The 51,357-nt window shown below is 51.8% G+C and carries 42 protein-coding genes and 1 tRNA gene; 24 read left to right on the top strand and 19 right to left on the bottom strand.

What is annotated here, in order from left to right:
• Positions 1-177 precede the first annotated feature (177 nt).
• Positions 178-690, top strand: coding sequence for an HPP family protein (locus tag ACRRUX_RS19790; protein ID WP_432533840.1), 513 nt, complete (start codon positions 178-180; stop codon positions 688-690).
• A 448-nt stretch (positions 691-1,138) separates the two neighbouring features.
• Here the strand turns inward: ACRRUX_RS19790 and ACRRUX_RS19785 are convergent, their stop codons facing one another.
• From ACRRUX_RS19785 to ACRRUX_RS19770, 4 genes are all read right to left on the bottom strand, one after another.
• Positions 1,139-1,576: a GNAT family N-acetyltransferase gene (locus ACRRUX_RS19785; RefSeq protein ID WP_432533838.1), complete on the bottom strand. Its 438-nt coding sequence runs from the start codon at positions 1,574-1,576 to the stop codon at positions 1,139-1,141.
• Positions 1,577-1,617: 41 nt separating this feature from the next.
• Positions 1,618-4,416: a formate dehydrogenase subunit alpha gene (gene fdhF, locus ACRRUX_RS19780; protein ID WP_432533836.1), complete on the bottom strand. Its 2,799-nt coding sequence runs from the start codon at positions 4,414-4,416 to the stop codon at positions 1,618-1,620.
• A gap of 2 nt (positions 4,417-4,418) precedes the next feature.
• Positions 4,419-6,155 carry an NAD(P)H-dependent oxidoreductase subunit E gene (locus tag ACRRUX_RS19775; protein ID WP_432533834.1) on the bottom strand — a complete coding sequence of 579 codons (1,737 nt, stop codon included), beginning with the start codon at positions 6,153-6,155 and terminating at the stop codon, positions 4,419-4,421.
• 152 nt (positions 6,156-6,307) lie between these two features.
• Positions 6,308-6,811: a malate synthase gene (locus tag ACRRUX_RS19770; RefSeq protein ID WP_432533832.1), complete on the bottom strand. Its 504-nt coding sequence runs from the start codon at positions 6,809-6,811 to the stop codon at positions 6,308-6,310.
• Between the two features lie 154 nt (positions 6,812-6,965).
• Between ACRRUX_RS19770 and ACRRUX_RS19765 the strand changes: the two genes are divergently transcribed.
• Entirely contained in the window at positions 6,966-8,477 is a 1,512-nt protein-coding gene (locus tag ACRRUX_RS19765) for a DUF3612 domain-containing protein (protein ID WP_432533846.1), read from the top strand.
• Positions 8,478-8,965: 488 nt separating this feature from the next.
• Here the strand turns inward: ACRRUX_RS19765 and ACRRUX_RS19760 are convergent, their stop codons facing one another.
• Entirely contained in the window at positions 8,966-9,718 is a 753-nt protein-coding gene (locus ACRRUX_RS19760; RefSeq protein WP_432533830.1) for a Nif3-like dinuclear metal center hexameric protein, read from the bottom strand.
• 208 nt (positions 9,719-9,926) lie between these two features.
• Here ACRRUX_RS19760 and ACRRUX_RS19755 point away from each other — a divergent pair, with 208 nt between their 5' ends.
• Positions 9,927-10,268, top strand: coding sequence for a hypothetical protein (locus ACRRUX_RS19755; protein WP_432533828.1), 342 nt, complete (start codon positions 9,927-9,929; stop codon positions 10,266-10,268).
• Between the two features lie 82 nt (positions 10,269-10,350).
• On the opposite strand, the gene ACRRUX_RS19750 is transcribed toward ACRRUX_RS19755, so the two are convergent.
• Positions 10,351-10,815, bottom strand: a complete 465-nt coding sequence (locus tag ACRRUX_RS19750; protein WP_432533826.1) for a glycine zipper 2TM domain-containing protein — start codon at positions 10,813-10,815, stop codon at positions 10,351-10,353.
• 52 nt (positions 10,816-10,867) lie between these two features.
• Here ACRRUX_RS19750 and aat point away from each other — a divergent pair, with 52 nt between their 5' ends.
• From aat to infA, 3 genes are all read left to right on the top strand, one after another.
• The gene (gene aat, locus ACRRUX_RS19745) at positions 10,868-11,581 is read left to right on the top strand and encodes a leucyl/phenylalanyl-tRNA--protein transferase (RefSeq protein WP_432533824.1); all 714 of its coding nucleotides are present in this window, start codon (positions 10,868-10,870) and stop codon (positions 11,579-11,581) included.
• Positions 11,568-12,269, top strand: coding sequence for an arginyltransferase (locus ACRRUX_RS19740; protein ID WP_432533822.1), 702 nt, complete (start codon positions 11,568-11,570; stop codon positions 12,267-12,269). The genes aat and ACRRUX_RS19740 overlap by 14 nt, the downstream gene beginning before the upstream one ends.
• Before the next feature lie 85 nt (positions 12,270-12,354).
• Positions 12,355-12,573: a translation initiation factor IF-1 gene (gene infA, locus ACRRUX_RS19735; RefSeq protein WP_011496276.1), complete on the top strand. Its 219-nt coding sequence runs from the start codon at positions 12,355-12,357 to the stop codon at positions 12,571-12,573.
• A 106-nt stretch (positions 12,574-12,679) separates the two neighbouring features.
• On the opposite strand, the gene clpA is transcribed toward infA, so the two are convergent.
• Both clpA and clpS read right to left on the bottom strand, forming a co-directional pair.
• Positions 12,680-14,947, bottom strand: a complete 2,268-nt coding sequence (gene clpA, locus ACRRUX_RS19730) for an ATP-dependent Clp protease ATP-binding subunit ClpA (RefSeq protein WP_432533818.1) — start codon at positions 14,945-14,947, stop codon at positions 12,680-12,682.
• Positions 14,948-14,978: 31 nt separating this feature from the next.
• On the bottom strand, positions 14,979-15,287 hold the full coding sequence (clpS, locus tag ACRRUX_RS19725) for an ATP-dependent Clp protease adapter ClpS (protein ID WP_432533816.1): 309 nt from the start codon (positions 15,285-15,287) through the stop codon (positions 14,979-14,981).
• A 193-nt stretch (positions 15,288-15,480) separates the two neighbouring features.
• Here clpS and cspD point away from each other — a divergent pair, with 193 nt between their 5' ends.
• Positions 15,481-15,687, top strand: coding sequence for a cold shock domain-containing protein CspD (cspD, locus tag ACRRUX_RS19720; RefSeq protein WP_432533814.1), 207 nt, complete (start codon positions 15,481-15,483; stop codon positions 15,685-15,687).
• A gap of 99 nt (positions 15,688-15,786) precedes the next feature.
• Here the strand turns inward: cspD and ACRRUX_RS19715 are convergent, their stop codons facing one another.
• Positions 15,787-18,006 (bottom strand): NADP-dependent isocitrate dehydrogenase, encoded by a 2,220-nt coding sequence (locus tag ACRRUX_RS19715; RefSeq protein WP_432533812.1) that lies wholly within the window; start codon positions 18,004-18,006, stop codon positions 15,787-15,789.
• A 293-nt stretch (positions 18,007-18,299) separates the two neighbouring features.
• Here ACRRUX_RS19715 and ACRRUX_RS19710 point away from each other — a divergent pair, with 293 nt between their 5' ends.
• The 6 genes from ACRRUX_RS19710 (at position 18,300) to ACRRUX_RS19685 (ending at position 23,978) form a co-directional block, all read left to right on the top strand.
• On the top strand, positions 18,300-18,992 hold the full coding sequence (locus ACRRUX_RS19710; RefSeq protein ID WP_432533810.1) for a pseudouridine synthase: 693 nt from the start codon (positions 18,300-18,302) through the stop codon (positions 18,990-18,992).
• Positions 18,993-18,994: 2 nt separating this feature from the next.
• The gene (locus ACRRUX_RS19705) at positions 18,995-19,474 is read left to right on the top strand and encodes an NUDIX hydrolase (protein ID WP_432533808.1); all 480 of its coding nucleotides are present in this window, start codon (positions 18,995-18,997) and stop codon (positions 19,472-19,474) included.
• 102 nt (positions 19,475-19,576) lie between these two features.
• Complete coding sequence (gene mnmA, locus ACRRUX_RS19700) at positions 19,577-20,695, top strand: tRNA 2-thiouridine(34) synthase MnmA (RefSeq protein ID WP_432533806.1); 1,119 nt, start codon at positions 19,577-19,579, stop codon at positions 20,693-20,695.
• A 3-nt stretch (positions 20,696-20,698) separates the two neighbouring features.
• Positions 20,699-21,316: a high frequency lysogenization protein HflD gene (gene hflD / locus ACRRUX_RS19695; protein WP_432533804.1), complete on the top strand. Its 618-nt coding sequence runs from the start codon at positions 20,699-20,701 to the stop codon at positions 21,314-21,316.
• Between the two features lie 30 nt (positions 21,317-21,346).
• Positions 21,347-22,717, top strand: coding sequence for an adenylosuccinate lyase (gene purB / locus ACRRUX_RS19690; protein WP_432533802.1), 1,371 nt, complete (start codon positions 21,347-21,349; stop codon positions 22,715-22,717).
• 121 nt (positions 22,718-22,838) lie between these two features.
• The gene (locus ACRRUX_RS19685) at positions 22,839-23,978 is read left to right on the top strand and encodes a JmjC domain-containing protein (protein ID WP_432533800.1); all 1,140 of its coding nucleotides are present in this window, start codon (positions 22,839-22,841) and stop codon (positions 23,976-23,978) included.
• A gap of 79 nt (positions 23,979-24,057) precedes the next feature.
• Here ACRRUX_RS19685 and ACRRUX_RS19680 read toward each other — a convergent pair whose 3' ends face one another.
• Positions 24,058-24,528 carry a DUF4826 family protein gene (locus ACRRUX_RS19680; protein WP_432533798.1) on the bottom strand — a complete coding sequence of 157 codons (471 nt, stop codon included), beginning with the start codon at positions 24,526-24,528 and terminating at the stop codon, positions 24,058-24,060.
• A 293-nt stretch (positions 24,529-24,821) separates the two neighbouring features.
• On the opposite strand from ACRRUX_RS19680, the gene ACRRUX_RS19675 reads away from it, so the two are divergent.
• Entirely contained in the window at positions 24,822-25,859 is a 1,038-nt protein-coding gene (locus ACRRUX_RS19675) for a Leu/Phe/Val dehydrogenase (RefSeq protein WP_432533796.1), read from the top strand.
• Between the two features lie 197 nt (positions 25,860-26,056).
• Complete coding sequence (locus ACRRUX_RS19670; RefSeq protein ID WP_432533794.1) at positions 26,057-26,410, top strand: hypothetical protein; 354 nt, start codon at positions 26,057-26,059, stop codon at positions 26,408-26,410.
• Here ACRRUX_RS19670 and ACRRUX_RS19665 read toward each other — a convergent pair.
• The 4 genes from ACRRUX_RS19665 to ydiJ form a co-directional block, all read right to left on the bottom strand.
• Positions 26,407-26,790 carry a PliI family lysozyme inhibitor of I-type lysozyme gene (locus ACRRUX_RS19665; protein WP_432533792.1) on the bottom strand — a complete coding sequence of 128 codons (384 nt, stop codon included), beginning with the start codon at positions 26,788-26,790 and terminating at the stop codon, positions 26,407-26,409. The two genes, ACRRUX_RS19670 and ACRRUX_RS19665, sit on opposite strands and share 4 nt — an antisense overlap.
• Positions 26,791-26,795: 5 nt before the next feature.
• A complete protein-coding gene (locus tag ACRRUX_RS19660) occupies positions 26,796-27,209 on the bottom strand; it encodes a MarR family winged helix-turn-helix transcriptional regulator (RefSeq protein WP_432533790.1) in 414 nt (137 codons plus the stop codon).
• Between the two features lie 130 nt (positions 27,210-27,339).
• Positions 27,340-27,819, bottom strand: coding sequence for a DUF1285 domain-containing protein (locus ACRRUX_RS19655; protein ID WP_432533788.1), 480 nt, complete (start codon positions 27,817-27,819; stop codon positions 27,340-27,342).
• Between the two features lie 34 nt (positions 27,820-27,853).
• Positions 27,854-30,895 (bottom strand): D-2-hydroxyglutarate dehydrogenase YdiJ, encoded by a 3,042-nt coding sequence (ydiJ, locus tag ACRRUX_RS19650; RefSeq protein ID WP_432533786.1) that lies wholly within the window; start codon positions 30,893-30,895, stop codon positions 27,854-27,856.
• A 378-nt stretch (positions 30,896-31,273) separates the two neighbouring features.
• Here ydiJ and ACRRUX_RS19645 point away from each other — a divergent pair, with 378 nt between their 5' ends.
• The 3 genes from ACRRUX_RS19645 to ACRRUX_RS19635 are packed head-to-tail and all read left to right on the top strand — an operon-like array spanning position 31,274 to position 34,843.
• Positions 31,274-32,605: a PqiA/YebS family transporter subunit gene (locus tag ACRRUX_RS19645; RefSeq protein ID WP_432533784.1), complete on the top strand. Its 1,332-nt coding sequence runs from the start codon at positions 31,274-31,276 to the stop codon at positions 32,603-32,605.
• Positions 32,598-34,256, top strand: coding sequence for an intermembrane transport protein PqiB (gene pqiB, locus ACRRUX_RS19640; protein WP_432533782.1), 1,659 nt, complete (start codon positions 32,598-32,600; stop codon positions 34,254-34,256). Before ACRRUX_RS19645 ends, pqiB begins: the two co-directional genes overlap by 8 nt.
• On the top strand, positions 34,253-34,843 hold the full coding sequence (locus tag ACRRUX_RS19635) for a PqiC family protein (protein ID WP_432533780.1): 591 nt from the start codon (positions 34,253-34,255) through the stop codon (positions 34,841-34,843). Before pqiB ends, ACRRUX_RS19635 begins: the two co-directional genes overlap by 4 nt.
• Before the next feature lie 268 nt (positions 34,844-35,111).
• On the opposite strand, the gene ppsA is transcribed toward ACRRUX_RS19635, so the two are convergent.
• Positions 35,112-37,484 (bottom strand): phosphoenolpyruvate synthase, encoded by a 2,373-nt coding sequence (gene ppsA, locus ACRRUX_RS19630; RefSeq protein ID WP_432533778.1) that lies wholly within the window; start codon positions 37,482-37,484, stop codon positions 35,112-35,114.
• Positions 37,485-37,610: 126 nt separating this feature from the next.
• Between ppsA and ppsR the strand changes: the two genes are divergently transcribed.
• The 3 genes from ppsR (at position 37,611) to ACRRUX_RS19615 (ending at position 40,696) form a co-directional block, all read left to right on the top strand.
• The gene (gene ppsR, locus ACRRUX_RS19625; protein ID WP_432533776.1) at positions 37,611-38,423 is read left to right on the top strand and encodes a posphoenolpyruvate synthetase regulatory kinase/phosphorylase PpsR; all 813 of its coding nucleotides are present in this window, start codon (positions 37,611-37,613) and stop codon (positions 38,421-38,423) included.
• A 221-nt stretch (positions 38,424-38,644) separates the two neighbouring features.
• Positions 38,645-39,706 (top strand): 3-deoxy-7-phosphoheptulonate synthase, encoded by a 1,062-nt coding sequence (locus ACRRUX_RS19620; RefSeq protein ID WP_432533774.1) that lies wholly within the window; start codon positions 38,645-38,647, stop codon positions 39,704-39,706.
• A 330-nt stretch (positions 39,707-40,036) separates the two neighbouring features.
• Positions 40,037-40,696 carry a response regulator transcription factor gene (locus ACRRUX_RS19615; RefSeq protein WP_432533772.1) on the top strand — a complete coding sequence of 220 codons (660 nt, stop codon included), beginning with the start codon at positions 40,037-40,039 and terminating at the stop codon, positions 40,694-40,696.
• A gap of 59 nt (positions 40,697-40,755) precedes the next feature.
• On the opposite strand, the gene ACRRUX_RS19610 is transcribed toward ACRRUX_RS19615, so the two are convergent.
• On the bottom strand, positions 40,756-41,589 hold the full coding sequence (locus ACRRUX_RS19610; RefSeq protein ID WP_432533770.1) for an alpha/beta hydrolase-fold protein: 834 nt from the start codon (positions 41,587-41,589) through the stop codon (positions 40,756-40,758).
• A gap of 57 nt (positions 41,590-41,646) precedes the next feature.
• The gene (locus ACRRUX_RS19605) at positions 41,647-45,075 is read right to left on the bottom strand and encodes a hybrid sensor histidine kinase/response regulator (RefSeq protein ID WP_432533768.1); all 3,429 of its coding nucleotides are present in this window, start codon (positions 45,073-45,075) and stop codon (positions 41,647-41,649) included.
• Positions 45,076-45,262: 187 nt separating this feature from the next.
• Between ACRRUX_RS19605 and acs the strand changes: the two genes are divergently transcribed.
• The 3 genes from acs to ACRRUX_RS19590 all read left to right on the top strand — a co-directional run bounded on the left by acs (position 45,263) and on the right by ACRRUX_RS19590 (position 49,610).
• Positions 45,263-47,212, top strand: a complete 1,950-nt coding sequence (gene acs, locus ACRRUX_RS19600; RefSeq protein ID WP_432533766.1) for an acetate--CoA ligase — start codon at positions 45,263-45,265, stop codon at positions 47,210-47,212.
• Positions 47,213-47,563: 351 nt separating this feature from the next.
• A complete protein-coding gene (locus ACRRUX_RS19595) occupies positions 47,564-49,303 on the top strand; it encodes a DEAD/DEAH box helicase family protein (RefSeq protein WP_432533844.1) in 1,740 nt (579 codons plus the stop codon).
• Positions 49,304-49,349: 46 nt separating this feature from the next.
• The gene (locus ACRRUX_RS19590) at positions 49,350-49,610 is read left to right on the top strand and encodes a GrxA family glutaredoxin (protein WP_432533764.1); all 261 of its coding nucleotides are present in this window, start codon (positions 49,350-49,352) and stop codon (positions 49,608-49,610) included.
• A gap of 60 nt (positions 49,611-49,670) precedes the next feature.
• Here ACRRUX_RS19590 and ACRRUX_RS19585 read toward each other — a convergent pair whose 3' ends face one another.
• Together ACRRUX_RS19585 and ACRRUX_RS19580 are read right to left on the bottom strand one after the other, a co-directional pair.
• Positions 49,671-50,810: a DcaP family trimeric outer membrane transporter gene (locus tag ACRRUX_RS19585; protein WP_432533842.1), complete on the bottom strand. Its 1,140-nt coding sequence runs from the start codon at positions 50,808-50,810 to the stop codon at positions 49,671-49,673.
• Between the two features lie 385 nt (positions 50,811-51,195).
• A tRNA-Lys gene (locus ACRRUX_RS19580) sits at positions 51,196-51,271 on the bottom strand.
• Between the last annotated feature and the right edge of the window lie 86 nt (positions 51,272-51,357).

The raw sequence follows: 51,357 nt of genomic DNA, 5'->3' as shown, positions 1-51,357 counted from the left end.
AACCATCCCAATTGCCTTTACGCAGGTTCCCGCTCAATGCCTATTGCCAAACACTTATGGCTCAAGTGAATAGCAACAAAGCTAAATTAACCTTCATCTGAATCAATGTTGCCGACGGTTCCCTATTTTCCTGTCGTCCGGCAGACTGAGCTTTTCGTTACTTCACGGGAAGCTGTGATGCAAGAACATAAAGTCACTTTGCTGCAGAACAACCGTCTATTGACTGCCATGGTTTCCGCCATTGGCGCGGCGCTGTGTATTTGGACGTTGGCCGCCATCGATAACAGTTTAAACAGTGATTGGGTATTGATGGCTCCCTTTGGGGCTACCATGGTCCTTATCTTTGGGGTACACCAAAGCCCTCTGGCGCAGCCCAAAAATGTCATTTTCGGTCACCTGATCACAGCCGCAGTCGGGCTTATCTTTATCAACAGCCTGAGCGTGACGCCGCTGACGTTGGGGTTGGCGGTTGGCTGCGGCGTTTTCTTGATGCTGTTAACTGATACCACTCATCCGCCGGCCGGGGGAAATCCGCTGCTGATTATGCTTGGGGGTCATTACGACTGGACTTTTCTGTTTCATCCTGTCCTGCTCGGAACTGTGGCAATCGTCATACTGGCAGTGATTTACCATCGATTTATTCCGGGTCATATTTATCCCTACAAACCGCAGACCACCCACAAGAGTTAACGCTGAACATTCGCTGAAATGAAGTGGCCCCATGGCTAACTGCCATGGGGCCACTCTTTATTTTTATTGTAGTTTGCGTACTCGCCCGGCGGCACTTCTGCACGCATTGATGCGACCAGTTTTACCCAGGGTAGGCAAATTCAGCACCGGACAGGGACACAGTATCGCGTACACCTGTAAGTTCAAAGCAGTCAAAAGTTTGAATTGTTGCAAAACACAGATTTACCGGAACAAAGCATCAATATTCACGTTCATTAAAGGGGCTTGTACTGATGATAAAGTACAGTAATGAACCCCAGTCCCAGAGGCCGCTGATATCGAAAAATACGCCATGGCCGGTGTGTAAGGCTTACTTTTCAGCTTTAGGGAGCGGCAGTGAGCTCCTGTCACAGATCGTTCCCGGCAACACCTCGGCCCACACCAATCAGGATGGTGCAGACCATGCCGGTCATCGAGCCTTCAGCTCAGCAGTAAGCCCGATATCGTCCTGTTTGCCCGCTGCCTTCATATAAATCTGTGGATCCCAGCGTTGCATTAAACTTTCAGGATTGGGCACAGGAACAAACTCAAATTGGCGGTACAAGTGATGGGCGTCGCGCGTTGCCAGCAACATTCGTCTGAGCCCCTGTAACTGGGGATGGGCCACTATCATACTCATCAGTTTTTTGGAAAGTCCCAATCCCCGGTGAGCCTCAAGCACATACACATCGGCCAGATAGGCAAAAGTCGCAGAGTCAGTGATCACCCGCCCAAAACCAACCTGCTTCCCGCCACGAAACACTCCAAAACACAGTGAATTATCCAACGCTTTATCAAGGATCTCGAACGGGATCCCCTGCGCCCAATAACTGCTCACCAGAAATTGATGAATTGCATGCCTGTCCATCAAGTGTGCACCACATACAAACTGATAATCTGCCGGTTGATTCATTTCTCAATACACTCCCCTGGTGATGCGGCTTCAACCCTGACAGCGGAAAATTTAAACTCAGGAATTTTACCGACTGGGTCGAGGGCTTTGTTGGTCAGAATATTGGCTGCGGCTTCCACGAAGGCGAAAGGCACAAATACCATATCTTCGGCAACTGCCCAATCGGCCCTGGCAAGCAGACTGATCTCCCCGCGTCGACTGACAATTCTGACTCTGTCACCCGGCGCTATATCAAGGCGTTTTAATGTGTGTGGATGCAATGAACAATTGGCGTGCGGCTCTACGCCATCAAGTACTCTGGAGCGGCGGGTCATGGTACCTGTGTGCCAGTGCTCAAGCTGGCGACCGGTTGTCATAATCATCGGATATTGGTCGCTGGGAATGTCATCCGGTGGCAACAGATCCGCCGGTGTAAATCGCGCGCGGCCACCGGGCCTGGGAAAGCAATTGGCAAAGACCACCGATGCACCGGGCAGGCTTTCATCTTCACAGGGATAAGTGACAGCGCCTTCCCGCTCCAACCTGTCCCAGGAGATATTGTCCAGAGACCGCATCAACAGTTTCATCTCATCAAATACTGCACGGGGAGAATCATAATGCCAATTCAGTCCCAGTTTGACGGCCAGCTGCTGTAATATCTGCCAATCGGCCCGGGCTTCCCCGGGGGCGTTGACCGCCTGACGGGCCATCTGCACCTGACGATTGGTGTTGGTGACGGTACCGGATTTTTCAGCAAACGCCGCCGCAGGCAGGATCACATCGGCAAAGCAGGCCGTCTCGGTGACAAAAATGTCCTGGACCACCAGGTGCCTGAGTTTAGCCAGCGCGGCCCGGGCATGGGACAGGTCCGGATCTGACATGGCGGGATTCTCACCCAGAATATACATGCCGCAGATTTCATTGCTGTGGATAGCATCCATTATCTCAACCACAGTCAGTCCTTTTTCAGCTGACAGACTCCCCTCTGGCTGCTGCCACAACGCCTCGGCGCTGGCTCGTGCGTCAGTACTGGTCACACTCTGATAATCCGGCAAAAACATCGGGATAAGCCCGGCATCAGAAGCGCCCTGCACATTGTTCTGCCCCCTCAGGGGATGCAGCCCGGTGCCCGATCGTCCCACCTGACCACACATCAACGCCAACGCAATCAGGCAGCGGGCGTTATCAGTCCCATGCACATGCTGACTGACGCCCATTCCCCAGAAAATCATGGCTGAGCGGGCAGTGGCAAAGGTTCTGGCTACCGCCCGAATGTCCTCTTCAACGATGCCGCAAATTGGGGCCATTTTTTTTGGGGAAAAAGCCCTGACATGCGCCTTCATCGCCAGCCAGTTTTCGGTATGCTGATCTATGTACGCCTGATCCTGCAGCTGCTCGTCAACAATCACATGCATAATGGCATTCAGCAGCGCCACGTCAGTTCCAGGCCGAAACTGCAACATATGACTGGCAAACGGTTTGAGCGTGGTACCTCTGGGGTCCATCACAATAAGCTGGCCGCCCCTGCGGGCAAACTGCTTGAAAAAGGTGGCGGCAACCGGATGATTTTCCGCCGGGTTGGCACCGATCACAATTGCCACATCCGCATGCTCAATTTCGTTGAAGGTTGCGGTGACGGCCCCTGACCCAATATTCTCCATTAGCGCAGCGACCGAAGAGGCATGGCACAGGCGCGTACAGTGGTCCAGATTGTTGTGTCCAAAGCCCTGTCGGATCAGTTTCTGAAACAGATAAGCTTCTTCGTTGGTGCATTTGGCGGAGCCAAATCCAGCGACGCTTGCGCCGCCCTTTTCCGCCTTCAATCGTGCCAGTCCATCAGCAGCAACGCTCAATGCCTCTTCCCAGCTGGCCTCCCGAAAATGGCTCAGCGGGTTGGCCGGGTCGACATTCAGACCTTTGACTGCCCCGCTCAGGCGGATTAGCGGTTTGGTCAGCCTGTGGGGATGCTGGATATAATCAAACCCAAAGCGCCCTTTCACGCACAGCCGCCCCTGATTGGCCGGTCCATTCAAGCCATCAACCTGAATAATCCGGTTGTCATCCACCTGATATTGCAATTGACATCCTACCCCGCAAAATGGGCAAACCGAGGCAACAGCAGTCACTCTTTCCCCCGCATGCTTTTCACTGGACGGGATAACCGGCAGCAGCGCACCGGTGGGACATACCTGAACACATTCTCCACAGGCGACACAGCTCGACTGTCCCAACGGGTCAAACTGGTCGAATATCACCTCTGTCGCGCTCCCCCGCATCGCCAGTGCGATAACGCCATTTACCTGCACTTCATTGCAGGCACGTTCACAGAGCCCACACTGGATACATGCCTGATGATTGACACTGATCGCCGGGTGACTGTTGTCCGCCAAGGCGGGGGTTTTGTCACCAACGCCAACTGCCTTGGGAAAATGCCCGCCGGTTACTCTGGCCTCGGCGGCCAATCTTGCCAGAGGTGAGTCTGCAGCCAGTCCCTGAGCACTGCTCATCAACAGCTCAAGTACCCCCTTTCTGGCAGCCCGCGCCCGCTCACTTTGGGTATGCACGACCATGTTAGCCACTGGCCTGCGCAAACAGGAGGGCGCCAGTACCCTTTCGCCTTCAATTTCCACTAAGCAGGCACGGCAATTACCATCAGGTCGATATCCCGGGCGCTCGCAGAAACACAGATGGGGTAACGGATTTCCGCAACGTTCAGCCACTTGCCACAGGGTTTCGTTGTCCATGGCCTCGACCGGTTTGCCATCAAGGGTAAATACCAGACTCCGGTTATCGGAGGGTGTGTTGGCGCGGCTCATCTTCACACCTCGTCAGGGAAATAACGGATAAGGGTTCGAAACACATTGGGTGCTGCCTGGCCCAATCCACAGATAGAGGCATCTGACATAACCTGTCCCAGCTCAGTCAGCAGACCTACGTCCCAGGTTGGCGTCTGCATCAGCGTCAGAGCCTTGTCACAGCCAAGGCGGCACGGCGTGCACTGACCACAGCTCTCGTGGTGAAAAAACGTCATCATATTCAGCGCCGCCATGCGCACTGAATCCCGGGTAGACAAAATCACCACAGCAGCAGAGCCAATCAGTGAGCCAAGGGGCTGCAGGGTATCGAAATCCAGGGGCACATCAGCCAACCGGGCTGGCAGCAGACCGGAGGACGGTCCGCCGGGCTGAAACGCATAGAATTCATGGCCAGGGGCCATGCCACCGGCGGCCAGGATGATGTCGCTGATACTGCTGCCCGCAGCCAACAGATATACCCCGGGGTTGACCACCCGGCCGGAAACCGAATAAGTTCTCATCCCGGTGCGACCGTTTCGTTCGACCTGTCGTAATAACTGCTCGCCTTCGCGACACACCCTGGCAATCCAGTACAGGGTTTCAATGTTATGCACCAGAGTTGGCCGTCCAAAAAGCCCTTGCTCAGCAACGTAAGGTGGCCGCTGCCTGGGCAAACCTCGCTTACCTTCAATTGATTCAAGCATGGCGCTCTCTTCACCGCAGATATAGGAGCCTGCGCCGCGACGAAGTTCAACAAAATCTGAGGCTATCAGCCCATGCTGCGTCATGGCTTCCAGTTCTTGAGTCAAGATTTTCAGCGCTGCCGGATATTCATCCCGCACATAGATGTAAATTTTTTCAGCGTCAACCACCTTTGCGGCCAGCAACATACCCTCCAGTATCAAATGCGGGCGGGTTTCAAGATAGTATCTGTCCTTGAAGGTACCTGGCTCACCTTCATCGGCATTCACCGCCATCAATCTGGGACCGGGATGAGCACGGACAGCCGCCCATTTTCTGCCACTGGGAAAGCCAGCCCCCCCCATGCCCCGGAGTCCCGCAGCATCTATGGCTAGTTCGATTTGCCCGGCATTCATTTCCCCACTCTCCAACGCCCGAAAGTGAGCATATCCCCCCTGCTTCAAATAGACGTCCAAATCTTCATAAACAGGCAGAGATGGGAACAGGATGCGTTTTTCCACAACCTCGAGCACATCAGCAGCAATGGCGTTATCAACCGGATTGTGGCCAGCCATCACCGCCGGCGCCCGATCGCACCGCCCCATACAGGGAGCCCGCAGTATTCGAACAGACTTGCCTTTACAGAGATGCTCAAGTTCACGGGCCAGTGAATCACTGCCTGCCAGTGTGCAGGACAGCGAATTGCAGACTCTGAGAGTCATGTCCGGCAAGCCGGGGGCGTCATCAGCCAGCAGATCGAAGTGACTGTAAAAACTGGCAACGGAAACGACTTCACTCTCGGTAATATTGAGCCAGTGAGCCAACGCCTTGATATGGGCCCGGCGCAGTCCGCCGTGTGAATCCTGGATACGGTGCAGATATTCAATCAGCAGATCCCGTCGCTTTGGCATCTTCTCGACACAGGCCTGTATCTGTTGCAGTGCCAGCTCATCCAGCATGCGTCCTTTGGCTGCCGGTTTGCCCTTACCCCGACTCTGTTTCCAGATCCCGGCTTCCTGTCGTTTTTCCTTCCCGGTCATCACATTCATCCAGCCAACAATCACCTCACTTGTAATCACATTGTTATCAATCATTGCAGGGATGAACAAGTCTGATGCCGCTGATACAAATAAATGTCCTGATGACGTGCGAATTTTCCCGGACCGTTCCCCCACAACGACAAAAGGCGCCAAAGCGCCTTTTATGTGATCTGCAGTGACAGCGGTAATTGCTATCCCATGCTGGTTTGCAGGTGATATGCCTGTCCGTCTTTCGCTGTGAATGCCCTGTTACCCATCGCATCTGCACTGCGTGCACCATGCAGCAGGCTCAACCAGATCCGGCAGGAAATGGATTTGGTCAGGCTGGTTTCCACCTGGATATCTTCGATATGTGCAGCATTGGGATTGTTAGCCGTTCTGTCAAAACTGACTTCAATGTGCACCTCACCCACCTTAAATACCAATGCAGAAGGCTCATCCCTGTGACCGGAAAGCGCCACAAATTGCGATGGTGTTTTCAATCCGCTTTGACTGCCATCGGCAAAAAACGCCAACAGATGTTGGTAGTACACTACATAACTGGTGACGTCCTGATGAGACCCCTGCGCCAGTGGACAATGTTCATCGAGGAAACGACGGGCGCTATCCAGCATCTCACTTGAATGGTCAGTATTGCCTGTCGGTCGGGTAATTTGAGTTTGGCGCTCATCCTGTTGCATCATAGTCATATTCATGGTGTTTTCCTCACTGCACTGCTCGATCACGGTTGTTTGTTGGCATTTTGCCCTGCCACAGTGGTCGCTATCTCACCAACTGCTTAATTTGTAGACTAGCGAATTTTTATATACAATTTCACAATAAAAATTTTACAGTGTGAATTTTACAAAAATGCGCAGTGAACAGAGCCTCAGCAGAAAATCTCATTTCCTTGGTACAAAGATACGTAACCTACGGAAACGTAACCATTTAACAATGGAAGATCTGTCTGCGCGCTGTATCCGGCTCAATCCGGAGTCAGCGCCATCAGTCTCTTATCTGTCGATGATCGAGCGGGGTAAACGGGTTCCCAGCCAACAAATGCTGGAAGTTATTGCCGCGGTATTTCAAAAAGAAATTAGCTGGTTTCTGGATGAAATGCCTGAGCAGGAGGCCATCACTCCGGAAAAAGGCCGACGCGGTGGCATCAGCGGCATGGCTCTGGAGCCAGGGTTTCTGTTCTCCCAGGATATTCTGCAAATTGCGATTCCCGAGATGCTGTCACAGACCGGGATCAGTGGACGTCAATTTGCTCATCTGTTGATCCGCGCTCATCAGGAGCACCACCAAAACCATTTCCCGGATCTGGAACGGGTCGCTGAAGAAATTGGCAATAAACAACTGGGTCTGACCGTCGATGACTTAACCGCCTTGCTCAAAAAACAAGGTGTAAAAATCAAATGGTTTGACGAGCCGGTATCCCTGGCTCTGGATGATATGGGTGGCCGCTCAGGCCGCCTGACAACGTCTTACTTTGAGGCCCCCGGAACTATCTTTCTCAATAAGGCCCTGAAACGACAAACAACCCGTCTGAAATATGATCTGGCAGTACATCTGGGACACAGCGTGCTGCACAGCGTTGATGCCAGCCGCAGTCCATTGAGCGCTGGCCGCACCAGAATTGAGCAGGACGCAGACAACCTGCTGACAACGCCTAATCCCCAGGACATCCTACATGCCTGGCGCGACTTTGAGGCGAGTTTTTTTGCCGGAGCCCTGCTCTGCCCCAAAGTACCTTACCGGCAGTTACTGGATCAGCATGGTTATGAGATCAGTGTGCATCAGAAAATCGACGTATCACCATCGGTGGCTATGCGCCGAATGACGGTCGCCTCGCCCTATCCGCACTGGCACTATTTCGATGCCTACGCCCCGGGCAAGCTTAAAGCCGTGTACCGGGGTAATGGCATTCCGCTGCCCTGGGGGAATATGCGCCAGGTGAAAGATCCCTGTCAGCACTGGGCCGTATTTCGAATGATCAATGCCAAAGTGCCAGGTGAATCTTCGGCGCAACTGTCCTTGTTGAACGTCAATGGTGAGCCGCGGATCTATTGTTGTGAGTCCCTGCAGGTTGCCGATCTCGCCGGTAATCCTCATGTCCTGTGTGCAGGTATTGATTTGAACCCTGCCATCGATGCCCAGGATGGCAATGCGTTGGAATTGGCCCGGGAGCTCAAGCAAATCTGTGTTGATAGAGGAGGCTCTGCGCCTATTCCGCTGGCAATTCGCAAACGTCTGCAAACCGTGTCCCGCATCCTTAACATCAACTGGATTGAACGTGCCATCGCATCAGATGCGAGACTGATCTGCTCCCGCGGCGCGGTCTGCCCACGGGATCCCAGCTGTTATCATACGGACGAGTAATGCTCTTTAAGGCATCCAGATCCCGCAGTTCGACGAATTCAGCGGGATTGTCCAGCCCAGGATAGATACTTTAATAGTGACCGCCGGTATCGTTCAGTGTGATTTTGATAGGTATGATGTTGATATTTGGGCTCGCAAATAGTCGATATCTCAGCACGCCTTGCTGACACTTGATATATCCAAAGCTCGATTCAACCAACTATATTTCGTGCCAGGCAATAAACCCTTGGTTCATCAGGCCATAGCAAATGATAATGCCGCATTCATCAACCGAAATCGGTCGCCGTACCCTTGCCTGGACTTCAACGTTCCCCTCAGTAAAGCCTGACCGGTGACAACGCTAAAAACGAGCAAACAGCCAGCCACAGATTGTGTGTTTACCCTCAGCGACATCGCCAATTCCCTTCAGGCTTTAAAGGCCGTCAAGTTGTGAGGTCAGTGCAATAAAAAAGCCGCAAATGCGGCTTTTGGAGAAGGCATGACAATATTTATACCGGATTGGGGACATCAATAAACTCATGCTCCAGCCCAAACTTCTGCGCCAGATGTTCACCCAGGGCCTGGATGCCAAAACTCTCCGTCGCATGATGTCCGGCACAAAAATACTCAATGCTCTGCTCAGTGGCGGCATGGAAAGTGCGCTCTGACACTTCACCCGAAATAAACGCATCCACCCCATATTGCACTGCGATATCCAGATAGTCCTGCGCACCACCGCTGCACCATGCCACACGTTGGATTAACCGCTCAGGAGAGCCAAGATGTAACGGTGCCCGTCCCAGGGCCAGCTTGATTTTCATCGCAAATTCGCTGGCGGTGATGGGTTGTTCCAGATTGCCACGCCAAATCAGTCCCTGCGCAACATCTTCAATGGGCATGGCATTTTCTATAGCGAGTTGACGGCCCAGGGTGACATTGTTACCTACCACCGGATGCGCATCGAGCGGCAAGTGGTAGCCCAGCAGGTTAATGTCATTAATCAACAGCGCCTTAATGCGCCGCTGTTTCATTCCGACAATTTGTGCAGGCTCGTTTTTCCAGAAGAAACCATGGTGCACCAACAAAGCGTCGGCCTGACGCGCAGCCGCAGCATCAATCAGTGGCTGACAGGCAGTCACACCGGTCACAATCCGATGAATCTCATCCTTGCCTTCAACCTGCAGGCCATTGGGGGCATAGTCGCGGAATTTGTCAACTTGCAGAAATTCAGCCAGATAGGCGATTAAATCAGTTCTTTTCATCGCGTTAAATCCTGTATTTGTCCTGTCCCGAGTGTACCTGAATGTCGATTTTAGCCCTAACCACAAATACAAGTTTATACCTTTGAATTGGCTTGTTAACTGATGACAAGTCACATGAATACAGGTCGAAATTGGACAATTCGGCCTGTTAGCCAGTAAAATTGCGGTAAACCTTCAAGTACACTTTTTAAAATAATAGGTTCTCATTATGTCAAAACTGACCAAAGAAGAGGTAATCAGCCACCTGGAAGCGGCACTGTCCGAACAAGCGGGCAAGACTATAACGATTGAGCAAAAAGGCAGCTGGTACAAAATCGATGGCGGTAAATCCATGCGCTTCAACGAACTGGAAGCCATGTTGGAAGAGTTAGGTGGCGCCACTGAACCCGCGTCAAGCAAGAGTGAATCCAAAGCCCCGGCCAAAAAACAGGTTAAAAAAACCGCAGCAAAAACCAAATCGGCAGCGTCTGCTAGTGGTGGATTGACGCCCAAAGAAGCCTGGCGCCAGAAGCTGGCTGGCCAGAATGCAAAATTGCCCCGCGGTTTCTGATATTCTGAGACATATAGCGAAAAGGCCGGATAATTCAGGGATTATCCGGCCTTTTCATATTCTACTCTAAACCGAAATTTGATCAGAAAGCGGGATCGACTCTCACATACCCCGGGAAATAAACCAGCCTGACTTCATCCCCGGCCTGAAACCGGACAGCAGGTTCAGCTTCCTGCAGTACCATCAACTGTTGCCCATGTTCATCCAGAATTAACAGCTCGACCAAATGTTGCGTTATCAGCCTGTCCCCCCCCTGATTGGCGGCAACAGCGGCGCCCAATAAACTGCCAAGCACTGTAGCCACATCATTCCCTGAGCCACCGCCAAACTGATGGCCAATGACCCCACCAAGAACAGCGCCTCCAAATGTTCGCCAGCCACGGTTTCTATCTTCAATCAATTGGTCTTCGGTGACCTGACGCACAGACTGCACCTGCCCATAAATCACTTTCTCAACCGGCATAGCCACATTGCGTTCATAGGCCCCAAACACAGGACTGACAAAGAAGGTGAACAGCATTAAAAACACAGGGTTGGGTTTCAACATGGCCGAATATCCGCTAATTTATAGTTAGGTCGTCACAAGAGCATACCCAATAGTGAACTCCCTGTCTTTCCTGGATTCAGGTCAAGATCAGTTTCCTCCCCCAGAACTAGCACTCACAGAACCCAATGGATTACTGGCTATCGGTGGCGACCTCAGTGTTGCACGTCTGAGTCAGGCCTACTATCAGGGGATCTTTCCCTGGTTTAATGAGGATGACCCGATACTTTGGTGGTCTCCGGATCCGCGAGCCGTGTTTGTACCGGGAAATGTTCATGTCAGCCGGAGTCTACTCAAGTTTATCAAACGTATGTCATGGCGCTTTACCATCAATCGGGCGTTTTCACAGGTGATCAGGGAATGTGCCGCCCCAAGAGCAAAACAACAGGGAACCTGGATTAGCCCGGATATCCAGCAGGCCTATCTCGCCATGCATCTTCAGGGATTGGCACATTCACTGGAAGTCTGGAATGGAGATGACATGGTCGGCGGTCTCTATGGTATCGCCGTAGGGCAGGTGTTTTGCGGTGAGTCGATGTTCCATCGTCAAACCAATGCATCAAAAGCGGCAATGGCCATGCTCAGTCAACATTTGCACGCCCATCATTTTCGACTGATAGACGCGCAAATAATGAATCCACACCTGCAATCAATTGGCGCAAAGACACTGAATAGAAGGGAGTTTCTAGCCTTGCTTCATCAATTCAGAGATGGTGTGATCGCCAAGGAGTGCTGGCATCGCCAAGAGGTATTTCTTGAACTCGACTAAGACCCAGGTAGCCATTGGCATCAGCCAACCCTACCCCTGTAATTATCTGCCAGGACAGCAGGAGCAGCTGCTCATTATTCAGGAAGCGGTGGATGATGCCTTGTTCGAACGTTTGCTGGCTTTGGGATTTCGAAGAAGCGGTGACGCCATCTACAAACCACGCTGCCCAGCCTGCAACGCCTGCATTCCGATCCGGGTTCCGGTCAATGAACTTAAGCTGAGCAGCAGTCAGAAACGCACGCTGTCACGCAACAAAGACCTGATTTGGAAAGTCAGCCAAACTGTCGCTGAGTCGCACTACCCCCTTTATGAAAAATACATCCAATTGAGACATTTTGATGGTCCCATGTATCCAGCATCTCAACAACAATTCACGCAATTTTTAACCTGCAACTGGATGCAACCCCATTATATAGAGCTATATCGGCGCGAGCGTTTAATCGCTGTTGCTGTGACAGATGTCTTACCCAATAGCCTTTCTGCTATCTATACCTATTTTGAACCAGATGAAGAAAAACGCTCGCTGGGTAACCTGATGGTATTGCTGCAATGCCAGTTGGCTAAACTTATGGGCAAGCAATATCTCTATTTGGGATATCAAATCGATAAAAACATAAAAATGTGTTATAAAAGGCGCTATCAACCCTATCAATTGTTAACCGAGCAGGGTTGGCAATATGGCTGCTGAGCCAAGGCGTTACTCTTTACAGCAGACGCGATTTACGGCATGATACGGCAGTTTTTAGATTCGAGGCTTATGGGATTTTTTATTAATGGCGAAAGAAGACAACATTGAGATGCAAGGCACCATTCTGGAAACCTTGCCTAACACAATGTTCCGCGTAGAGTTGGAAAATGGTCATGTGGTTATTGCTCACATTTCCGGCAAAATGCGCAAAAATTACATCCGTATTCTGACCGGTGACAAAGTTACTGTTCAGTTAACTCCTTACGATTTGAGCAAAGGTCGTATCGTCTTCCGCGCGCGTTAATATCGCCCTGTCCGAAAAACCCGGTATTCACCGGGTTTTTTAGTTGGTAATGCGGATAAAAAAATGGCTGCGAATGCAGCCATTTTTATTTCACACTTAAGCATTGTCAGGATTGTGTTTCCACCGCCAGCGCCCGGCTATCAATAACAATTTCGCCAGCCTTGGCATCCACTATGGCTACACCACCCCGTTCCAGCACACCAAACAGGATCTCATCTGCCAAAGGCCGCTTGATCAAATCCGTCACCACCCGGGCCATAGGGCGAGCTCCCATCGCCTTGTCATAGCCTTTTTCCGCCAGCAAGGTTCTGGCTTCGTCGGTTACCTCCAGCGTCACACCTTTGGTATCCAGCTGAGCTTGCAACTCGACCAGGAACTTATCCACTACTTTGGCGATTACCGTCATATCCAGATGATTGAACCAGATAATGGAGTCCAAACGGTTCCGGAATTCAGGTGAAAACACCCGGTTAATCTCAGCCATCGCATCCTGACTGTGATCCTGCTGTTGAAAACCGATGGACTTACGCACGGTTTCCTGTACCCCGGCATTGGTGGTCATCACCAGAGTCACGTTGCGGAAATCAGCTTTTCGACCGTTGTTATCCGTCAATGTGCCGTGATCCATCACCTGCAACAACAGGTTGTAAACATCAGGGTGTGCCTTTTCAATCTCATCGAGCAGTACCACACAGTGAGGATTTTTGATAACCGCATCAGTCAGCAATCCGCCCTGATCATATCCAACATATCCCGGAGGCGCCCCAATCAAGCGCGATACCGTATGACTTTCCATATACTCGGACATATCAAAGCGCACCAGTTGCATTCCCAAACAGGACGCCAACTGATTGGTGACTTCAGTCTTACCCACCCCGGTAGGACCGGCAAACAGGAAACTGCCCACAGGCTTTTTATCAATCCCGAGTCCACTTCTGGACAGACGAATTGCTGCGCTCAGGGTCTCAATGGCCTTGTCCTGACCAAATACCACCATTTTCAGATTGCGCTCCAGATTCTTGAGCGTGTCTTTTTCTGAGGCTGATACCGTCTTTTCAGGAATTCGGGCAATACGCGCAATGATGGATTCAATTTCCTGTTGCCCAATGGTTTTTTTGCGTTTGCTTGGAGGTTGCATGGCCATGCGCGCACCCGCTTCGTCAATCACATCGATGGCTTTGTCTGGCAAGTGTCTGTCATTGATGTGTTTCGCAGATAAGCTCGCGGCGCAGGAAAGGGCTGCGTTGGTGTAACGCACACCATGGTACTCTTCATACTTGCTTTTTAAGCCCTGCAGAATCTTGGTGGTTTCTTCGACAGTAGGCTCATTGATATCCACTTTTTGAAAACGACGGGCAAGCGCCCTGTCTTTCTCAAAAATGCTCTGATACTCCTGAAAGGTGGTCGACCCCATACATCTGAGGCGTCCACTGGAGAGCAGCGGTTTAAGCAGATTAGAGGCGTCCATCACCCCACCCGACGCGGCACCCGCACCAATAATGGTGTGAATTTCGTCAATAAACAGAATGCTGTGCTCATCTGCAGACAATTCTTTGAGCAAACTTTTAAAGCGTTTTTCAAAGTCTCCCCGGTATTTAGTCCCGGCAAGCAGCGCCCCCATGTCCAAAGAGTACACTTTGGTCTGCGCCATTACTTCAGGAACCTGTTGATTAACGACCCGATATGCCAACCCTTCAGCAATGGCCGTTTTCCCGACCCCGGCCTCCCCGACCAACAGCGGGTTGTTTTTGCGGCGACGACACAGGATCTGGATAGCTCTTTCAATTTCATTATCCCGCCCTATCAGCGGATCGATAAAGCCCTGCAACACCATCTCATTCAAGTTGGCGGTAAACTGCGACAGCATGCTGCGCTCTTCACTGGCTTCTGATACCTCTTCATCATCGCGATCCTGATCCAGCGACATATCTTCATCTTCCGACTTGGTGAATCCGTGGGAAATGTAGTTCACGATATCAAGGCGGGTGATGTCACTGCGACGCAGCAGGTAAACCGCCTGAGATTCCTGTTCGCTGAAAATGGCCACCAGCACATTGGCACCGGTCACTTCCTGGCGACCGGATGACTGCACGTGAAACACTGCACGCTGCAGTACCCGTTGAAATCCAAGTGTAGGTTGGGTCTCGCGCCCATCTTCCGGTTCAGGCAAAATGGGCGTGGTCTGGTTTATGAATGTCGCAACCTCGTCCCTGAGTTTATCGAGATTGGCACCACAGGCAATCAGCGCTTCCTGCGCGGCCGGGTTATCGATCAATGCCAGCAACAAATGTTCTACCGTCATATATTCATGACGTAAATCTCTGGCCTGCTGAAACGCCAGATTCAGGGTTACTTCAAGATCTTTATTCAGCATAGGCCCCCCTCAATTGTACTGGGCGTCAAAGTCACGCCTTCTCCAATGAACACAGTAACGGATGTTGGTTTTCCCTTGCAAATTGATTGACCTGGATCACTTTGGTTTCCGCAATACCAAAAGGGAAAACGCCACACACGGCTTTACCCTGATAATGAATGGTCAACATGATATCTGTCGCTTGTTGTTCGTTCATCTTGAAGAACATTTGTAACACCTCAACGACAAAATCCATCGGTGTATAGTCATCGTTGTTGAGTATCACCTTATACATAGAAGGTGGCATCAACTCCGTTTCAGCTCTGGACTGTACCCGTTCGATATTTCCTGTTTTACCCATGCGTATATTTTAGCCTCTGATATACGGCGCCACCAATTGACAATATAAAATTAACCAAATGTTGTATTTATGTTAATTTACCCTTGACATCTCAAATGGCTGCTCTCATTCTGTTCACAGAGCGATAGTTAGGGAGTCGCTCTTCAGGTTTTACTATCTTACTGGGAAGTGGACAACAGAAGGAAGTGGAAGTATGGCAAGCGGAACTGTTAAATGGTTCAACAACGCCAAAGGATTCGGGTTTATCTGCCCTGATGAAGGTGGTGAGGATGTCTTTGCACACTATTCTACAATCGAAATGGAAGGCTATCGAACTCTAAAAGCAGGCCAACCTGTAAATTTCGAAGTAGAACAAGGTCCCAAGGGGATGCACGCATCCGCCATCACTCCAGCCAAGTGATTGCGCAAAACAGAAATTAAAAAGCAGGACAATGTCCTGCTTTTTTATTATCCGACAAACCAACAAAATCAGACCACCCGCAGGTGGCCCAACTTAATGTTATTGAATGATATGATTTAAGGTTGCGCTTGGGCGCATCACAGCATTGGCTTTGGTCTCATCAAGACGATAGTAACCGCCCAAATCCACTGCCACACCCTGCACCTGATTAAGCTCCTGAACGATTTGCTGTTCGCTGTCGGCCAGCGTCTTGGCCACAGGTTCAAAGTGAGCAGCCAGCTGAGCATCTTCGGTTTGCGCCGCCAGCGCCTGAGCCCAGTAGAGTCCGAGATAGAAGTGACTGCCACGGTTATCCAGCTCACCTACGCGGCGTGATGGCGACTTATTTTCATCAAGAAACTTGCCAATTGCCAGATCAAGCGCGTTGGCCAACACCATAGCGCTGCGGTTATTGGCATAGTGGCTCAGGTGTTCAAGGGAAGCCCCAAGAGCCAGAAACTCACCCAGGGAGTCCCAGCGCAGGTGGTTTTCTTCTTCAACCTGTTGCACATGCTTTGGAGCACTGCCACCGGCGCCGGTTTCAAACAGACCACCACCATTCATCAAGGGCACGATAGAGAGCATCTTGGCACTGGTGCCCAGCTCCAGGATCGGGAATAGATCGGTCAGGTAGTCACGCAATACGTTACCTGTCACTGAGATGGTATCTTTACCTTCTTTAATGCGAGCCAGTGAAAAACGGGTCGCTTCAACAGGAGACATGATGTGCAGCTCTAATCCAGTGGTGTCATGATCCTGCAAATATGCTTCTACTTTGCGGATGAGCTGAGCATCGTGCGCGCGGGCACTGTCCAGCCAAAATACGGCCGGAGTATTGGACAGGCGCGCACGATTTACCGCCAGCTTAACCCAGTCTCGCACAGGTTCATCCTTCACCTGACACATGCGCCAGATATCCCCTGCTTCAACCTGATGGCTCATCAACACTTCGCCATCAGTGTTGACAACTTTTACTGTACCGGCGGCTTTGATCTCAAAAGTCTTATCATGACTGCCATACTCTTCGGCCTTTTGAGCCATCAACCCGACGTTGGGTACACTGCCCATGGTTGCGGGATCGAACGCACCGTGTTCTTTACAAAAACTGATGGTTTCCTGATAAACCCCGGCGTAACAACGATCCGGGATCATAAACTTGGTGTCTTTCAATTTACCATCAGGTCCCCACATCTGACCGGAGGAGCGAATAGCTGCAGGCATAGAAGCATCGATGATGATGTCGCTCGGCACGTGGAGATTGGTAATGCCTTTATCTGAGTTCACCATGGCAAGTGGCGGCTGAATATCGTAAACCGCATTCAGATCAGCTTCGATTTCAGCACGTTTGGCAGCATCCAGAGACTGAATTTTGCCATAGGCATCGCCAATACCATTGTTGACATCAACCCCCAGCGCTTCAAACTGCGCAGCGTGCTTATCAAACGCGGCCTGATAATAGGCTTTGACACAGTGACCAAACATGATGGGATCTGACACTTTCATCATGGTCGCTTTCAAATGCAGCGACAACAACACGTCTTCCGCTTTGGCTGCAGCGATCTGCTGCTCATAAAAAGCCACCAGCGCCTTTTTGCTCATCACTGCCGAGTCAATAATTTCACCGTCAAGCAACGTCAGATTCTGCTTAAGAACCTGAGTATTACCATCGGCCTGTTCCAGTACAATGTTTACGCTGGTTGGCGACTGAACAGTCACCGACTGCTCACTGCCATAAAAATCGCCGCTGTCCATATGCGCAACATGAGACTTTGAATCCGCCGCCCACTTCCCCATGGAGTGAGGATGTTTGCGCGCATAATTCTTAACGGACGCAGGGGCACGGCGATCTGAATTGCCTTCACGCAGCACCGGATTCACCGCGCTGCCTTTCACCTTGTCATAGGTTGCTTTAATCGCACGTTCTGCATCAGTTTGTGGATCATCAGGATAATCAGGGAGCGCGTAGCCCTTGGCCTGCAACTCTTTGATACAGGCTTTCAACTGAGGAATGGATGCGGAAATGTTCGGCAGTTTGATGATGTTGGCTCCCGGCGTCTGCGCCAGCTCGCCAAGCTCTGCAAGATGGTCGGCCACTCGTTGTTCGGGTGTCAGTAACTCAGGGAAACAGGCAATGATCCGGCCAGACAGGGAAATATCGCGGGTCTCAACATTTATCCCGGCAATCTGGGTAAAGGATTTGATGATAGGCAGCAGAGAATAGGTCGCCAGAGCAGGAGCTTCGTCGGTCTCCGTATAAATAATGGTTGGGTTATCTTTCATTTCTCGTCCTAAGTACAGTGATTGTAATTATAAACTTGCGTTATTTTTATCAGTCTACCGGACCAGAGTGACATGCTCCCGATTATCGGGCCAACGGGGAAAGGTGCCTTTCGGCTTTGGTGTCTGTGACCCCAACCCACCCTGGTCGAGTCTCGCAAAACAGCAGCTGTTCTCCACAGAGATCACATTTGTTGGCGGTCATGATAGAGCATTCACAGCCAGATTCAAATTCCACTTAAGCCAAATGCCGGTTAAACTGTACAAAATTCACGACAGCCTATCCCCGTCCAAACGTGTATTCCAATTCCCGCAGTAAACACCGAGCCCCATTCGGTAAAAACAAACTTCAGGCCAAAGCTTCAACAGCCACCACTGTCACTCGTGCCGGCACCACAGGTCGTCGTCAGACCAAGCCCAGAGCGCAACATCCTGTCATTGTACTGTTCAACAAACCATTTGATGTGCTTTGTCAGTTCACCGACCAGCAAGGCCGGCAGACATTAAAAGATTATGTGGATGTTCCCGGGGTTTATGCCGCCGGGCGGTTGGACAGGGACAGTGAAGGCCTGTTACTTCTGACCAATGATGGTCTGCTGCAGGCCAGACTGACTGAGCCAAAGAAGAAAACCTATAAAACCTATTGGGTACAGGTTGAAGGCATACCAGAGGAAGCCGATCTCATCAAACTGCGTCAGGGTGTTGAATTGAAAGATGGTATGACACTGCCAGCGAAAGTCCGTCTGATGAACGAGCCCGATATCTGGCCACGCACCCCACCGGTACGTGAACGTAAAGCCATTCCCACCAGTTGGCTTGAAGTCCAGATCTGTGAGGGCCGCAATCGTCAGGTTCGGCGGATGACAGCTCATATTGGCTTTCCCACGCTTAGGCTTATCCGTTACGCTATCGGCCCTTATCGGCTCGATAGTCTTGCCAGTGGTCAATATCGGGTGCTGGATATGCCCATTATCCAAGCCGGGAGATAATCATGTCCGACAGATACCGTCCCAATGTCACCGTGGCATGCGTTGTGCACTGCAAAGGTCATTTCCTGATGGTAAAAGAGCGCATTGATGGCGAGATTCGCTGGAATCAACCTGCAGGTCACCTGGAAGCCAATGAAACTCTGTTGGATGCCTGTCGCCGTGAAGTATTTGAAGAAACCGGCATTCGGGTATCTCCCGAGCGCCTGATTGGCATTTATCAATTTTCAGCAACACAGAATTTGGCGTTTTTGCGTTTCACCTTTGCCGCTGAACTCAGTGATATGCCTCAGCCCCGTCCTCAGGACAGGCAAATCCAGCAGGCATGCTGGTTAACGACCAATGAAGCACTGAGTTGCACAGCGCAGCACCGCAGTATTTTAGTGGCAAAATCCATAAAAGATTATCTTGAGGGCAAAGGAAGCGGAACCGAACTGCTCAATGCCGATTCCCTGCTGATAGCGACCCCCTCCAAAGCGTGGTAGAATACGCACCCGCATAATCCAGCCGGACGCAGGGATGAGGAGCATACTCCCCGTCACTTGTTGTCGGCCGCAATTTTATATTTTCAGGTTTAAAAACTATCTATGACATCGATTACTCCTGCTTCCAAAGGCAAAAAAGTCATCGTCGGGATGTCCGGCGGTGTTGACTCCTCAGTATCGGCCTATCTGCTTAAACAGCAGGGCTATGAGGTGGAAGGCCTGTTTATGAAGAACTGGGAAGAAGATGACACAGACGAGTACTGTGCCGCCGCGCAGGATCTCAAGGATGCCCAGGCGGTGTGCGACAAGCTCGGCATCAAACTGCACACAGTCAACTTTGCCGCCGAATACTGGGACAATGTGTTCGAGTATTTCCTGGCAGAATACAAAGCCGGTCGTACCCCTAACCCGGACATCATGTGCAACAAGGAAATCAAATTCAAAGCCTTCCTTGAATTCGCCCAGGATATTCTTGATGCGGACTATATCGCTATGGGTCACTATGTGCGCCGTCACGACACTGAAGATGGCCAGACGCAAATGCTGCGTGGCCTCGATGGCAACAAAGATCAGAGCTACTTTCTCTATACCTTAAGCCATGAGCAGGTTGCCCGCAGCCTGTTTCCGGTTGGTCATCTGGAGAAGCCGGAAGTGCGCCGCATTGCCGAAGAGCAAGGCCTGGTGACTGCCGATAAGAAAGACAGCACGGGTATCTGCTTTATCGGTGAGCGTAAGTTCAAAGACTTCCTGGCCAACTACCTGCCTGCACAACCCGGCAATATTGAAACTGCCGAAGGTGAAGTCATCGGTCAGCACCAGGGCCTGATGTATCACACTTTGGGTCAGCGTAAAGGCCTGGGTATCGGCGGCATGAAAAACAGCTCCGAAGACCCGTGGTTTGTGGTGGACAAAGACATGGACCGCAACGTATTGGTTGTGGCTCAGGGGCATAATCATCCTCGCCTGATGTCCAAAGGCATGACGGTAAACCAACTGCACTGGGTAGACCGCAAAGGCCCGGCCGATAACGCTCGCATTACGGTAAAAACCCGTTATCGCCAGAAAGATATAGGCTGCACCATTACCCACACCGGGCAAGGCGAAATCCGGGTGATTTTCGATGAACCGGTTGAAGCAGTAACGCCAGGCCAGTCTGCCGTATTTTATGATGGTGAAATCTGCCTGGGCGGCGGCATTATCGATACACTAATTAGAGAGTAAATCTTGAGTAACCCTTTGTACGACAGGACTATGGCATTTGCCGGCATTTTACAGTGTCTGGCACAGGTCCAGAAGCTGGCCCGCCACGGGGAAGCCGATATCGACGCGCTGGCAGCCAGTTTAAATACCATCAACGTGACCCATCCGGATGTCACCGCAGATGTCTATCAGGATAAATTTGCCCTGCAGGCAGGGTACCGCCTGATACTGGATCAGCTGGGTGATGGCAACCGTAAAGATATGGAGATCACCCGTTATCTGGTCGGCATTCTGGCACTGGAGCGCAAGTTGACAGCATCCGGCAATGCCATGGGCATGCTGGCCGAGCGGATAAGCCAGGTTCAGCGCCAACTGCATCATTTCAAAGTGACTGACGAGCAGGTGATAGCCAATCTTGCCAGTATCTACAGTGACGTGATCAGCGAATTGGGTCCCAAAATTCAGATTACCGGCAATCCGGCCTGCCTGCAGCGGCCGCTGGTACAACAAAAAATTCGCGCCCTGCTGCTGGCAGCCATGCGCAGCGCCGTGCTGTGGCGCCAACTGGGCGGCAAACGCCGACACCTGGTGTTTGCCCGTAAAGCGATACTGGATACAGCTAAAAAAAGCCTCACCCTATAACTATCAGCCAAGTTCATCAAGGAGCTTTTAATGGATCTTTCCGCACTGACTGCGATCTCTCCGGTAGACGGTCGTTATGGTAGCAAAACCGCCTCCCTGCGTGGGATTTTCAGCGAGTACGGTCTTACCAAGTATCGTGTTCAGGTCGAAATTAACTGGTTAAAACTGCTCTCCAGTTGTCCTGAAATCACCGAAGTCCCACCGTTCAGCGAAGACGCTCTCGCATTGCTGGATGCCATCAAGGACAACTTCAGCGAAGAAGATGCGCTGCGGGTGAAAACCATTGAAGCGACCACCAACCACGACGTAAAAGCGGTTGAGTACTTTATTAAAGAGCAGATTGCAGACAACGCCGAGCTGGCCGCTATTGGTGAGTTTGTGCATTTTGCCTGTACCTCTGAAGATATCAACAACCTGTCCCATGGTCTGATGCTCAAAGAAGCCCGCGAGCAGGTACTGCTGCCATACTGCCAACAATTGGTTGACGGCATTAAGCAGCTGGCCCGTGACTACCGTGACGTACCACTGATGTCCCGTACCCACGGTCAGCCAGCCTCTCCATCCACTCTGGGTAAAGAGATGGCTAACGTTGCCGTGCGTCTGGAACGTCAGGTTAAGCAGATTGAAGCTGTAGAGATCATGGGTAAGATCAACGGCGCAGTGGGTAACTATAACGCTCACCTGTCTGCCTACCCGGAAGTTGACTGGCATGCTCTGTCTCAGCGCTTTGTGACCAGCCTGGGTCTGACCTGGAATGCTTACACCACTCAGATCGAGCCACACGACTATATCGCCGAGCTGTTTGACGCAGTTGCCCGCTTCAACACTGTGCTGATCGACTTTGACCGTGACGTATGGGGCTACATAGCTCTGGGTCACTTCAAGCAGAAAACGGTTGCCGGTGAAATCGGTTCATCCACCATGCCGCACAAGGTTAACCCAATCGACTTCGAAAACTCCGAAGGCAACCTGGGTATCGCCAATGCCATCATGCAGCACCTGGCCTCTAAACTGCCAGTATCCCGCTGGCAGCGCGACCTGACCGACTCTACCGTGCTGCGTAACCTGGGTGTGGGTATGGCTCACTCTTTGATTGCTTATCAGTCTACGTTGAAAGGTATGAGCAAGCTGGAAGTGAATCAGGAGCACCTGCTGGCCGAGCTGAATCACAACTGGGAAGTACTGGCAGAACCAGTACAAACCGTTATGCGTCGATATGGCATCGAAAAGCCATATGAGAAGCTGAAAGAGCTGACTCGTGGCAAACGAATCGATGGCGCGCAACTGGCTGCCTTCATCGATGGTCTGGAATTGCCGGAAGAAGTCAAAGTCGAGCTGAAGAAAATGACCCCGGCCAACTACATTGGCCGTGCAGTCGCTTTCGTTGATGATCTGAAGTAATCCGACATCAGTTGAATTCAAGGGCAGCCTCTGGCTGCCCTTTTTGTTTGTGCTTCCATTGGCAAAAACAGGCATCCGCTGTGGTACACTGCCGCCAAATTGTACAGCCACAGGAAGTACTATGCGCTACTCGCTTAATCTGGATATTGACACCTTTCTCTCTCAATATTGGCAGCAAAAGCCCTTGGTCATCAAAGGCGCCTTCAGCAACTTCAAAGATCCACTGACACCGGATGAGCTTGCCGGCATGGCGATGGAGTCAGAAATCAGCTCCAGGGTCGTTGTCACCAAAGCAGACGACTGGCAGGTACTGCAGGGACCATTTGAAGACTACAGCCAATTTGGTGAAAGTCACTGGCAACTGCTGGTGCAGGCAGTCAATCACTACCAGCCACAAACCCAGGATTTGATGGAAACTCTGCGTTTCTTACCGGACTGGCGGCTGGATGATCTCATGGTGTCTTTTGCCATGCCTCAGGGTGGTGTCGGCCCCCATATCGACAACTATGATGTATTTATTCTGCAGGGGCTGGGACGGCGACACTGGATAGTTGGCGATCGTGGTCACCATCGGCCCCGGGCCAATAATCCGGCCTCTCCCCTGATCGAAGATTTCACTCCTGTGCTGGATGAAATCCTTGAGCCCGGTGATATCCTCTATATCCCTCCGGGCTATCCCCACTGTGGCAATACCCTCGAGCCTTCCATGAGTTACTCTATTGGTTTTCGGGCCCCTTCACAGCAGGAACTGTTTGGAGAAATCGCAGACTATCTGCTTGATAAACAATTGGGCACGTTGCGTTATATGTCGGGCAAACAGGACGACGCACGTGGCATGGTATCGACAGCCACCCAGCAGCAGATGAGTGAACTGTTAACCAGGTTGTTGGCTGACAGACAAGGCATGGCAGATATTCTCGGGAGACTGTTGAGTCAAAATCGGTTTGAACTGGACATCAGTGAACCGGAACCTTTGTACACGCAGGACGAATTGATGGATGCCATTAAGCAAAACAATGCCCTGCAGCGCATTGGTGGCTTGAAAATACTGCGAATGGAAGACGATGAGCTGCCAAGGCTGTTTATCAATGGTGAAGCCTATAGTTTTGAGCATCTCAATGAGGCGCAATTGTCCCAAATGGCGGATTTGTTCAGCTGGCCCGCAGGCTTTGTCGCAGACATCTGCCAACATCCACAAACCGTGATGCGATTACTGAGTCTGGTCAATCAGGGATTGTTGTATTTTCCCGAAGAAGAGTGAACTGCTCTCCCGTCCATGACGTACCTTCATAAACAATAAAGGCACCATATCAGGTGCCTTTGTCATTCAGGATATTAACTCAGGCCTGCTGTGCCCAGAGCTTTTCATCTTCCTGCATTTTGTACAGACTCTGCGCTCTGGCCACCAGCAAATTGGCAAATTTGGCCTGAGTGGGATCTCTGACCACACCGGACTGAATAAGATTTTCAGCTTTTAATTGCCAGGTCAGGGAAAAGTGTTTAATGGCTTCGCGGGCAGTAGGTGCGACATCCGCAGACACATAATCTGTCGGCAAATCACCGGAAATCACCCAGTACTGATGTTTTTTCGGTTGCGATGCTTCCATTTTCCAGACGGCGACAAAGGGCACCAGATAACGGCTTTGGTCTGTCAGTACTTTTCCGGGGATTACACCCTTTTCGGCCAGAAATTTATTGGCCTTTTGAAACTGCTCTCTCACCCATTGCTGCTGCATCTGCGCTATTTGTTCAGGACTGAGTTGCTGTGCTGCATTTTCTTGTGTGGTAGAGGAATGGGTTTGCTCGGTCATACTGCTTCCTGATCCTTTTTAGTTATTATTGATGTTCCGGACTGGTTATTCCCAACGGGGACGCTCTACAGATAGACTGGATAGCATCTGTGACTTTCTCACATGACAAGGCGGGATAAACAACTCCGACCAGATTTACGTTAACGTAAAGTGGAAAGCAAAATTGCCACATAGATCACAGTCAATCTACATCTGGTCTTTGTCCGAGCTTATCCCGAAATGCTATGGTTCCGCAAACAATATCACCGGGATACAGACCCGCGGGTCTCCCGTCAGCAACAGGGAATTATCAAGTGGCAGTATTCAATCACCCTTCATTCGACAATCATGAGCATGTGCAGTTTTGTCACGATGAACAAACCGGCTTGAAGGCCATCATCGCTGTTCACAACACCAATCTGGGGCCTGCTGTAGGCGGCTGCCGTCTATGGAATTACGCCACCGATGATGATGCCCTGACCGATGTGCTGCGTCTGTCCCGCGGTATGACCTATAAAAATGCCCTTGCCGGTCTGAAAATGGGTGGCGGTAAGGCAGTGATCATGGCTGATGCCAGGCTGATTGAAGATCGCGAAGCATTGTTTCTGGCCTTCGGCCGTGCCGTAGACAGCCTGGGAGGACGTTATCTCTCGGCTGAAGATGTTGGCGTCACTACATCAGATATTATGACTGCTCACCGGGAAACGCCTTATATGGCGGGTCTTGAAGGTAAAAGCGGTGATCCGTCTCCTTTTACTGCATTAGGTACTTATCTGGGGATCAAAGCCGCAGTAAAACATCAGCGAGGTCTGGACAGCCTGCGGGGATTGAAGATTGCCGTTCAGGGCGTAGGACACGTTGGTTATTACCTTTGCCGCCATCTGCATCAGGAAGGTGCCGAGCTGATTGTGACTGACATCAATCAACACTCGCTGGACAGAGTTCAACAAGAGTTTGGGGCCATAGTCGTGGCACCTCAGGATATCTACATTCAGGATGTGGATATCTATGCCCCATGTGCGCTGGGAGCGACGCTCAACGACCACACTCTGCCACTGCTTAAAGCCAGCATTGTGGCGGGGTGTGCCAACAATCAATTGGCTGAGCGGCGTCATGGGGAAATGCTTAAAGAGATGGGGATACTCTACGCACCTGACTATGTCATCAACGCCGGAGGCATTATCAATGTTTCCTTTGAAAATGATTACGACGCGGGTCGCTCAACAGCCAAGGTAGAGAAAATTTACGATACCCTGGGTCAAATATTCCGGCAGGCTGACGAACAAGGCCGTACAACGGGCGATGTCGCTGACGAAATGGCCCGGGCTATCATCAATGCCGCCGCTCAGTAAGTAACTGCGATTTGACTGACATCGGGACGGGAGCCTCTAACGGCTCCCGTTTTTATTGCTTCTTGCTCTAATAAAAAATTTCTCAATCGTCACAGGCCTCTAAGCAACCGATGGCGTCAACGTACCTGAAATGAGGTGGCAAACAGTGAATTCTTTTGCTTAATTTATTACTCCAAAATCAGCAAAGGTTGATAGACATGATCAGTTTTCTGCACCGGCATCAGGGACACACTTTCCGCTTTCAGGCCAGCAATTGGATGGGATGGGAAACACTCTGGGTGGATGATGAACTGATCTGCAGACGCTTCAGCATTTCTCCCCAGGCTGAGTACAATGTCAAAACAACAAATGGTGGCAACTATCGGTTGACCACCCTGGTCGAGCCGGACAGTCAATTAATTATTTGTCGCCTGTACAGACACCATAACAGGGCTTTTGAACATGTTTGTTCAATCAAACAGGGGCGTGATCATCAAATGCGGCAAAGCCGGCGACTCTATATTCTGAGCGCCTGTGCCATGTCCGCCGCATTGCTGTTATTGCTGATTTAAGGTTGGCAAAGTTGTAATCGGGTACCGTCAATACATACCCAATAGTGTTGCTGATAGCTGCCACTGCCCGCACTGGTGGTGGTTATTTTGAGCTGCCGTTGTGATACCAGTTCAGCAGACGTGACAAATCCATCCCGGGCGAAACTGACACCGTCAACGAAATCCCCCACCGCCAGATCCCGATACCAAAGCACCGTAACACTGCCGATAGACCGGGGCTCCAGCGCCCCTTCCTGCACAACCAACTGTCCTCCCTGAGGCAGAGGCAATGCCCGTTCGAAGTACCCCTGATGGGTTGGTGCCGGGGCGTTACAGGGCGCGGGGATCTGACTGCATGCGCTGACAAACAGCACCGGCAGAACACTCAGAAATTTATTCATAGAAATTAGAGGCGATTTATTTTATTGAGTAAACGCATGAATAGCTGCTGTTCATCTTCTGACAGCAATTGCAAAAACTTGTCATTGATCCGCTCAGCTTCACGGACTACATCCAGTTCCATCGCTTTGGCATCGTCAGTCAGAAAAATTTTAAATGCCCGGCGATTATCCAGCTCCTGAAATCGGGTAATTAACCCTTGATTTTGCATCTGATCCAACAGGCGGGTCATGGTATAGCTGGCCACATCACAACGCTTGGAGAGTTCAGTCTGAGTAATCCCCTCTTCCTGCCACAGGGTAAAGAGTACCGGCCAGACCTTGATGTCCAAATCATAACGGTGCAGACGCTCGTTCAGCTCATTCTGCAACGAGACGTTAAGGTGACTCACCAAATAACCCAGGCTTTCCGAACGGTCCAAACGGCAACTCCTCTTTCCGGTTAACAGGCAAACGCGCTTCCTGCGCGATACTTCATTTTAATACTATCACCTATTGCCCATTACTCTAGTGAATGGCGGGTTTAATTATGCTCATCTACTTAACCGCGATTTACCAGGTATCCTGCCCATCATCATCGGTTAGTACAAACTCATTGATAAACCGGTAATAGCAGGCCCGATTAAACTTTGCCTTGAGTCCTCGGGGCAAAATGCACAATACACTCTCATCCAAACAGGTCAGTGCCTGCTTATTGACCACAAATTCGGTTTCCAGTGAGGTTCTGATCCAAAAACCGCTATCCTGCGCCTCATAATCCACCACCAGCAAAGGATACTCCCGGACCTCGACAGCCACCCTCTCGACCGGGGTAATCAACTGGTAAACGCCATCAACACAATTCAGAATTGATGAAAACAGCCGGGCAAATTTTTTTGGCAATGGAGAATGCTGATAATACCAGTTCCCTTGCCCATCGATGACAAACAATGGGCGTCCATCCTCACACCAGCCCGCCACAGCCTGTTGACCAACGCCAGCGCCTTGCCTGAAGGATGACAACGAATTCGCCGCCAATTGTTCGTCTTTCATAGTTATCTCCTCAGACTGAAGACTGGCTGAACGGTCAGGCAGACTTCAATATTTCAAGCAGGGCTTCAACAGGATGTCTTGGCCGGAAATGAGACAAGCGCTTTACCTGACTGCGACAGGAATAACCTGAAACCAGCACTTGCTCCTGCGGCAAATCTGCAAGCTGATCTTGCCACGACATCCTGTACAGCGCTTTTGAACGCTCGAGATTTTCAAGCTCATGTCCGTAAGTGCCAGCCATGCCACAACACCCCAGATTCAGTGTCTTGAGCTCTGCGCCCAGATAACTGAATATCTTCTGCCATTGAGCGCCGGTCGCCGGTTTTGCCGTTGATTCAGTGCAATGGCTCAGCCAGGTGTAAATCTTACCGGACGCGGCTCTGGCTTCCTGCTCAGAAAGAATGTCCAGCAACCATTCATTGACCAGCAATACGTTAAAATCGCCGCGCTGCTCGCCCAGAATTTGCCGGTATTCATCCCGATATACCAGCACCAGCGCAGGGTCCAACCCCATCATCGGCATCCCCAACGCTGCCAACTGGTTCAGCATGGCTGCGCTGCTTTGGGCCTGGGTGGCAAATTTATTGATAAAACCTTTTATATGGGCAGGCTTTCCATTCGGGCTAAAAGGCAACAACACAGGTTTTTTCCCCAGCATCTCAACCAATTGCACCAACGCAAAAACAGACTGCGCATCGTAAAAGCTGTTGAAGGGATCCTGCACTATCAGTACGTACTGGTCTTTGTGAGGATCAGGAATGCGCTGTAAATCCTGCAACTCATAACCAAGACAAGGGTGATTTTCCAGCCTTTGCCTGAGCGTCGGGACCGACAACAAGGGAGCATCAACATAACCAAGTGCCTGCTTCATCACCCAGCGACTGAAGCGATTGCCACTTACGGCGTTGGTCGCTTTCGGCATTCTGGCCATCAGCGGTAACGAACTTTCCAGTCCTGCCACCAGATAATCTTTGAGCGGTCGCATATAGCGCTGGTAATACGCCTGATAAAACTGCGCCCTGAATTTGGGCACATCAACTTTGACCGGACACTGGCCACTGCAAGCTTTACAGGCAAGACACCCTTTTAAAGATTCCATTACCTCATGGGAGAAGTCATCCTCTCTCCTGGCGTGATAGCTGTTGCGCATCCGCATTAACCAGCTCTGTGGTTTCTGGGCGGCCAATGCCAGAGGGTCAACGCCCTCATTCTCCAGCAACCGTAACCATTCACGCATCAGGCCTGCGCGACCTTTGGGCGACTGCACCCTGTCTCCGGTCACCTTGAAAGACGGACACATGGGAGAGTAGTGGCTGTAGTTAAAACACAGTCCATTACCGTTGCAATTCATCACGTCCGGGAAAGCTTCGCGTACAGTGATGGGGATCTGCCGGTCAAAGGCACCGCGCTTGACACTGTCCACGTTGTAGCAAAGATCATGGCCATGGGGCGCAACCAGCTTGCCCGGATTAAGTTTATTGTCCGGATCAAACCAGGTTTTGATGTCTTTAAGCACGCCGTACAGCTCCTGGCCAAACACTGCCGGCGCGTATTCACCACGAACTCCCTTGCCGTGCTCCCCCCACATCAAACCACCATATTTACGGGTCAGCGCGGCAACCTCATCAGACAGGGTGCGCAGTAGTTTCTCATCGGCTGGATCGCACATATCCAGCGCCGGCCGGACATGCAGCACGCCGGCATCCACATGTCCGAACATGCCATATTGTAATTGTTTGGCATCCAGCAGCGCGCGAAACTCCATGATGAAGTCCGCCAGATGCTCAGGTGGAACCGCGGTATCCTCGGCAAATGCGATGGGTTTACGACTGCCCTTGGTCGCACCAAGCAAGCCCACGGCCTTTTTGCGCATGGCGTAAATTCGCTCAATACTGGCAGCATCACGGGTCATCTGAAAGCCCACAACGCCGTGCCGCTGTATTTCAACATCAGCCTCCAGCTGGGACAGCAGCTGCGCCATTCGATCCATGACATCCAGCTCATCACCGGCGAATTCCACCATATTCAAGCCCATGATGGTTTTGCCTGGCACCTCCTCGATAAGCGATGACACCGAATGCCAGATGATATCTTCCCGGGCCAGATTCAGCACTTTGGAGTCGATGGTTTCCACCACAGTGGCATTGGCACTGACCAATGCCGGCGCATGACGCAGCGCCGATTCGAAAGAATCATATTTGATGTTCACCATCGCCCGGCAGGCGGGCAAGCGCGTAATGTTCAATTTGGCTTCAGCAATAACCGCCAGCGTCCCCTCAGAGCCGGCCAGAATGCGCGATAAATCAAAATTAGTCAGCCCATCATCCCAGGCATGCCGCAGATCGTACCCGGTGAGAAAACGATTCAACTGCGGGAATCGGGTTTCGATTAACTGACGATTATCCAGGGTCGCACGGGCGATGTCAGTGATCAGCTGCTGACCCAGCTCGCTGCTGGACAGAGCCTGCAGGTGGTGCAGCTCTTCATGGGACCAGGGACGGGTATCCAGTACAGCGCCATCCACCAGCACCGATTTAAGCTCAAGTACATGATCAGAGGTTTTGCCATATACCAGTGAGCCTGCGCCGGAGGCATCGGTATTGATCATCCCTCCCAGGGTTGCCCGGTTGGATGTGGACAAGTCAGGGCTGAAAAAGAAACCGTGTGGCCGCAACGCATCATTGAGCTGATCTTTTACCACCCCGGCCTCAACTCTGACCCAGCCTTCCGCCGGATTGACCTCAAGCACCCGGTTCATATGACGGGACAAATCCAGTACCAAGCCATGGGTCAGTGACTGTCCATTGGTCCCGGTGCCACCGCCTCTAGGCGAGAAACAAACTCCGGCAAATTCAGGTTTACATGCCAGCTTGAGTACAGTTTGAATATCCGTCACGCTTTTGGGATACAGCACAGCCTGAGGTAAAAACTGATACACAGAGTTGTCGGTGGCCTGCGCCAGTCTTGCGCTGTAACGGGTATCGACATCACCGCAAAACGCCGTCGATGCCAGGGCATCCAGAAAGGCCAGATAAACGGGCTCCAACATTTGTTGAGGGGAAAGACGGGGCAACATAGGTTCGGCAGCTCTACTTCTAATTCGTTGTAATAATGTTGATTATGATAACAGCATTAGATTGGCAGTGTTATCCCGTCATGGCAATAGCAGCCATCAGGGTTGAATGCCGGTTATGTGATCAGGATTGTCCCAGGATTAATGAAGTTTAACCAAATAATTCATGGTCTTGCTCTTGCCTTAACACGCCAGTTGGAGGTCCTCTTCAACCCCGCATCGGCGCGGGTTACGTGGGAGATGTCCGGTAAAATTAACCGGTTATTTCCACTGCAACAGCGAATACCCCTGTAAAAAATCTGCATTTTGGTCACAATCCGGATTTGCCGGAAAAAGTGCGATATCTTTATAATCCACAGACCGTCCTGAAACCTCATTTTTATGACGAATCATACTCAGACTCTGGCCGCCTGCGCCGAATGCGGCATGGTGACCCGGGTCCCCGAACTACAACCGGGTCAGACCGCCTCCTGTCCGCGATGTGATCATACGCTGACCTCCTGTGTACCGGACTGCCGCAATAAAGTATTTGCCTACAGTACCGCGGCGCTGATTTTATTGGCCGTCAGTTGCTTTTTCCCGTTTATGGAAATCAGCGTTCAGGACATCCATCAGAAAATTGTGCTGCTGGATGCATTGAGCGTGTTTTACTACTTCAACAACGGCGGCGTGGCCTCGCTGCTGGTGATCACCATCGTCCTGCTGCCGGTGCTGTATCTGTGTGGATTAATTCTGCTGTTTTTCCTGGCAACCCGCCGCCGTGTAAGTTCTCCGGCCGGAAACCGTCCTGCGATAAAGTTCATTTATCGCTTTGTGTTTGGCTTTGAGCCCTGGCTGCTGGCCGATATTTTCTTTATCGGGGTGCTGGTTAGTATCATTAAAATGGCCTCCATGACCGATATCGATGTGGGTATTGCGTTCTGGACGTACCTGCTGTTTACCCTGCTGCTGGTCAAAAGCAGCCGCACCGTCGACAGAACCTGGCTGTGCAGCCGGCTGTTTGCACCAGTGGACACAGGTGATGTGCGCCCGGGTGACACACACCTGACCGGCAATCATCTGGTTTGTCACCTGTGTGGTCAGATAAACCCACTGACAGCCGGACATACCCATTGTCGCTGCCGCCGTTGCAACTGCAGACTGCATGAGTTCAATCCCCGGAAAAGCATTCATATTAGTGCAGCCCTGCTGCTGACCTCATTAATTTTCTATTTCCCGGCGAATCTCTATCCCATGATGTTCACCACCAGCTTTGGTGACAGTGACGGGTCCACCATCATGGATGGCGTCATTATGTTGTGGAAAATGGGTTCTTACCCGATTGCGCTGGTGATCCTGACCGCCAGTATCATTCTGCCCCTGACCAAAATGTTGATCCTTGCACACCTGCTCTGGTCTCAACACAAGCTAATGCCACAGAGCGAGCACAGTGCGCTGGAGAAACTCAAGCTGTACCGGTTTATCGAACTTATCGGCCGTTGGTCGATGATTGATGTATTTGTCGTCGCCATTCTCACCGCACTGGTGCAGTTTGGCGAGCTGATGCGGGTGACCCCCGGCAGCGCCGTTTTCTATTTTGCGCTGGTCGTTGTCTTCACCCTCATCGCCACCCACAGATTTGACCCAAGAATACTGTGGCAATTGTCTGAGACGACCGCCATCGCGCATTCAGACGCAGCCTATTCCAATCCACAGAGAGAACAGCATGGATAATCCCCAATCAACCGCCAGAGTAACTGTTTCCAGACGATTTTCTGCGGTGTGGATCATTCCCATCGTGTCACTGATCGCCGCCGGTTGGATGGTCTACCAGTATATGACCGAGCAAGGACCGGAAATTCATCTGACGGTACAGACCGCAGAAGGAATTGAACCGGGTAAAACCCTGATAAAAGCCCGCAGTGTAAAAGTCGGCATCATCACACAGGTCAAGCTGAGTAAGGATTACCGGCAAATCGAGCTGACCGCCAGAATGGACAATGGCACTGAGCGCATGCTTCGCGAAAACAGCGAGTTCTGGCTGGTTAAACCCCGAATCGGTACTGAAGGTGTATCCGGATTGGAAACCCTGCTCTCTGGTCCCTACATTGAACTTCGTCCCGGCGATTCAGATCAAAAACGCAGTGAGTTTGTCATGCTCAGTAATCCGCCGGTTGCCGGCCCGGATGCCAAAGGCACCAGAGTCATGCTGACAGCCAATGAAGCAGGTAAACTGGCGGTGGGTGAACCAGTGATGTTCGAAGGCTTTGTCGTCGGACGGGTGGAGAAAGTTGGTTTTGATGTCGACAGCCGTCAGGCCAGCTATCAACTGTTCATCTTTCAGCCCTATGACAAGTTGCTGCGCACCCGCACCCGTTTCTGGCTGAACTCAGGCATGGACATCACCCTCAATACCCAGGGATTCAATGTTCAGGTTGCGTCGTTGGAAACTCTGCTTTCAGGCGGCGTCACTTTTGCTGTTCCCAAAGGCTCGCCGGAGGGAGAAGCGATCACCGGCCAGCCACCTGAGTTTCGTCTGTACGACAATCTGCAAGAAGTGCGCTCGCAGATGTATGAAAAAATCATTCCTTACGTCATGTTATTCAACGACTCCATCCGCGGCCTGCAACCCGGCGCGCCGGTTGAGTATCGCGGTATCCGCATAGGCACAGTCGCCCAGGTTCCTCTGGCGATGGTCGGCGTAAATTCGGTCGCCAAAATGGAAATCCCGGTACTGGTGAACATAGAGCTGGAGCGTATCTATCATCTTGTGTCCTCCCGTCAAACCGTTACCCAGATGGAAGAGAACTTCGCCAGTGCTTTCAAAAACGGACTCAGAGCGACGCTGAAAACCGGCAATCTGTTGTCCGGCGCGCTCTATGTAGATATCAATTATTACCCTGATGAAGTTGATAAGCAGCCGACAGACAGCCGACAGCGTTTCCATGACTATCCGGTTTTCCCGACGATTGAGGGTGAATTTGTGCAGCTGCAGCAGCAACTGGAGAACATCCTGTCGAAAATCGAAAAACTGCCCATCGACAAAACCGTTGAGCAGCTGAATCACACCCTGAGTCAGTTTGGTGGTGCAGGCGAGCAGTTGCAGCAAACCCTCAGCCGGGTTGATGAATTGCTGACCGACAAAGATACCGCGCAACTGCCTCAAATGCTGAGTGAAACCTTGCAACAGCTGCAGGCTGTACTCAAAGGCTATAGTCCCGGCTCAGGCAATTACCACGAGATAGAGCAGGCACTGCTCAGGGTTAACAAAGCACTGGGACAACTGGACCCCCTGCTCAAAACATTAAATGATCAGCCCGATGCCCTGATATTTGGCACTCAGGGCACACAAGATCCGTTACCGGTGAAAGGAAACCAGCCATGAAATACCCGGCATCTGTATTACTGACTCTGTTACTGACCGCATGTTCATCGGCGCCGCAGCCAACCCAGTACTATCTGCTGAAACCGCAGGCGGACACGGTTGCCACAGCTTATGTGGCGGGAAAACCCTTGCTTATCATGGCGCCGGTAACCATGGACAGCCTGCTCACTCAGGGGGGGATCCTGTATAAGACCAGTGATAACGAAGCTGTGGTCGCCAAGCAGAATCTGTGGGCGCAAAGTCCCGACAGCCAATTGACCAATCGCATTGTTACCGGCTTGCGCGCATCTCAGCAGCACTACTGGCCCGTGACCAATATGCCAGAGCTGGCGACCACACAGGCGCCCACATTGCTGGTGGATGTGCAGGCTTTCAATGGTGACTACCGGGGCGAGGCCATATTAAGTGGTGAGTGGAGCCTGATTGGCGCTGATGGTCGATTGCTTGACTCCCACCCGTTCAGCTATCGCGAGCCACTGGCCAGCGAAGGCTATAGCGCGCTGGTTGATGCACTGTCTACGGCAAGCGATAAGCTGATCACTGATCTTGCCCGCAAACTGGCCCGGGGGTATCCATCCCAACAGTAAGGCTAACCTGGCGTCGCCGGTCTGCAGTGGCACACTGATTTGGGCCGGTCACGCCTGAAGCATCGCTGAATCTGCGTCACGCCGGCTGCGGTAGAGCTGACAATCCCTGTGCCAGTAGCCAATATCAGACAGTCAGTACCAGACAGTCAATATGTCAGGAATGAGACTTCAAAGCGACGAATCGCAAAGAAATCTCATATCCAATAACACGTTAAAAAACAAAAAACCGCCCGAAGGCGGTTTTTTCAATTCAGCAGAGCCCTGCGGATTACGCGTGAGCGTCAGCCAGATACAGCCAGGTATCAATCACGGTATCCGGGTTCAGGGATACAGTGTCGATGCCCTGCTCTACCAGCCAGGCCGCGAAATCAGCATGGTCGGAAGGACCCTGACCACAGATACCAACATAGGCACCTTTGGCCTTGGCCGCCTTGATGGCCATGGCCAGCAGCACTTTCACCGCTTCGTTGCGCTCATCAAACAGGTGGCTGATGATGCCGGAGTCACGGTCCAGACCCAGCGTCAGCTGAGTCAGGTCGTTGGAGCCGATGGAGAAACCATCGAAATACTCCAGGAACTGATCCGCCAGCAGGGCGTTGGATGGCAGTTCGCACATCATGATAACGCGCAGACCATCTTTACCACGCTCCAGCCCCTGCTCTTTCAGCAGACCAATCACCTGCTCAGCTTCAGACAGAGTACGCACGAATGGGATCATGATTTCCACATTCTTCAGACCCATATCGTTGCGAACACGCTTGATGGCTTCACATTCCAGCGCGAAACAATCACGGAAGGACTCGGAGATGTAACGGCTGGCACCGCGGAAGCCCAGCATTGGGTTCTCTTCCTCTGGCTCGTAGCGGTCACCACCCACCAGGTTGGCGTACTCGTTTGACTTGAAGTCAGACATACGCACAATCACCTTCTTCGGATGGAAGGCCGCTGCAATGGAGGCGATACCTTCAACCAGACGGGCCACATAGTATTCAACCGGAGAAGCATAACCGGCGATCATCTCGATGATCTCTTCCTGCAGCGCTGGGGTTTGCTGATCAAATTCCAGCAGGGCTTTAGGGTGAATACCGATCATGCGGTTGATGATGAACTCCAGACGGGCCAGACCCACACCTTCGTTTGGCAGACGGGCAAAGTCGAATGCACGGTCAGGGTTACCGACGTTCATCATGATTTTCATCGGCAGCTCAGGCATGGAGTCCACGCGACTGGACACCACTTCGAAGTCCAGCTTGCCATCATAGATGTAGCCGGTGTCGCCTTCGGCGCAAGATACAGTCACTACCTGACCATTCTGGATACGGTCAGTCACGTCACCACAACCCACTACCGCTGGTACACCCAGTTCACGGGCGATAATCGCGGCGTGACAGGTACGGCCACCACGGTTGGTCACAATGGCGCTGGCGCGCTTCATGATAGGTTCCCAATCAGGGTCAGTCATGTCAGTCACCAGTACGTCGCCTGGCTGGATCTTATCCATCTCGTCGATGGAGTTCAGTACCTTGGCAACACCTGAGCCAATCTTGTGACCGATGGCGCGACCTTCAGAGACCACTTCAGTCTTGGCACTCTTGAGGTGATAGCGCTCAATCAGCTGCACATCTTCACGGGAACGTACCGTTTCAGGACGAGCCTGAACAATGTACAGACGGCCATCATTGCCATCTTTCGCCCATTCGATGTCCATTGGACGGCCGTAATGCTTCTCGATGATCATCGCCTGCTTGGCCAGTTCCATCACCTCTTCATCAGAGATGGAGAAAGTGCGGCGCTGCTGCGCGTCTACATCTTCAATTTTCACCTGCTTACCGTGAGAGGCATCGTCTGAGTACACCATCTGGATCAGCTTGCTGCCGATGTTGCGGCGTACCACAGCCTTGTGGCCTGCAGTCAGGGTTGGCTTGTGAACATAAAATTCGTCAGGGTTTACTGCGCCCTGTACCACCATTTCACCCAGACCGAATGACGAGGTTACAAATACCACATCATCGTTACCGGATTCAGTGTCGATGGTGAACATCACACCTGAGGCGGCTTTGTCGGAACGCACCATGCGCTGGATACCGGCAGACAGAGCCACACCACGGTGGTCATAACCCTGGTGTACCCGGTAAGAGATAGCACGGTCGTTAAACAGAGAGGCAAATACGTGTTTGATGGCAACGATAACAGCATCGTAGCCTTTCACGTTCAGGAAGGTTTCCTGCTGGCCGGCAAAAGAGGCATCCGGCATATCTTCTGCAGTCGCGGATGAACGAACAGCGAAGGAAGCGTCGAGGGTTTCAGAGGACAGCTTGTCGTAGGCTTCGTGAACGGCCTTTTCTAATTCGCTCTGGAAAGGGGTATCGATAACCCATTGTCTGATCTGTGCACCGGCCTTGGCGAGTGCGTTGACATCATCTACATCCAGGCTGTCAAGCGTCTCGTAAATTTTCTGGTTAAGTCCACTTTGTTCCAAAAACTCATTGAACGCATGGGACGTTGTCGCAAAGCCACCAGGTACTTGAACACCGGCATTGGAGAGATTGCTGATCATCTCACCCAGAGAAGCGTTTTTACCGCCAACAATGTTGACGTCGCCCATGCCTAATTCCTGATACCAGAGTACATATTGCTGCACAGTTCTATCTCCGCAAGTTTTTATTTCATTGGCCCCTTCACACGAGGGCACCGGCATTCTACACTCCCGAAAAGTTAGCGTAAATGCATAATTTTATTTGTAATTTTATTACTACAAGAGGTCAGAATGACTCGCCATGTATTTTATATTTCCGACGGTACCGCCATCACAGCCGAGGTGTTCGGGCACGCGGTACTCTCCCAATTTCCAATGGAATTTGAATCACTTACCATCCCGTTCGTAGAAACAATCGCCAAGGCAAATGCTGTTAAAAAGCAGATCAATGATTGTTTTATTACAACAGGACAGCGCCCATTGGTGTTCCATTCCATCGTCCAACCGGAAATCAGGGACATTATCTACTCCAGTGAAGGCCTTGATTACGACTTTCTGAACACCTTTGTTTCGCCACTCGAACAACAATTGGGGATCAAGGCAACGCCTGCCCTGCACCGTACCCATGGCATGGCCAATGCCGGTTATGAAACCCGCATCAACGCCATTAATTTCGCCATGGAGAACGATGACGGCCAGACCATGAAACATATGGACAATGCCGACATTATCCTGATTGGGGTATCCCGCTGCGGCAAAACCCCTTCCAGTCTGTACTTATCCATGCAGTTCGGTATCAAGGCGGCTAACTACCCCTTTACCGAAGAAGATATGGACAGTCTGAAATTGCCCGAGGCGCTCAGACGCAACAAACACAAACTGTTTGGGTTGACCATAGATCCTGCCCGCCTGCATGAAATTCGCCAGACCCGGATGGAGAACAGCCGCTATTCCTCCATGCGCCAATGCCGGATTGAAGTCAAAGAAGTGGAAATGCTGTACAAAAAGGAGCGCATCCCCTTTGTGGATACCACCAATCACAGCGTGGAAGAGATTGCAGCCAAAATCCTTGATACCGCCGGTTTAAAGCGGCATATGTTCTAAAATTTCAGTGTTTCAGGCGGGGCAAACACAGTCGTGTTCCGCCTGTTGCAGTTTATTCACCGGAATCGTCCGGTGATTGCCAAAAATTCTAAGTTAAAACAAAATCATTGTGCAGATGGCGAATAATAGTGCACTTGCCCCTGTGAACATGGGCTGGATTCGTTATAATCCCTCTCAAGTTGGCGAAAAAGCGCCTGATATTGATTGCTCCGGTACAGTGAATGACCATTAAAACCGATGAACTCCGTACTTCTTTACTCTGTAAAGTGATCTCCCCTGCCCAATTGGCAGCCGAATATCCCCTGACTCAGGAGGCTGCTGATTATCTGGTTCAACAGCGTCGTGAAGTCGAAGCCATCCTTGAGGGCAAAGATCAGCGTTTGCTGGTCATTATCGGCCCCTGCTCCATCCATGACACCAAAGCGGCACTGGACTATGCCCAGCGCCTGGCACAGTTGCATCAGGAACTGAAAGATGATCTGTGCATTCTGATGCGGGTGTATTTTGAAAAACCACGCACCATAGTCGGCTGGAAAGGACTGATCTCCGATCCAGACCTGGATGGTTCTTTCAGCCCCAACAAAGGTCTGCGCCTTGCCCGTCAGCTGCTGCAACAGATCACTGAGCTGAAACTGCCTATCGCCACCGAGTTTCTGGATATGGTGAACGGTCAGTACATTGCTGATCTCATTACCTGGGGCGCAATTGGTGCCCGCACCACAGAAAGTCAGGTGCACCGGGAAATGGCGTCAGCACTGTCCTGCCCGGTGGGCTTCAAGAATGGCACCGATGGCAATATCAATATCGCCGTAGATGCAGTGCGCGCATCCCGCGTACCTCATATCTTCTACTCACCGGATAAAGACGGTGCCATGGCGGTTTATCGCACCCATGGAAATCCATACGGCCATATTATTCTGCGTGGCGGCAAACAGCCTAACTACAGTGCAGAAGATATCGCCCGCACCCGTGCACAACTGGAAGACGTGGGGCTTAACCCGCGCATCGTGGTGGACTTCAGTCATGGCAACAGCCAGAAACAACACAAGCAACAATTGAATGTGGCCGATGATGTGATGGCACAGATAGCGACCGGCGACACCACGATTGCCGGTATTATGGCAGAAAGCTTCATTGAAGAAGGCAATCAGAAAGTCGTTGAAGGGCAGCCACTGGAATATGGCAAGAGCATTACCGACGCCTGTCTGCACTGGGCGGATTCAGAGATTTTACTGCGCAAGCTGGCCAAAGCGTCCAGAAGCCGTATCGATAAGCTGAAGTAACCCGATCTGATGATTGAAGAGCCACCCTCAGGGTGGCTTTTTCATTTTCAGCGGTCACTTCGCACGATTTTTTGGGAACATTTTGCAAAAAACGAGCGAAGAAAACCGCGCCGAAAACATCATACTTTAGTCGCAGCCTTCTTTTAGGAGTGCCCGGAACATCTGGAATTTTCGGGTTATGAAACAGTATATTTCGCACCGTCCTGATGCCAGCTAAAAACGCTAACTATCGCATTCGGCAAGATTTTTATGAAATTCACATAGGATTGCACATTACTTTTCTGTTACATTGTCGACATCTTCACGTGCAACCAAAATCACTATTAAGCCATGAAGCTGGAAAATCTGAATATTATCATTGCCGACGATCATCCTCTGTTTCGCAATGCCCTGAGGCAGGCGCTGACGACTACCTTTGGGGACACCCGCTGGTACGAAGCCGACTGTGCCGATGCACTGCAACAGTTACTCGATACTGACACCGACTATGATTTGGTGCTGCTGGATCTGCAAATGCCCGGCTCTCACGGGTACTCTACCCTTATCCATCTGCGGGCCCACTACCCGGAATTACCTGTGGTCGTGGTTTCCGCCCATGAAGATGCCGGCACCATCAGCCGGGCACTGCATTACGGCAGTGCCGGGTTTATTCCCAAGTCAGCCTCAATGGAAACCCTTGGCGCGGCACTGCATGCCGTACTTTATGGTGATATCTGGTATCCACAGGGAATCGAGCTGATTGAGATCGATGACAACAATCATGAGCAAATGGCCAACAAGCTGGCAGAGCTGACGCCTCAGCAATACAAAGTGCTGCAGATGTTTGCCGAAGGTTTGCTCAACAAACAGATTGCCTATGATCTCGGGGTATCGGAAGCCACTATCAAGGCACATGCCACGGCCATCTTCCGTAAACTTGGCGTTCGCAACCGAACTCAGGCAGTCATCGCCCTGCAGCAGCTGGAAATGGAAAAACACGATATCAGTTAAGCGTAACTCACTGTTAACCGTCACGATCTGTTTAACGTGACGGTCAATCGAACACGGCGTTACAGATACAGGCTGTGAAATTTAAGATGCTGGCCGATAAAGCTGGCAATAAACCCCGGCGTTACGCTGTATTCCCGAACGCCGATCAACTCCAGCGGATATCCCTTGGCTTTAGCCGCATCCAGAACGCTCCGCTGGCCTGCTGCAATGACAGAAGTCAATCCCTGCTCCACCTGATGAAACAGCACGGGTAATTGCGTCAGGCTCAAGGCAAGCAACTCCGTTATATCGTATTGCCGCATGGCATCGGGATTGTCCCCCATCAACAGGGCCAGCATACGGGCCTCAACACTGTCAGCCACGATTGACAGGCGGGGATTCAGACCGGACACACAGGAATATTTCTGCGGCTGACTCAGTGCCAGTACCATGGCGCCGTGCGCGCCCCACCCCACACCACAGATGGATTTGCGACTGCTGATGGGAAAATGCGACTCCACTATGCCGGGCAGTTCGCTCTGCACATAATCAAACAAGCGGAAATGGCGCTGCCATGGAACCGATGTCGCATTGAGATACAGGGCCGGAAGCGTTTCCTTCCCCAGGCGGGACGTCAGATCCGGCACATACTCCCCCCGGGGATGAACATCCGGGCAGATGAGCGCCAGTCCAAGTTGGGCGGCGTGAAACTGTGCCATATAAATCCGCATCAGGCTGGCATCATCATCGCCGCTGTCGCCCAGCCAATATACTGCCGGCACCTGAGTCTTTGCAGCTGCGGGCGGCAGGAAAATGCTGAAGGTCATTTCACAGTTAAGCACAGTAGAATTATGGTTGAAGCGTTTTATCCAGCCACCAAAGCACTTTTCAGCCAACAGTTTCGCGGTAATCATTCTGCCTCCCTCATTGCCTGTCGCCTGCTGCCCAGTTATTGAGTATAGTTCGCCGGGTTATCCGGCTTTCAGCAAACTGGACATCAGAGCCCGCAATGCCGCTGGCTTCACCATTTTCGCCATATAGTGGTAGCCGCGCTGCTGAACATCTTCCACCAGCGCCTTACGGGTGTTGGCAGTGATCAGAATGCCGGGAAGATGTTGCCCATACAATGCCCGGATCCCATCCATTGCATCAACGCCGTTCTGACCATCATCCAGATGATAATCCGCCAGCACGATATCCGGCGCCACCCCTTTGAGGCCCAATTTGATTCTGGCATCGGCCAGATCCCGTGCGCACACCACCTCACATTGCCAGCGACTGAGCAAACTCTCAAGCCCCGCCAGAATCGCCTCCTCGTTGTCAATACACAGCACCTTAACCCCCGCCAGGGGTTGCAAATTACCGGGTCGACTCAGCGGCGCGCTGTAACTGAGTTTTTCCCCAAGCGGTACCCGTACCGAAAACACCGACCCTTTGCCCAATATTGACTTGACGGCTATCGGATGATGCAGCACCCGGCTGATCCTGTCGGCAATCGCCAACCCCAATCCCAGACCACCTACCGCGCGCGAGCTGGGGTTATCCAGTCGCCGGAACTCTTTGAAAATCTCCCGGGTTTGCTTCTCATCAATGCCGCAACCGGTGTCGAGCACCTGAATTTCCAGCTCGTTGTCCCTGCGCCGGCATCCCAGCAGCACTTTGCCGCCCTTGGCATAGCGATAAGCGTTGGTCAAAAAGTTCTGTAATACACGGCGCAGCAGCGCAGGATCGGTATACAGGGTCGAGCTGCATTGTTGATAGCGGAACCGGATACCGGAATCTGCTGCCATGGCATCAAACTCCACCGCCAGCCCATCAAGCAATTCGGACACGGCGACCTGCCGCAGATTGACATCAACCCGCCCGGAGTCCAGCTTGGAAATATCCAGCAGATCTGTCAGCAACTCGCCGGCGGTTTTCAGCGAACTGTTGATATGAGTGAGCGTAGTCTGAGCCTCATTATCCAATTTGGGATACTGGGACAAAGACGCAGTAAACAGACGCGCGGCATTCAGCGGCTGCATCAAATCATGTCCCACCGCCGCCAGAAAACGGCTTTTGGAGGCGTTGGCCATTTCTTCCTGCGCCTTGGCCTCAAGCAACTCACTGTTGAGTTTGGCAAGCTCAAAAGTCCGTTCCTTCACCCGGGTTTCCAGCATTTCGTTGGCTTCACGCAGCGCCTGCTCCTGCAGCCGATACTGAGTGATGTCGGTAAAGGTCATCACAAAGCCACCACCTGGCATCGGATTACCCTGAATTTTGATGACTTTGCCATCATCCCGCTGACGCTCTGACACATGAGGACTGCCACGGCGCATATGTTCAAGCCGCCGGGCAACCTGCTCTTCCACATCCCCGCGACCGCAATAACCGCGTCTGGCGTTAAACCGGATCACATCCGCAATCGGCATCCCCGGCTGTAAAAAGTTCTCCGGATACTGATACAACTCAATATAACGGTTATTCCAGGCCACCAGATTAAGGTCCTTGTCCACCACGCTCATCCCTTCATAGGCATGTTCAATGGCGCCGCGCAGCATATCCTGGCTGAGAATAATCTTGGAAGATGCTTCATCCACCAGGGAGAACACTTCATCAAGCGCCAGATCCCGCCCGCGCAGCACTGAGTCCATCACCAAGGCGGCGCTGGACGCTCCCAGCACACCGGCAAGCAGGTGCTCTGTGTGTGCCACCAGCTGTGGCGTCGCTACCCGGCTGCGGTTGTCAGCACCAACGGCTTCAGGCATAAACCGGCTGAAACTTTCATAAGCACGGCCAGGCGATACAAACCGGCTGGCCAGGATCAACAAATCCTGCTGGGTTACCCCGCCGGTGCGGCGATTGCCAGAGTCTTTAAGCTCTCCGGGAGTAACAAAATGACTGGCCTGAATACGCTCTGCCACACCGGCCCTGAACCACAGAGATCCCAGCACATAACACAGACTGTTCACCAGCAAAGCCAGCAGCACGTCATTGACGTTGGGATTGAGAGACTCAAGCACCATGATGCCATCGGGCAATAATGAGTCGCTGGCCAGCACATCCCGGATGAGGATATAACACCACAGCGCGAAGCCAACCAGCAGCCCCATATACACCCCGCCGCGGTTACCGTGTTTCCAGTAAAGGCCGCCAACCAATGCCGGAGCCAACTGAGCAAACGCACCGAACGACAGCATCCCCAAATGGGACAGAGAGTCACTGTTATCGAATATCAAAAAACTCAGGTATCCCAGCGCCAGAATAATCACTATCGACAATCGCCGGGCGTTCAGCAAAAACTGGGCAAACTGATTGAAATTCTTGCGACGGATCTTGCCGGTACGCAGCAACATAGGCACCAGCCATTCGTTGCTGATCATAATGCTGATGGTCACCACAGCCACAATCACCATACCGGTCGCCGCCGATAGGGTGCCCAGAAGCGCGATCACCGCCACCACCGGCATGTCCAGCAACAGTGGCATATTGATGACATAGGTGTCAGGCGGCACGCTGTCTCCCAGCAACAAGCGTCCGGCCTGTCCAAGCGGCACTACAAACAGCGCGAATAACAGCAGATAGACAGGCAGCAGCCAGCGGCCTTTACGCAGGATTTTTTCATCTGCGCACTCCACCACCATCACATGGAACTGTCTTGGCATACACAAAAATGCAGCGATACCGACGATCAACTCCGGCAGCAACACCGACAGTTTCAGCTCCGCGCCCTTAATCAGACTGGCCTTGTCAGCCTGCGCCCAGATATCACTGAAACCATCGAACACGCCAAAGCTAATCACCACACCGACCAGTAGAAACGCCGCCAGCTTTACCAGTGATTCAAACGCAATCGCCACCATCATCCCGGGATTGTGCTCGGTGGCATCGAGCTTGCGGGTACCGAACAAAATGGCAAACACCGCCAGAATAAAAGTGATCAGCAGGGGCAGACTGGCATTGCCCAGACTGTCACCGGTTGGCCCGAACAGCCCCACGGCCATCACCATGGCTTTCAGCTGCAGCGCGATGTAAGGCATGATGCCAAACAGTGCAATCAGGGTGACCAGTGCCGCCAGTAACTGGGATTTGCCGTAACGGGCCGCAATGAAGTCAGCCACTGAGGTGATATTCTGGCTTTTGGAGATCACCACCATTTTTCGCAGCATGCCAAACCCCAGGGTAAACACCAGGATTGGGCCGACGAAGATAGGCAGATAGGACCAGAGATCCGTCGAAGATTGGCCAACAGTTCCCAAAAAGCTCCAGGAAGAACAATAGACCGCCAGACTCAGGCCATAGATGGCGACCTGCAGACCCGGACGGATACGGTTAACGTAGCGCTCCGCGCCCCAGGCCAGCAGAAACAACAGGAAAACGTAGCCAATGGCGATGACGGCTACCAGTAGGGTCAGATTCATGGATATCCCAATTTTTTGTTTTATTGTGCGTTATTTCAGCAATCTAATCCAGCCCCAGCACTGCACTCAAGCCACTAATCTTTATAGCATTTTTTGACATATACCAAGGTCTAATGGAGGCCACAGGGCTTCCCCCGCATACTCACCCAACGCATTGTAATTATTTTCAAAGAAAGGGAAGCCACCCATGAGCACGCAGTCTCTCTACAAAGTATCGGATTCCATCGCTGCCGATGCCCATATCAACAATGAAAAATACAAGCGCATGTATCAGGAGTCGGTGGTAAACCCTGAAGGCTTCTGGCGCGAACATGGCCAGCGTATCGACTGGATGAAACCTTTTACCAAGGTCAAGGATACCTCCTTTGACGATCACAATCTGTACATCAAATGGTTTTACGACGGTACCCTCAATGCCTCAGTAAACTGTCTGGACAGACATTTGGCCGATAAAGGCGACAAACCCGCCATCATCTGGGAAGGCGACGATGCCAGTGAGCAGCGTACCCTGACTTATGCAGAGCTGCACAGACAGGTCTGTCAGTTTGCCAATGCCCTGAAAGGCCAGGGAGTACGTCGCGGTGATGTGGTCACCCTGTATATGCCCATGGTTCCGGAAGCGGCGGTTGCCATGCTGGCCTGTGCCCGCATCGGTGCCGTCCACTCTGTAGTGTTCGGCGGTTTTTCTCCTGACTCCATCGCATCACGTATCATCGATGGCAAGTCCAAAGTGGTGATCACTGCCGATCAGGGCGTTCGTGGTGGCCGGATTGTGCCGCTCAAAGCCAATATCGATCAGGCGCTCAATCACCCGGATGTCACCACTGTCGAGCGGGTCATTGTGCTGCAACGCACCGGTGGCGATATCCACTGGCAAACCGGTCGTGATGTCTGGTGGCACGATGTAGCAGCCACCGCTTCTGAGCACTGTGTAGCGGAAGAGATGAATGCCGAGGACCCTCTGTTCCTGCTGTATACCTCAGGCTCTACCGGTAATCCCAAAGGTGTATTGCACACCACCGGTGGCTACATGGTCTATGCCTCCATGACCCATGAATATGTATTTGATTACAAAGAGGGTGAAATCTACTGGTGTACTGCCGACGTCGGCTGGATCACCGGACACTCGTACATGGTGTATGGCCCGCTGGCCAATGGCGCAACGATTCTGGTGCACGAGGGTATCCCCAACTATCCAAGTCCAGCACGCCTGGGTGAGATGATTGACCGTCATAAGGTGAATATCCTGTATACGGCACCGACACTTATCCGTGCGTTAATGGCTGAAGGCAAAGAGCAATTTGCCAATTTTGATGGCAGCTCGCTGCGCATCATGGGCTCTGTGGGTGAACCCATCAACCCTGAGGCATGGCGTTGGTACCATGAAGTCATAGGCCACGACAAATGCCCGATTGTTGATACCTGGTGGCAAACCGAAACCGGTGGCATTCTGATTACGCCACTGCCCGGTGCCACTGACACCAAGCCCGGCAGCGCAACCCGTCCTTTTTTCGGGGTGCAACCGGCACTGGTCGACAACATGGGCAATATTCTGGAAGGTGCTACCGAAGGCAATCTGGTGATACTGGACTCCTGGCCAGGGCAGATGCGCACAGTTTACGGTGACCACGAACGTTTTGTGCTGACCTACTTCAAAACCTTCCGAGGCATGTATTTTACCGGTGACGGCGCCCGTCGTGATGAAGACGGCTACTACTGGATCACCGGTCGGGTGGACGATGTGATCAACGTTTCAGGTCACCGTCTGGGTACCGCTGAAGTCGAAAGTGCGCTGGTTGCCCACGATCTGGTGGCCGAAGCGGCAGTGGTAGGCTATCCCCACGACATCAAGGGCCAGGGCATTTATGCCTATGTCACCCTGACCAAGGATGCGGCGCAATCAGAAGAGCTGCGTCAGGAACTGCGTCAGTGGGTACGCAAGGAAATTGGCGCACTGGCGACACCGGACCTAATCCAGTTTGCCGGCGGACTGCCCAAGACCCGTTCAGGTAAGATCATGCGTCGCTTCCTGCGAAAAATCGCCGCCAACGAGATCAGCAATCTGGGCGATGCTTCAACCCTCGCCGATCCGGCCGTGATTGATGTCCTCATTGAGAGCCGTCTGAACCGCAGCTGACAGCATTTCGCCTGACACTTCCCAACCGAGGGGGTAACACCAACAGGTGTTATCCCCTTTTTCATGGCTATCGGTAAGACCCAAGACTGAATCTGGGCAAATCCAACCAATGGACCATTGGCGGGTAACAGGAATGGGATAAAGTGGTTGCAGGTATCAGGAGATGTGGCTGATACCCGCCATCCCATAACAATACAAACCTCAAATGCTTCAAGTTTTGGCCTTTGGACAGGGATGCAGTCCTCCCGGGTTTATCCCACCCTGTCCGGGGCCGTTTTCAGCCCCCTTGTGGTACACTCTTGCCGCCGACCAATCAGCGCCTGATGCAGTGACCCAAACACAGTGACCAAAATCCAGCTCAGAGACTATCAACAGCAGGCAGTCGATGCCGCAATCACCCATTTTCGACATTCCAGTGACTCCGCCGTACTGGTATTGCCCACCGGCGCCGGCAAGAGCCTGGTGATTGCCGAACTGGCCCGCGTCGCCCGGGGACGGGTGTTGGTGCTCACCCATGTCAAAGAGTTGGTGGCACAAAATGCGGAGAAAGTCGGCTTGCTGACCGAGCAGGCAGGTATCTACTCTGCCGGGCTTGGACAAAAACAGAGCCAGGAAAAAACCGTGGTCGCCAGCATCCAGTCAGCGGCCAGAGCGCAAGCACAATTCCAGCAGCCCTTTTCTCTGGTGATCATCGACGAGTGTCATCGGGTCAGTGGCGAAAGCAACAGCCAGTATCAGCAGTTGTTGTCACATCTGCAAAGCATCAATCCAAAGCTGAAAATTCTGGGGCTGACAGCAACCCCTTATCGGCTTGGTATTGGCTGGATCTACCGTCATCACTACCATGGTCGTGTAGGCAATACCGAAAAACCTGTGTTCGAAAAATGCATTTTCGAATTGCCGCTCCGTCCTTTGATAAAAAACGGTTATCTGACTGAACCCAAAGTGCTTGATGGTCTTGCCGCCCAGTACGACTTTGATCTGCTCACCAAAGACAGCCACGGGCAGTTAACTGACACCCAAATTAACAATCTGCTGTCCCACAGCGGGCGGGCGACCAAGGCCATCGTCACGCAAATCAGGCAGCTGGCGGCTCATCGCCTGGGGGTTATCATCTTTGCCGCCACAGTGCGTCATGCCCGTGAGGTGATGACCCTGCTGGAGGACGAGTCAGTGGCACTTATCACCGCAGACACCCCCAATGATGAACGCGACCGGCTGATCACGGCGTTTAAGTCCAGGGAGATCAAATTTCTGGTGAACGTTGCCGTGCTGACAACCGGCTTTGATGCCCCTCATGTTGATTTCATCGCCATATTGCGGCCCACAGAATCTGTCAGTCTGTATCAGCAGATGGTCGGTCGGGGATTGAGACTGGCACCAAACAAAACCGAGTGTCTGGTGATCGACTATGCCGCCAACGGATTTGATCTTTATTATCCGGAAATCGGCCAGCCCAAGCCTGACAGCAAATCTGTACCGGTACAGGTGCACTGTCCTCAATGCAATTTTGCCAATATATTCTGGGGTCTGACCGATGATGACGGCGATATTATCGAGCACTTCGGGCGTCGTTGTCAGGGACTTGTTGGCGGCGACAATAGCCAGTGCAGCTATCGATTCCGGGCCAGGATTTGTCCGGATTGTGGCGCGGAAAATGATATTGCAGCCCGTATCTGCCAGCAGTGCGATTCGACGTTGGTGGACCCGGACACCCGCCTTCAGCAGGTGCTGAAAAAGCAACATCATCATCTGTTTCGTTGTCAGGATATGTTGCTCAGTGCCAACAACGGTATGCTGCAGGTAACTTATCTGGATATCGAGGGCAATCAGCAGATACAAAAGTTCAGAATGGAAACCCAGGCACAAATCCGCGCGCTGTACGCGGTGTTTATTCATTCTCACTCGCGCACACCCGGATTAAAACTGCCTGCCATCAAACAACCGGAAGATGTAGTTGCCCTGGCCGACCGCTTCCGGCACCCGGATCTTATGCTACTGAAAAAAGGTAAAAAAGGCTGGGATATCATACAACAGTACTTTGACTACCAGGGGCGTTATCAGACTGAGAATCGCGAGTATGCTTCTTAGTATGGGTGTGGTATAACATGCGCCATGCCAACCTAAAGGAGCAAATATGTTTGTTGTTATTTTTGGCCGCCCAGGCTGCCCATACTGTGTTCGCGCGGTTCAATTATCAGAACAGCTCAAAGAAAAGCGTGAAGATTTTAACTTCAAGTATGTGGATATTCATGCCGAAGGGATCAGCAAAGCAGATCTGGAAAAAACGGTAGGCAAACCGGTTGAAACTGTACCACAGATTTTTGTCGACAAAGAACACGTCGGTGGCTGTACCGAGTTTGAACAATTTGTCCGCGACAATCATCTGCTGGACTAATTGCACATAAAAAACGGAGGCTTTCGCCTCCGTTTTTCATTTACCCTAAGGGTTATCAACTTAGAGTACGTATTTAATGGAGAACAGAATGCGGTTGAGATCAGCATCAACCCCATCCTGACGCTCGTTCATCGCATACATATATTCCATTCCCACTGTCAGCGGCTTGACAGGAGAATACAGCAGGTTGATATAACCTGAATAGGCCGTCTCATTCACCGCGCCACCGGTCAGGGCAACATCATTATCAGCCTTGAATCCGGACAGGGTGAAACTGCTGCGCCATTGGTCGTTCCACCAGTGACGATAAGACGCAAAACCGGCATAAGAGCTGATGGCTTTCAAATCGCCGGAAGCATTCAATACCGCCGCATTGACGTAATTCAGTGCCAGATAACGTCCCAGCCCATCACCATAGGTAGCGGTGAATTTGAAATCATCCTTGTTACCTACCGGGATCACACCGGAAAAGCTGACACCATAACCAAATTCAGTGGTGTCATAACCATCCTGATCCAGCACTAACTGACGGGCAATACCGGCAAGCGCGAACTTGCTGCCGCCATCAGTCTTGAAGTTGTAACGGGCCACCACATCAGGCACCCAGCCTATCCCACCGGTAATGCGCGCGCCGCCACCATTGGGGGTCACAGTGGTTTCCGGGTTTTCAATGGAGAACTGCCAGTTCCCATTGGTGTAACGCAACTGGGTTTGACGGACGAACGGCGTACCATCGGCAGCACCCACAAAGTCCAGATTTTCAGGCAGCGCACCCGGGTTCTGGAAGGTACTCCAGGTCTGACCCGCCAGCCAGTTGTCATAGCTGATATACGCCTGACGCAAACGGGGCGAATAACTGTTACTGACCCGCTCGTTGCCATCTGTATGAGTCATAAAGTCCAGTTCGATAAACCCGGTAACCTTATGACCATCGACGTCGGTCACAGTCTTAAAGTTAAAACGGGATTCACGGGCCTGGAAATCAACCACTTGTTTGCCGTTGGTTGGGTCGCCATAAATTGTACCCGGAACATAAAACTGACGGGATAAAGATCCGGAATCCGGCGCCCCGTTACTGTAATCACTGAACATCACATCAGCTTTGATATAACCACCGAATGTAAAATCGGTATTGGCAGCATTTACCGCACCTGCCATCAGCAATGATGAAATCATCGCCGCGAGCCTGGCTTGCTTAATCATTGTCACTCCCCCTCATTGGTATATTTCTAAGGGGAATATGACCAAACTTTAGAGCAAGCAATATTAGCAATAGGTCTATAAGACAAATGTCTACCCGAGATAAAACATAAGCACGACATTATTTAAAATGCGTTCAAGATCACAGTAGAGTAACATCCGCAGTCGCATGACATTGATCGCTGTCAGAGTATGCAGTGATTCAATAGTGACAGCACTTCACGACATGCGGGGCAACTGAACAACCGGCAAAACAGGTACCCAAAAAGCTTGGCTAAACGAGAATTTGAATAACGATGACCCATTGAGTTCTATTTTGAACCACTTCGGTCATGATGATTGAACCATAGAAACGATGAGAAATAAGAATAGCGCTTTAAAGGAGTGGTGGGTCGTGAAGGATTCGAACCTTCGACCAATTGGTTAAAAGCCAACTGCTCTACCGACTGAGCTAACGACCCATATTGTGGTGCAACCTGTTATCAGACTGCGGACTTCCTCAGAGAGAAAGTGGTGGGTCGTGAAGGATTCGAACCTTCGACCAATT

Origin of the sequence: Shewanella sp. GXUN23E (assembly GCF_050865035.1) — a bacterium.
Classification (GTDB): domain Bacteria; phylum Pseudomonadota; class Gammaproteobacteria; order Enterobacterales; family Shewanellaceae; genus Shewanella.
The sequence above is the reverse complement of the archived record's forward strand: the minus strand, read 5'-3'. Positions and strand labels throughout refer to the sequence as shown.

Coding starts and splice junctions, on each gene's coding strand:
- ACRRUX_RS19770 (WP_432533832.1), bottom strand. CDS start 6,811: ATGAATATGACTATGATGCAACAGGATGAGCGCCAAACTCAAATTACC.
- ACRRUX_RS19645 (WP_432533784.1), top strand. CDS start 31,274: ATGACGAATCATACTCAGACTCTGGCCGCCTGCGCCGAATGCGGCATG.
- ACRRUX_RS19610 (WP_432533770.1), bottom strand. CDS start 41,589: ATGATTACCGCGAAACTGTTGGCTGAAAAGTGCTTTGGTGGCTGGATA.
- acs (WP_432533766.1), top strand. CDS start 45,263: ATGAGCACGCAGTCTCTCTACAAAGTATCGGATTCCATCGCTGCCGAT.
- ACRRUX_RS19635 (WP_432533780.1), top strand. CDS start 34,253: ATGAAATACCCGGCATCTGTATTACTGACTCTGTTACTGACCGCATGT.
- ACRRUX_RS19685 (WP_432533800.1), top strand. CDS start 22,839: ATGCGCTACTCGCTTAATCTGGATATTGACACCTTTCTCTCTCAATAT.
- ACRRUX_RS19680 (WP_432533798.1), bottom strand. CDS start 24,528: ATGACCGAGCAAACCCATTCCTCTACCACACAAGAAAATGCAGCACAG.
- ACRRUX_RS19790 (WP_432533840.1), top strand. CDS start 178: ATGCAAGAACATAAAGTCACTTTGCTGCAGAACAACCGTCTATTGACT.
- ACRRUX_RS19765 (WP_432533846.1), top strand. CDS start 6,966: ATGCGCAGTGAACAGAGCCTCAGCAGAAAATCTCATTTCCTTGGTACA.
- cspD (WP_432533814.1), top strand. CDS start 15,481: ATGGCAAGCGGAACTGTTAAATGGTTCAACAACGCCAAAGGATTCGGG.
- pqiB (WP_432533782.1), top strand. CDS start 32,598: ATGGATAATCCCCAATCAACCGCCAGAGTAACTGTTTCCAGACGATTT.
- ACRRUX_RS19620 (WP_432533774.1), top strand. CDS start 38,645: ATGACCATTAAAACCGATGAACTCCGTACTTCTTTACTCTGTAAAGTG.
- ACRRUX_RS19615 (WP_432533772.1), top strand. CDS start 40,037: ATGAAGCTGGAAAATCTGAATATTATCATTGCCGACGATCATCCTCTG.
- ACRRUX_RS19605 (WP_432533768.1), bottom strand. CDS start 45,075: ATGAATCTGACCCTACTGGTAGCCGTCATCGCCATTGGCTACGTTTTC.
- ACRRUX_RS19665 (WP_432533792.1), bottom strand. CDS start 26,790: ATGAATAAATTTCTGAGTGTTCTGCCGGTGCTGTTTGTCAGCGCATGC.
- purB (WP_432533802.1), top strand. CDS start 21,347: ATGGATCTTTCCGCACTGACTGCGATCTCTCCGGTAGACGGTCGTTAT.
- infA (WP_011496276.1), top strand. CDS start 12,355: ATGGCGAAAGAAGACAACATTGAGATGCAAGGCACCATTCTGGAAACC.
- ACRRUX_RS19655 (WP_432533788.1), bottom strand. CDS start 27,819: ATGAAAGACGAACAATTGGCGGCGAATTCGTTGTCATCCTTCAGGCAA.
- clpS (WP_432533816.1), bottom strand. CDS start 15,287: ATGGGTAAAACAGGAAATATCGAACGGGTACAGTCCAGAGCTGAAACG.
- ACRRUX_RS19785 (WP_432533838.1), bottom strand. CDS start 1,576: ATGGACAGGCATGCAATTCATCAATTTCTGGTGAGCAGTTATTGGGCG.
- ACRRUX_RS19750 (WP_432533826.1), bottom strand. CDS start 10,815: ATGTTGAAACCCAACCCTGTGTTTTTAATGCTGTTCACCTTCTTTGTC.
- clpA (WP_432533818.1), bottom strand. CDS start 14,947: ATGCTGAATAAAGATCTTGAAGTAACCCTGAATCTGGCGTTTCAGCAG.
- mnmA (WP_432533806.1), top strand. CDS start 19,577: ATGACATCGATTACTCCTGCTTCCAAAGGCAAAAAAGTCATCGTCGGG.
- ppsR (WP_432533776.1), top strand. CDS start 37,611: ATGACTCGCCATGTATTTTATATTTCCGACGGTACCGCCATCACAGCC.
- ACRRUX_RS19715 (WP_432533812.1), bottom strand. CDS start 18,006: ATGAAAGATAACCCAACCATTATTTATACGGAGACCGACGAAGCTCCT.
- ACRRUX_RS19760 (WP_432533830.1), bottom strand. CDS start 9,718: ATGAAAAGAACTGATTTAATCGCCTATCTGGCTGAATTTCTGCAAGTT.
- ACRRUX_RS19705 (WP_432533808.1), top strand. CDS start 18,995: ATGTCCGACAGATACCGTCCCAATGTCACCGTGGCATGCGTTGTGCAC.
- fdhF (WP_432533836.1), bottom strand. CDS start 4,416: ATGAGCCGCGCCAACACACCCTCCGATAACCGGAGTCTGGTATTTACC.
- ydiJ (WP_432533786.1), bottom strand. CDS start 30,895: ATGTTGCCCCGTCTTTCCCCTCAACAAATGTTGGAGCCCGTTTATCTG.
- ACRRUX_RS19670 (WP_432533794.1), top strand. CDS start 26,057: ATGATCAGTTTTCTGCACCGGCATCAGGGACACACTTTCCGCTTTCAG.
- ACRRUX_RS19590 (WP_432533764.1), top strand. CDS start 49,350: ATGTTTGTTGTTATTTTTGGCCGCCCAGGCTGCCCATACTGTGTTCGC.
- ACRRUX_RS19755 (WP_432533828.1), top strand. CDS start 9,927: ATGTCAAAACTGACCAAAGAAGAGGTAATCAGCCACCTGGAAGCGGCA.